Source organism: Actinomadura sp. 6N118 (assembly GCF_044326415.1).
GTDB lineage: Bacteria > Actinomycetota > Actinomycetes > Streptosporangiales > Streptosporangiaceae > Spirillospora.
Genome location: NZ_JBIRAZ010000026.1, coordinates 1 through 56500, shown reverse-complemented (window position 1 = coordinate 56500; position 56500 = coordinate 1). Strand labels below are relative to the sequence as shown.

At 68.7% G+C, this 56500-nt stretch carries 51 protein-coding genes and 3 pseudogenes (1 of these 54 cut by a window edge); 18 read left to right on the top strand and 36 right to left on the bottom strand.

Going from position 1 to position 56500, the window contains the following annotated elements; genetic code table 11:
- On the bottom strand, positions 1-748 hold the 5' end (the start) of the coding sequence (gene pruA, locus ACH34W_RS45555; protein WP_395967476.1) for an L-glutamate gamma-semialdehyde dehydrogenase. It extends 881 nt beyond the left edge of the window; 748 of the gene's 1629 nt are visible here — the first part of the coding sequence; its start codon is at positions 746-748; its stop codon lies beyond the left edge, outside the window.
- 153 nt (positions 749-901) lie between these two features.
- Between pruA and ACH34W_RS45550 the strand changes: the two genes are divergently transcribed.
- Positions 902-2488, top strand: a complete 1587-nt coding sequence (locus tag ACH34W_RS45550; RefSeq protein WP_395967475.1) for a PucR family transcriptional regulator — start codon at positions 902-904, stop codon at positions 2486-2488.
- 39 nt (positions 2489-2527) lie between these two features.
- Here ACH34W_RS45550 and ACH34W_RS45545 read toward each other — a convergent pair whose 3' ends face one another.
- On the bottom strand, positions 2528-2995 hold the full coding sequence (locus tag ACH34W_RS45545) for a hypothetical protein (RefSeq protein WP_395967474.1): 468 nt from the start codon (positions 2993-2995) through the stop codon (positions 2528-2530).
- A gap of 544 nt (positions 2996-3539) precedes the next feature.
- On the opposite strand from ACH34W_RS45545, the gene ACH34W_RS45540 reads away from it, so the two are divergent.
- Complete coding sequence (locus ACH34W_RS45540) at positions 3540-5453, top strand: hypothetical protein (RefSeq protein ID WP_395967473.1); 1914 nt, start codon at positions 3540-3542, stop codon at positions 5451-5453.
- Between the two features lie 369 nt (positions 5454-5822).
- Here the strand turns inward: ACH34W_RS45540 and ACH34W_RS45535 are convergent, their stop codons facing one another.
- The gene (locus ACH34W_RS45535; protein ID WP_395967472.1) at positions 5823-8333 is read right to left on the bottom strand and encodes an FtsX-like permease family protein; all 2511 of its coding nucleotides are present in this window, start codon (positions 8331-8333) and stop codon (positions 5823-5825) included.
- On the bottom strand, positions 8330-9106 hold the full coding sequence (locus ACH34W_RS45530; protein ID WP_395967471.1) for an ABC transporter ATP-binding protein: 777 nt from the start codon (positions 9104-9106) through the stop codon (positions 8330-8332). The genes ACH34W_RS45535 and ACH34W_RS45530 overlap by 4 nt, the downstream gene beginning before the upstream one ends.
- A gap of 227 nt (positions 9107-9333) precedes the next feature.
- On the opposite strand from ACH34W_RS45530, the gene ACH34W_RS45525 reads away from it, so the two are divergent.
- Positions 9334-10458 carry a 5-methyltetrahydropteroyltriglutamate--homocysteine S-methyltransferase gene (locus tag ACH34W_RS45525; RefSeq protein ID WP_395967470.1) on the top strand — a complete coding sequence of 375 codons (1125 nt, stop codon included), beginning with the start codon at positions 9334-9336 and terminating at the stop codon, positions 10456-10458.
- Between the two features lie 40 nt (positions 10459-10498).
- On the opposite strand, the gene ACH34W_RS45520 is transcribed toward ACH34W_RS45525, so the two are convergent.
- Complete coding sequence (locus tag ACH34W_RS45520) at positions 10499-11488, bottom strand: helix-turn-helix domain-containing protein (RefSeq protein WP_395967469.1); 990 nt, start codon at positions 11486-11488, stop codon at positions 10499-10501.
- Between the two features lie 140 nt (positions 11489-11628).
- On the opposite strand from ACH34W_RS45520, the gene ACH34W_RS45515 reads away from it, so the two are divergent.
- Positions 11629-13971 (top strand): PA domain-containing protein, encoded by a 2343-nt coding sequence (locus ACH34W_RS45515; RefSeq protein WP_395967468.1) that lies wholly within the window; start codon positions 11629-11631, stop codon positions 13969-13971.
- 65 nt (positions 13972-14036) lie between these two features.
- Here ACH34W_RS45515 and ACH34W_RS45510 read toward each other — a convergent pair whose 3' ends face one another.
- From ACH34W_RS45510 to ACH34W_RS45480, 7 genes are all read right to left on the bottom strand, one after another.
- The gene (locus ACH34W_RS45510; protein ID WP_395967467.1) at positions 14037-14528 is read right to left on the bottom strand and encodes a hypothetical protein; all 492 of its coding nucleotides are present in this window, start codon (positions 14526-14528) and stop codon (positions 14037-14039) included.
- Positions 14529-14848: 320 nt separating this feature from the next.
- A complete protein-coding gene (locus tag ACH34W_RS45505; protein WP_395967466.1) occupies positions 14849-15613 on the bottom strand; it encodes an ABC transporter permease in 765 nt (254 codons plus the stop codon).
- Positions 15610-16428, bottom strand: coding sequence for an ABC transporter ATP-binding protein (locus ACH34W_RS45500; RefSeq protein ID WP_395967465.1), 819 nt, complete (start codon positions 16426-16428; stop codon positions 15610-15612). The genes ACH34W_RS45505 and ACH34W_RS45500 overlap by 4 nt, the downstream gene beginning before the upstream one ends.
- A gap of 148 nt (positions 16429-16576) precedes the next feature.
- On the bottom strand, positions 16577-16903 hold the full coding sequence (locus ACH34W_RS45495) for a DUF1048 domain-containing protein (protein WP_395967464.1): 327 nt from the start codon (positions 16901-16903) through the stop codon (positions 16577-16579).
- Position 16904: 1 nt separating this feature from the next.
- On the bottom strand, positions 16905-17261 hold the full coding sequence (locus ACH34W_RS45490; RefSeq protein WP_395967463.1) for a DUF1048 domain-containing protein: 357 nt from the start codon (positions 17259-17261) through the stop codon (positions 16905-16907).
- A complete protein-coding gene (locus ACH34W_RS45485) occupies positions 17258-17584 on the bottom strand; it encodes a PadR family transcriptional regulator (protein WP_395967462.1) in 327 nt (108 codons plus the stop codon). Before ACH34W_RS45485 ends, ACH34W_RS45490 begins: the two co-directional genes overlap by 4 nt.
- A gap of 165 nt (positions 17585-17749) precedes the next feature.
- Complete coding sequence (locus ACH34W_RS45480; protein ID WP_395967461.1) at positions 17750-17932, bottom strand: hypothetical protein; 183 nt, start codon at positions 17930-17932, stop codon at positions 17750-17752.
- 428 nt (positions 17933-18360) lie between these two features.
- Between ACH34W_RS45480 and ACH34W_RS45475 the strand changes: the two genes are divergently transcribed.
- Entirely contained in the window at positions 18361-19308 is a 948-nt protein-coding gene (locus ACH34W_RS45475; protein WP_395967460.1) for a Gfo/Idh/MocA family protein, read from the top strand.
- 122 nt (positions 19309-19430) lie between these two features.
- Here the strand turns inward: ACH34W_RS45475 and ACH34W_RS45470 are convergent, their stop codons facing one another.
- The gene (locus tag ACH34W_RS45470) at positions 19431-19778 is read right to left on the bottom strand and encodes a helix-turn-helix domain-containing protein (RefSeq protein WP_395967459.1); all 348 of its coding nucleotides are present in this window, start codon (positions 19776-19778) and stop codon (positions 19431-19433) included.
- 127 nt (positions 19779-19905) lie between these two features.
- Positions 19906-20223 (bottom strand): annotated as a pseudogene (locus ACH34W_RS45465) (hypothetical protein); the annotation flags it as partial.
- Between the two features lie 362 nt (positions 20224-20585).
- On the opposite strand from ACH34W_RS45465, the gene ACH34W_RS45460 reads away from it, so the two are divergent.
- Positions 20586-20834, top strand: coding sequence for a hypothetical protein (locus tag ACH34W_RS45460; RefSeq protein ID WP_395967582.1), 249 nt, complete (start codon positions 20586-20588; stop codon positions 20832-20834).
- Positions 20835-20883: 49 nt separating this feature from the next.
- On the opposite strand, the gene ACH34W_RS45455 is transcribed toward ACH34W_RS45460, so the two are convergent.
- The 4 genes from ACH34W_RS45455 to ACH34W_RS45440 form a co-directional block, all read right to left on the bottom strand.
- Entirely contained in the window at positions 20884-22137 is a 1254-nt protein-coding gene (locus ACH34W_RS45455; protein WP_395967458.1) for an ATP-binding protein, read from the bottom strand.
- A 1-nt stretch (position 22138) separates the two neighbouring features.
- A complete protein-coding gene (cseB, locus tag ACH34W_RS45450; RefSeq protein WP_395967457.1) occupies positions 22139-22918 on the bottom strand; it encodes a two-component system response regulator CseB in 780 nt (259 codons plus the stop codon).
- Between the two features lie 118 nt (positions 22919-23036).
- Positions 23037-24653 carry a trypsin-like serine protease gene (locus ACH34W_RS45445; RefSeq protein ID WP_395967456.1) on the bottom strand — a complete coding sequence of 539 codons (1617 nt, stop codon included), beginning with the start codon at positions 24651-24653 and terminating at the stop codon, positions 23037-23039.
- A 927-nt stretch (positions 24654-25580) separates the two neighbouring features.
- Positions 25581-25937, bottom strand: coding sequence for a hypothetical protein (locus ACH34W_RS45440; protein WP_395967455.1), 357 nt, complete (start codon positions 25935-25937; stop codon positions 25581-25583).
- A 488-nt stretch (positions 25938-26425) separates the two neighbouring features.
- Here ACH34W_RS45440 and ACH34W_RS45435 point away from each other — a divergent pair, with 488 nt between their 5' ends.
- Entirely contained in the window at positions 26426-26809 is a 384-nt protein-coding gene (locus tag ACH34W_RS45435; protein ID WP_395967454.1) for a hypothetical protein, read from the top strand.
- An 827-nt stretch (positions 26810-27636) separates the two neighbouring features.
- Entirely contained in the window at positions 27637-28323 is a 687-nt protein-coding gene (locus ACH34W_RS45430) for a hypothetical protein (protein WP_395967453.1), read from the top strand.
- Positions 28324-28509: 186 nt separating this feature from the next.
- On the opposite strand, the gene cas2e is transcribed toward ACH34W_RS45430, so the two are convergent.
- The 3 genes from cas2e to ACH34W_RS45415 all read right to left on the bottom strand — a co-directional run bounded on the left by cas2e (position 28510) and on the right by ACH34W_RS45415 (position 30158).
- Positions 28510-28971, bottom strand: a complete 462-nt coding sequence (gene cas2e / locus ACH34W_RS45425) for a type I-E CRISPR-associated endoribonuclease Cas2e (protein ID WP_395967452.1) — start codon at positions 28969-28971, stop codon at positions 28510-28512.
- 72 nt (positions 28972-29043) lie between these two features.
- The gene (locus ACH34W_RS45420; RefSeq protein ID WP_395967451.1) at positions 29044-29634 is read right to left on the bottom strand and encodes a DUF6461 domain-containing protein; all 591 of its coding nucleotides are present in this window, start codon (positions 29632-29634) and stop codon (positions 29044-29046) included.
- Between the two features lie 275 nt (positions 29635-29909).
- Entirely contained in the window at positions 29910-30158 is a 249-nt protein-coding gene (locus tag ACH34W_RS45415) for a hypothetical protein (RefSeq protein WP_395967450.1), read from the bottom strand.
- A 154-nt stretch (positions 30159-30312) separates the two neighbouring features.
- Here ACH34W_RS45415 and ACH34W_RS45410 point away from each other — a divergent pair, with 154 nt between their 5' ends.
- The 3 genes from ACH34W_RS45410 (at position 30313) to ACH34W_RS45400 (ending at position 32734) form a co-directional block, all read left to right on the top strand.
- Positions 30313-31374, top strand: a complete 1062-nt coding sequence (locus ACH34W_RS45410; protein ID WP_395967449.1) for a helix-turn-helix domain-containing protein — start codon at positions 30313-30315, stop codon at positions 31372-31374.
- 94 nt (positions 31375-31468) lie between these two features.
- Positions 31469-31798 (top strand): hypothetical protein, encoded by a 330-nt coding sequence (locus tag ACH34W_RS45405; protein ID WP_395967448.1) that lies wholly within the window; start codon positions 31469-31471, stop codon positions 31796-31798.
- 306 nt (positions 31799-32104) lie between these two features.
- Entirely contained in the window at positions 32105-32734 is a 630-nt protein-coding gene (locus ACH34W_RS45400) for a tyrosine-type recombinase/integrase (protein WP_395967447.1), read from the top strand.
- Positions 32735-33004: 270 nt separating this feature from the next.
- On the opposite strand, the gene ACH34W_RS45395 is transcribed toward ACH34W_RS45400, so the two are convergent.
- A complete protein-coding gene (locus ACH34W_RS45395) occupies positions 33005-33550 on the bottom strand; it encodes a recombinase family protein (protein WP_395967446.1) in 546 nt (181 codons plus the stop codon).
- Between the two features lie 83 nt (positions 33551-33633).
- Between ACH34W_RS45395 and ACH34W_RS45390 the strand changes: the two genes are divergently transcribed.
- Positions 33634-33819 carry a Tn3 family transposase gene (locus tag ACH34W_RS45390; RefSeq protein ID WP_395967581.1) on the top strand — a complete coding sequence of 62 codons (186 nt, stop codon included), beginning with the start codon at positions 33634-33636 and terminating at the stop codon, positions 33817-33819.
- A gap of 4 nt (positions 33820-33823) precedes the next feature.
- Positions 33824-34009, top strand: a complete 186-nt coding sequence (locus tag ACH34W_RS45385; protein WP_395967445.1) for a hypothetical protein — start codon at positions 33824-33826, stop codon at positions 34007-34009.
- A gap of 58 nt (positions 34010-34067) precedes the next feature.
- On the opposite strand, the gene ACH34W_RS45380 is transcribed toward ACH34W_RS45385, so the two are convergent.
- Both ACH34W_RS45380 and ACH34W_RS45375 read right to left on the bottom strand, forming a co-directional pair.
- Positions 34068-34496, bottom strand: a complete 429-nt coding sequence (locus tag ACH34W_RS45380) for a DoxX family membrane protein (RefSeq protein ID WP_395967444.1) — start codon at positions 34494-34496, stop codon at positions 34068-34070.
- Positions 34496-35773: an FAD-dependent monooxygenase gene (locus ACH34W_RS45375; RefSeq protein WP_395967443.1), complete on the bottom strand. Its 1278-nt coding sequence runs from the start codon at positions 35771-35773 to the stop codon at positions 34496-34498. Before ACH34W_RS45375 ends, ACH34W_RS45380 begins: the two co-directional genes overlap by 1 nt.
- Positions 35774-35850: 77 nt before the next feature.
- Between ACH34W_RS45375 and ACH34W_RS45370 the strand changes: the two genes are divergently transcribed.
- Positions 35851-36432, top strand: a complete 582-nt coding sequence (locus ACH34W_RS45370) for a TetR/AcrR family transcriptional regulator (RefSeq protein WP_395967442.1) — start codon at positions 35851-35853, stop codon at positions 36430-36432.
- Positions 36433-36559: 127 nt separating this feature from the next.
- Here ACH34W_RS45370 and ACH34W_RS45365 read toward each other — a convergent pair whose 3' ends face one another.
- Positions 36560-37228 carry a hypothetical protein gene (locus tag ACH34W_RS45365; protein ID WP_395967441.1) on the bottom strand — a complete coding sequence of 223 codons (669 nt, stop codon included), beginning with the start codon at positions 37226-37228 and terminating at the stop codon, positions 36560-36562.
- Between the two features lie 1178 nt (positions 37229-38406).
- Between ACH34W_RS45365 and ACH34W_RS45360 the strand changes: the two genes are divergently transcribed.
- Positions 38407-39129, top strand: coding sequence for a hypothetical protein (locus ACH34W_RS45360; RefSeq protein ID WP_395967440.1), 723 nt, complete (start codon positions 38407-38409; stop codon positions 39127-39129).
- Positions 39130-40027: 898 nt separating this feature from the next.
- Here the strand turns inward: ACH34W_RS45360 and ACH34W_RS45355 are convergent.
- The 7 genes and pseudogenes from ACH34W_RS45355 to ACH34W_RS45325 all read right to left on the bottom strand — a co-directional run bounded on the left by ACH34W_RS45355 (position 40028) and on the right by ACH34W_RS45325 (position 46271).
- Positions 40028-40744: a hypothetical protein gene (locus ACH34W_RS45355; RefSeq protein WP_395967439.1), complete on the bottom strand. Its 717-nt coding sequence runs from the start codon at positions 40742-40744 to the stop codon at positions 40028-40030.
- Between the two features lie 308 nt (positions 40745-41052).
- Positions 41053-41676, bottom strand: a complete 624-nt coding sequence (locus tag ACH34W_RS45350; RefSeq protein ID WP_395967438.1) for a recombinase family protein — start codon at positions 41674-41676, stop codon at positions 41053-41055.
- A 179-nt stretch (positions 41677-41855) separates the two neighbouring features.
- Positions 41856-43100 (bottom strand): TniQ family protein, encoded by a 1245-nt coding sequence (locus tag ACH34W_RS45345; RefSeq protein WP_395967437.1) that lies wholly within the window; start codon positions 43098-43100, stop codon positions 41856-41858.
- Positions 43101-43120: 20 nt separating this feature from the next.
- A pseudogene (locus tag ACH34W_RS45340) lies at positions 43121-43834 on the bottom strand (TniB family NTP-binding protein); the annotation flags it as partial.
- Between the two features lie 309 nt (positions 43835-44143).
- A pseudogene (locus ACH34W_RS45335) lies at positions 44144-44308 on the bottom strand (Mu transposase C-terminal domain-containing protein); the annotation flags it as partial.
- Positions 44309-44760: 452 nt separating this feature from the next.
- Positions 44761-45306 carry a hypothetical protein gene (locus tag ACH34W_RS45330; RefSeq protein WP_395967436.1) on the bottom strand — a complete coding sequence of 182 codons (546 nt, stop codon included), beginning with the start codon at positions 45304-45306 and terminating at the stop codon, positions 44761-44763.
- 404 nt (positions 45307-45710) lie between these two features.
- Entirely contained in the window at positions 45711-46271 is a 561-nt protein-coding gene (locus tag ACH34W_RS45325) for a TetR/AcrR family transcriptional regulator (RefSeq protein WP_395967435.1), read from the bottom strand.
- Positions 46272-46358: 87 nt separating this feature from the next.
- Here ACH34W_RS45325 and ACH34W_RS45320 point away from each other — a divergent pair, with 87 nt between their 5' ends.
- The 3 genes from ACH34W_RS45320 (at position 46359) to ACH34W_RS45310 (ending at position 50272) form a co-directional block, all read left to right on the top strand.
- Positions 46359-46763, top strand: coding sequence for a nuclear transport factor 2 family protein (locus tag ACH34W_RS45320; protein ID WP_395967434.1), 405 nt, complete (start codon positions 46359-46361; stop codon positions 46761-46763).
- 335 nt (positions 46764-47098) lie between these two features.
- Entirely contained in the window at positions 47099-48904 is a 1806-nt protein-coding gene (locus tag ACH34W_RS45315) for a hypothetical protein (protein WP_395967433.1), read from the top strand.
- Positions 48905-49036: 132 nt separating this feature from the next.
- The gene (locus ACH34W_RS45310) at positions 49037-50272 is read left to right on the top strand and encodes a pentapeptide repeat-containing protein (RefSeq protein WP_395967432.1); all 1236 of its coding nucleotides are present in this window, start codon (positions 49037-49039) and stop codon (positions 50270-50272) included.
- Between the two features lie 573 nt (positions 50273-50845).
- On the opposite strand, the gene ACH34W_RS45305 is transcribed toward ACH34W_RS45310, so the two are convergent.
- The 4 genes from ACH34W_RS45305 to ACH34W_RS45290 all read right to left on the bottom strand — a co-directional run.
- A complete protein-coding gene (locus tag ACH34W_RS45305; RefSeq protein ID WP_395967431.1) occupies positions 50846-51970 on the bottom strand; it encodes a S1 family peptidase in 1125 nt (374 codons plus the stop codon).
- Positions 51971-52337: 367 nt separating this feature from the next.
- The gene (locus ACH34W_RS45300; RefSeq protein WP_395967430.1) at positions 52338-54998 is read right to left on the bottom strand and encodes an AAA family ATPase; all 2661 of its coding nucleotides are present in this window, start codon (positions 54996-54998) and stop codon (positions 52338-52340) included.
- A gap of 348 nt (positions 54999-55346) precedes the next feature.
- Positions 55347-55646 (bottom strand): hypothetical protein, encoded by a 300-nt coding sequence (locus tag ACH34W_RS45295; protein WP_395967429.1) that lies wholly within the window; start codon positions 55644-55646, stop codon positions 55347-55349.
- 270 nt (positions 55647-55916) lie between these two features.
- Positions 55917-56500: zinc-binding dehydrogenase (locus tag ACH34W_RS45290; protein WP_395967428.1), on the bottom strand; the 584-nt coding region annotated here is incomplete at its 5' end.

Below are 56500 nucleotides of genomic sequence, written 5' to 3'. Positions count from 1 at the left end.
AGACCGCCGTGCCGTCGCCGGGCAGCAGGTTGATCACACCCGGCGGCAGGCCGGCCTCCTCCAGCAGCCGCATGGTCAGGTGCGCGGCGAAACTCTGCGTGGGAGCGGGCTTCCAGAGCACCACGTTGCCCATCAGCGCGGGCGCGGTCGGCAGGTTCCCGGCGATCGCGGTGAAGTTGAACGGCGTGATGGCGTAGACGAATCCTTCGAGGGGCCGCTGTTCCATCCGGTTCCAGGTCCCGGCCCCGCTGATCGGCTGCTCGGCCAGCAGCCGGCGCCCGTAGGCGACGTTGAACCGCCAGAAGTCCGCCAGCTCGCAGGCGGCGTCCACCTCCGCCTGAACGACGGTCTTGGACTGGCCCAGCATCGTCGCCGCGTTCAGCCGGGCACGCCAGGGGCCGCTGAGCAGGTCGGCGGCGCGCAGCAGGACCGCGGCGCGCTCGTCGTAGGGCATCGCACGCCAGGTGGGCGCGGCGCCCCGCGCGGCCTCGACGGCCGCCGCCGCGTCGTCCTCGGTCGCGCTGCGCACGGTGCCGAGCACCCGGGCGTGGTCGTGCGGCTGCACCACGGAGATCGCCTCACCGCCGCCGGGCCGCTGCACGCCCCCGATGGTGCAGGTCAATTCGAGCGGTTCAGCTCCGCCGAGCCGCTTCAGTTCCGCCTCCAGTTCGGCGCGTTCCGGGCTTCCCGGCGCGTAGCCGAGAACCGCTTCGTTCTGCGGTCGGGGGGTCTGGGTGACGGCGTCCACGGCTCGTGCTCCTGCGGGTCGGTTGCTGCTCTGACCTGGGGCCACGCGGGGCGGCCGGGTCGGTTGCCGGGAAACGCTAGGTGCACGGAGCCTTCAGTTCTTTGTCCTAACGGTTAACATTGACCAGCGTCTTTGTACGATTGGACAAGCTCGATGGCCACCTCGCTCCGCCATATCCTGAGCGCCCTGGGCGACCAGGTCGTCGAGGTGCTGACCGCCCCGCGCGGGCTCGGCGCGCAGGTCCGCGACGTGGCGATCCTCGATCCCGAGGACCGTCCCGCACCCATCCCCGGCGCGCTGGCCCTGGTGATCGGGGCGCGCGGGAAGGCCGCGCTTCCGGCCGTCCGCGCCGCCGGGCGCGGCGGCGCGACCGCCGTGGCGGTCAAGGACGCGGCGGGGCTGGTGGACGCGTCCACCGACGCCGGGGTCGCACTCCTGGCCGTCCGCACCGAGGCGCGGTGGGAGCGCCTGGAGGCGCTCACCCGGGGCGTCGTCGACGTGGCGCGCACGCTCGGGGACACCGAGACCGGTGAGGTGCTCGGGGATCTGTTCTCCTTCGCGCAGACGATCGCCACGCTGACCGGTGGCCCGGTCAGCATCGAGGACACCGCCAACCGCGTGCTCGCCTATTCACGGGTGGACGACGAAGCCGACGAGTTCCGCAAGCTGTCGATCCTCGGGTGGGAGGGGCCCGAGCGGTACATGGCGATGCTGCGCGAGTGGGGCGTCTTCCAGCGGCTGCACGCCGGTGAGGGAGTCGTGCGCGTCGAGGAGCGGCCGGAGTTGGGCATCCGGCGGCGGATCGCCGCGGGCGTCCACGCCGGCACGCGGCCGCTGGGCGTGGTGTGGGTCCAGGAGGGCTCGACCCCGCTGACCGAGCAGGCCGAGACGGCCCTGCTGGGCGCCAGCCGGGCCCTGGCGCCACGGCTGATCCGCTACCACGCCCGGTCCGGCCGGGAGACCAGCCTGCGCGAGGACCTGCTGGTCGGCCTGCTCGATGGGCGGCTGGACGCCGGGTCGGCCGCCGACGACATCGGGGCCGATCCCGAACTACCGGCGATGGTGGTGGCCTTCGCCCTGCGCGCGGAAGCCGGGCTGCGCCCGCTACAGCGAGCCGAGCTGGTCAATCTCATCTCGGTGCACGCCGCCGCCTACCGCCGCGCCACCCTGGTCAGCCCGTCCGGTAGCCGGGTGTACGCGCTCCTGCCCGACCTCAGCGAGGGCGCCCCGGCACGCGTGGCGGACCTTGCCGGCGAGATCGTGAACGCCTCCCGCCACCATCTCAAGCTGTCGGTCCACGCCGGGCTCGGAGGGGTCGTACCACGGCTCTCGGAGGTGGCCGTCTCACGCAAAGACGCCGACCGCGTCCTGGACGCGATGGCACGCGGGCACTGGACGGGGGACGTCGCGTCACTTGCGGACATGCGCCCGCATCTCCTGCTGTCGGAGATCATTGCCTTTCTCGGCGAGCAGACCAGGCTCCGCGATCCCCGGCTCGACAAGCTGGCCGCCTACGACGCCGAACACGGCCAGATCCTGATTCCCTCGCTGCTGGCCTTCCTCGACGCCCTGGGCGACGTACGCGGTGCCGCGAGGCGGTTGAACATCCACCCCAACACCCTGCGATACCGCGTACGCCGCGCGGTCGAGATATCCGGCATCGCTCTCGACGACCCTGTCGAGCGGCTGCTCACCGAGCTTCAACTGCGGCAACGCCCTGGCGGTCCGCAACGATCCTAGATCGTTCGCGGTTCCAGATCGTTCGCGGTCGTTGCGACGTCAGTAGTAAACGCGACTCCCCGACATGATGGAGCCGCGGGTGCGTGAGGAGGACTTGAAGAGCAAGTAGAACTTGGTTCCCTTCTTGACCTTGGCCGTGTTGAGCTTGATCTTGCCCTTGTCCCTGGCCCTGACCGTCACGACGCGGCCCAAGGGCCTTCCGCCCTTTGCGAAGAGCTGCACCCTCATGGGAGCGCCCTGCACACCGCTGGCCTCGATCGAGATGTTCGCTCCGACGTTCGTCTTCGTCAGGAGCTTGTTGTGCTTCGGGATGGCCCTGCCGCTGCGAGGACCTGTGTAGCTGGTCACCCTGACCCCGAAGGCGTAGTACTTCTGCGGCTTGGCGATCTGGACAGCGTTCGCGTGACCATCGGACACCGCGGCCATCGCGGGGACGGCGCCCATGGCGAGCGTGAGCGACAGACCTCCGATGACGGCCGTCCGCGAGACGATCGACATCTGACCCATGTGATTCCCTTCCTCCGCCGACAAAACATGATCATCTTTGTGGGCGGAGCTGAGGACCGGCCAGAGCCCCTGGTACCGATCGTGACTAGCACCTGGCCCCTAGAAATGGCCCCCGGGTAGATAGATCCTGCGCCCGGGCCGGCGCACGATGGCGCCAGCGGAGTGTGGCCGCCGCATTAGCACCGCCACCTTCACCAGAGCGGACCGCTAGATGGATCGCTTGAACTGTCAAGCGGAAGCAACGTAAGCCTGCGTCTCGATCAAGGCAATAGCGTGTCCACAACTACGCGCTTCACGGCACGAAAGCGGCATCGAGACTTGTCGATTGCGGCTCGGCATGAGATTGTCAGGTCGGAAAAATGGACCAAGTGACCCACTAGATGGACCATCTCAGGCGGCGGCGCTCGGCCGCTTTTCCCACCTTCCGCACGTGAGTCCGCCCCATGGCCACGTTCCCGCCCCACGGCCACGTTCCCGCTGCTCGGCGTCGTCCGCCGCCGCCGAGCTAACGGCTGAGTTGTCCCGATCACGAGGAGAGGCCGTCATGACCATGCTCCATCGTCGCGCCGTCCTTCGCGGCGCTGCCGCCACCGCGCTCGGCGCCGTCGTCACCCAAGCCGCGACCGAAGCCCCGGCGGCCTCCGCGGTGAATCCGTCGAAGCCCGGCCCGGCCAAGCCCCTCGACGGGCGACCGGCCCCGGCGTACGACTACAGCCGAGCCAACAAGCTGCCTCGCGAGATGACCGGCTACTGGGAGAAGACCTTCGAGGTGGGCGGGGAGACACGCACCGCGAAGGTCTACATCTCCCCCGAGACGCCGATCCGGTCCTACTTCACGGTCCTGACCGTCCCTGACGGCGCCGACACCGGCGAGTTCCTGCACCGGACCGGATGGCGCGACATCGCCGACGAACGCGGTGAAGGCCTGTTCATCCTCGAGCCGGGCGAGGGGGGATGGGGAGCCGCGACCGCCGAGCGCGCGTACGTGGACGTCGCGATGGCCTTCTACCAGGCCAACATCTACTTCTCGATCTTCGGCCTGCACTACCTGGTGGGGTACGGGGACGGGGCTCCGGCTCTGGAAGCGTGGGCGGCGGCCTTCCCGTTGCGGGTCATCAGCCAGGTCTACCTCGGCTCCCCCGGCCTCCCCGCCGGCTACCTGCGCGACGTCGGGCCCCGGGAATTCGACGGCACCACTGAAGGCGACTACGTCGACGTGGTCTTCCCTGAGGGCTTCGACCTGATCCGGTACGACGAGGTGGTCCTCCCGACCTGGTACCTCAGCCCCAAACGGAGCGCGCAAGTCAGCATCGCCTACTGGCGTGGCGCCAACGACACCGCCACGCGCGGCGTCGCTGACCGGGTCCTGGGTACGGTCCACCAGCAGCGCCGGGAGTCGAAGCGTTGGATGACGTCATTCTCTGGCCCGATCTCCCAGGTGGCGGTGCGAGATCGGCCGATCGACCCCTGGGACCGGCGCACGACCCGGCAGGTGCTCGCCTTCCTCACGTTCTACTCGCGGTACGAGAACTCCTTCGCCTACGGCAACCAGCTGGTGCGACGTGCCGACTACGACCGCCTCGGCGTGGAGGTCCGGACGATGACGGTCGAGGGCCGGCTCCGTGAGTACATCGTCCACGTACCGGAGTCCGCACGCCGGTTGTGGGGTCGCCGGGCACCCGTCGTGTTCGTGTGGCCAGGAAACACCCAGACCGACAAGGTGTTCTTCGACTCTTCCCAGTGGTGGCAGGTCGCCCGGAGGGAAGGCTGCGTCCTGGTGGTGATCTGCGAGCAGTACAGCGTCTCCGCGATCTCGGTGAGCCACCGGGATTCCGATGCGTTCTTCCGTCAACTGCGTGAGCTCGTGACCCGGGAGTACGAGGTCGACCCCACACGGTTCTACTCCACCGGGCAGTCGGCCGGCAGCAGGGTCACCCAGTTCTTCGCGGCCGCCAAGCCGGACTACTTCGCGGCCGTCGCCTCGACCTCGTTCGCTCCCGCCCCCGGCGACTCGGGGGACATCACCTTCGAAGGGATCACGTATCCGGCGGCGCGGCGGCCGATCCCGACCTACCTGACCTACGGCTATGGCGACCTGGCCTTCCTCAAGGGAGACCTCTGGGACGACATCGAGAACGACGTCGATTCCTGGGCCGCCTACCATCTCGGGGTCAATGGCCTCACTCTGGAGGACGTGGGCCGAAGGGAAGGTAAGCGCAGCGGCTGGTTCGGCCGCTTCCGGACCTGGACCTGGCGGGACCCGGGGTCGTCGGCGCCCATGGTCAAGGTGACCAGGAACCTGTACCGGTCGCACAACAACATCCCTGAAGAGACGCCCCTGCTGTGGAACTTCATGCGCCACTACCGCCGCGAGGTGGACGAGTCCGGCCGGGTCACGCGGTACTACAGCCCGTCCGGGTTCCACCGGCGCGGCGACGAGACAGTCATCCCGTCGTAGCACCACTCGAAGGAGCCGCCACCATTCAGGGTGCGGCATGCCAGGGCGCGGGACTACCGCTTGACGCGCAAGGAATCTGCGGACCGCCGCCGGCGCTGATCGGCGATGACGACCCCGACCACCCACTTCCTTTCGGGTCGTAGGCCACCAGCAACCGCGTCCCCTCGTGCTGGTCGGTCGTGTCGGTCCCGTTCTGCGCCGCCATCTGGCTCCCCAGCCGGTCGGTGCGCCCGTCATCGCAGACCAGCCGGCGATAGTTGTAGACCTCGTCCCCGCCGGGGTGTGTCGGTAAAAGGTACGTGCCTCGACCACGGTGCACATGTGCCGTGGGGCAGCCCAGTTGAACGCCACCACGTATGTGCCGCGGCGTCATTCGTTGGAGCCGGCCGGGGTGGGCGGGGTTCGCAGTAGAGCGCGGGTGGGCAGGCTGGTCGAGGCAAGGCCGAGTGCGATCACGGCGGCGGCGATGGTCAGCGCGGTCATGGCCGGGATGTGGGGGCCGTCGCCGGTGGTGCCCTGTGCGATCGGGGTGAGGGTGACGGCCAGGATGCCGCCGCCGATCAGCAGCCCGGCTCCGGAGACCAGCAACGCCTCCCAGCGCATCATGGCCCGCACCTGGCGGCGGGTCGCGCCGGCCAGTCGCAGGAGCGCGACTTCCCGGGCGCGGTCCAGGACCGTCATCACCAGGGTGTTGGCGGCGGCGATCGCCGCGAACCCGCCGAGTACGGCGGCCATCACCAGGTTGGCCCAGGCGTTGAGCTCCACCTCCTTGTCGGTCCGGGCCAGGTATCCGGCCTTGTCGGTGACGGTGACGCCGAGCTCCCGGCGCAGCGCTCCGCCCACCGTGTCCGTGCGGGCGCCGGGCTTGTCGCGTACCAGTACCTGCTCGTCGAAGGCGGCCGGAACGTGCCCGGCGACCGTCCCCCGCGTCAGCATCACCTGGCCCAGTCCGAGACCCCGCCGGTAGGTGGCCACGACGGTCGGCCGGATCCGGGTCCCGTCGGCCAGCCACAGCTCGACGCGGCTCCCGACGGTGACGTCGGCGGACTGGGCCACGAGCCGATCCAGAGCGACCGTCGTGTCGCCCGACAGCGCGGTCAGGTCCCCCTTGGCGACCCCGGCGTCGAGGACCTTCGGCCACTTCGCCGCCGGGCCGCTCAAACCTGTCGCGGTCGCGTCGAGGACGGAGTTTCCGGCGCGGATGAGCACGCCCGTGCGCAGCACCCCCACCGCCGTGTCGACACCCGGCACCCTGGCGGCGCGTTCGGCCGTGTCGGCGGGGAGGCCGGCGCCGGGTCCGGTCAGCACCTGGTCGGCGACCACGCCCTGGCGGGCCTGCTGTTTCGTGGCGTCGCCCAGGGTGCTCTGGACGAAGAGCAACATCCCGGTGAACGACACCGTCAGCACGATGGCGGTGATGGCCGAAGCCAGGCGCCGGGAGTTGGCCCGGGTGTTGACCGCCGCCAGCTCGCCCGGCGCGCCGGTGGGGCGCAGTACGCCGCCCAGCACCAGCGAGGACAGCCATGCGACGACGGGTCCCAGCAACGCGACGGCGAGCATGAAGAGCATCACCACGCCGAGCGCGGACTCGGCGGCCTGCTCGCCGGAGCCGGTGGCCGCCGCCCGTCCCAGCGCGACGCCGCCGCCGAGCGCGGCCAGGCCGAGAACGGTCCGGACGATCCCGGGCCGGGTCCGCTCGACCGCCGCCGCGCTCAGGGCCTGGCTCGGCCGTGCCTTGGCGGGACGCCGGGCCGCCGCCCAGCCGCCGAGCAAGGCCGCGAGAAGACCGGCGGTGACCGCGGTGAGGATGGGGATCCAGCCGATCGACAGCCGCAGGCCGTCCGGCAGCGCGCCCCGGTCGCGGAGCTGATCGAACCACCAGGAGGCCAGTCCGATTCCGGGGACAGCTCCCACCAGTCCGGCGACCGGTGCCACGATCATCGCCTCGGTGGCGACCGTGCGCCGGATCTGCCGCGGCGTGGCACCGATGGCCCGCAGCACCGCGATCTCCCGGCTCCGCTGGCCGACGGCCAGCGCCACCGTGCCGAGGACGACGAAGACCGCCACCGTGGTGGCGATGCCGCCGAACGAGCCGCCCAGCCCGCTGAGAAGGTCCTTGGCCTCGGCCAGCTCAGGGTGTTCGACGGCCCCGCGGCCGTTGCCGGTGTAGACCTTGGCGCTGCCGCCGACCGCCGCCGTCACCTCGCGCGCGAGCCGGTCAGTGGGCACTCCTGGCCGTGGGAACACCGCGATGGCGTCGGCCCGTCCGGGATGGCCGGACAGTGCCGAGGCGTCGGCGTCGGCGAACCACGCGGCGCCCTGCCCCCCGGTCAAGCCCGCGATGCGATAGCCGCGTGTGCCCTGGGGGGTGGTCAGTGCGACGGTGCCGCCAAGCCCGAGCCGTGCCGTACGGGCCGTAGCGACATCCAGCGCCACCTCGCCCGACGCCGGAGCTGTCCCCGTCACCAAGGGCTCCCGGCCGTAGGAGGTGACCTGGGTGGCCGACCATGGGCGGCCGGTCACCGGCGTCGCCCCGATGTGCGCGGGGAACGCCCAGTCGGGGACGGCCGCCGCGACCCCCGGGCGAGCGGCGATCCGCTGCGCCAGCGCCACGTCGAGCCAGGCCGTGCCGGGAAGGGGCTCGTGCTCTTGCTCGCCCTCCGCGATCGTGAGCGTGGCGTGCTGGTCGGCAGCGACCACCACTGGCGCCGCCGCATACCGGGCGGGGGCCAGTTCGGCGGTGACGCCGTTCTGCAACATGATGCCGCAGGCGGTCACGATGACCGAGGCGAAGATCAGCGCGACGAACGTCCCGGCGAAGGAGGCCGGGCGCGAGCGCACCGACGCCCGCGCGAGCCCGTTGGGATGACGCAGGCTCATGATGCGCGCCTCTCTTGAGCGACGCCGCTCAGGGCGACCATCCGGTCGGCGACCGCCGCCGGTGTCGGCCGTTCGAGCTCTCCCGCCAGCAGCCCGTCGGCCAGGAACAGCACCCGGTGGGCGTACGAGGCGGCCACCGGGTCGTGGGTGACCATGACGACGGTGGCGCCCAGCTCGTCCACGGTGTGCCGCAGCAGCGCGAGGACCTCCCGGGCCGTCTGGCTGTCCAGCGCGCCGGTGGGCTCGTCCGCGAAGATCACCTCGGGCTCGGTGATCAGCGCGCGGGCGATGGCCACGCGCTGCTGCTGGCCTCCCGACAACTGCGCGGGCCGGCGCTTGCCGTATCCCTCCAGGCCGACCCGTGCCAGCATCCGGGCGGCTGCCCGCCGATCCGGCCGCAGCCCGGCCAGCCGCTGCGGCAGCACGACGTTCTGCAGCACGGTCAACGAGGGCAGCAGATTGAGCGACTGGAAGACGAAACCGACGCGGCTGCGGCGCAGCTCGGTCAGCCGTTTCTCACCCAGCTGCGTGATGTCCACGTCACCGAGCCGCACGGTCCCGCCGGTGGGCCGGTCGAGCCCCGCGGCACACTGCAGGAAAGTGCTCTTCCCGGACCCGGAGGGTCCCATGACCGCTAGGAAGGAGCCTTTCGGAATCCGCATGTCGATGCCGCGCAGAGCGTGCACGGCCGAGCCGCCGCGTCCGTACGTGCGCCGGACACCGTGCAGCTCGATCGCGTAACCCTCCAAGGGCCGCGGCCGGGAATTCATCATCGAGACCTCATGAATGGGAGTAAGCCGTCCGTCCCGCCGAACGGCGGCACCAGGAGCACAACCGCTCCCGCCACCGAATCTATGGACCTGCGAACACCGCAAACATGGTGACGCCAGGCGTCTCAGCGGTAGGGACAACCCCACCCGGCCGAGCGGTGGGGATCATCGATTGCGGAGATTTCTGTAGATTCGTCATTGCCTGATCCGATCCTCGTGAAGGGAGCGTCATGGCCGCCAGACTGACCCCACCATTCCGCGCCGACCATGTCGGGAGCCTGCTCCGACCGCCCGAGCTGCTGCACGCCCGGGCCGAGCACGCCGCCGGGCGAATCAAGACCGAGGAACTGCGCGCCATCGAGGACGAAGCCATCCGGTCGGTGGTGGCCATGCAGAACGAGGTGGGCCTGCGCTCGGCGACCGACGGCGAGTTCCGCCGCGCCTCCTGGCACATGGACTTCATCTACCGGCTCGGCGGGATCAGCCCGGCCGACGAGCAGATCAAAGTCCGGTTCCACCGCGAGAACGGCGACATCGAGTTCACCACCGCGGCCCTGCGGGTCCATGACCGGATCCGCCTGGACAAGACCATCTTCGCCGACGACTTCGGCTACCTGCGCGACCTGGTGGCCGGGACCGGTGTGACGCCCAAGCTCACGATCCCTTCACCCAACATGGTCCATTACCGCGGTGGCCCGGCGTCCATCGATCCGGCCGTCTACCCCGACGTCGAGGAGTTCTGGACCGACCTGGCCGCGGCCTACGCCGAGCAGGTGCGGCGTCTCGGCGAACTCGGCTGCACCTACCTGCAGTTCGACGACACCAGCCTCGCCTACCTCAACGACCCCGCTCAGCGCGCGATGATCGCCGAACGCGGCGACGACGCCGAACATCTCCACCTGCGCTACATCCGGCAGGTCAACGCCGCGCTTGCCGGGCGGCCGGACGGAATGGCGGTCACCACCCACATGTGCCGCGGTAACTTCCGATCCGCCTGGACCGCGGAAGGCGGCTACGACTTCGTCGCCGAGGCGCTGTTCAGCGAATTGAACGTCGACGGGTTCTTCCTGGAGTACGACGACGACAGATCGGGCGGATTCGAGCCGCTGCGCTTCGTTCCCAAGGGGAAGACGGTCGTGCTCGGCCTGGTCACCACCAAGCGCGGCACCCTGGAGTCCAAGGACGACCTGAAGCGCCGCATCGAAGCGGCGAGCCGTCACGTGCCGATCGAGCAACTCTGCCTCTCGCCGCAGTGCGGCTTCTCCTCCACCGTGGAGGGCAACGTACTCGGCCACGACGAGCAGAGGGCCAAACTCCGCCTCATCATCGAGACTGCCGAGGAGGTCTGGGGCTGAGACGTGCCGGGTCGGCAGACCGGGCGGCCGAGCGAGGGCACTATCGCCCGTCTTCAGCCTCGCGTCGCTGGGCGAACCGGGGCGCGGCGAGGACGCCGGCTTGGAAGCGGGTACGTGCTCCCAATCGGTCGCACAGTTCGCGAACGCGACGCTGGACGGTACGCGTGCTGATGTTGAGCTGGCGGGCGATGGCATCGTCGGTGAGGCCTGCCGTCAGCAGCGCGAGCACATCGTCGTCCGGGGCGGCGTCGTGGCCGGGCAGCGGGACGCCGCTCTGCCACAGTGCCTCGAACAACGAGACCAGGGCGTCCAGCAGGGCGGACGAGTGGACGACCAGAGAACTGTCGACCGAACTGGCGTGTTCGGAGGTCAGCGGGAGCATCGCGGTGCGCCGGTCTGCGATGGCCAGTTTGATCGGAACGTTCCCCAGGCGCGTCTCCTCCCCGGACGCCATGGCACGCCGGACGTACTCCAGGGCGCCGGGCTCGTCGAACGCGTCCGGACTGTAGATGCCGCGCACCCGGATCCCGCGGTCCATCGTCTGTTCCTGTTCGTCGCTGGACACCGCCGGGTCGGTGGCGAACGGCGGATGCACCAGCACGAGAAGCTCCTCGCGTGCCCCTTGGAGGAGCTGCAGGTAGCGCCGGGACACCGCCGCCCGCCCGCTGACGACCTCCACCTGCTCCTCCGGATGCGGCGCGGCCTCGGCGACGAGCGGGCCGATCGCCGCGCGGCTGCGGGCGATCTCCTCCTGGCGGCTGGCGACGAGGGCCTCGACCGCGACGTGCGGCGGGGTGGCCAGCAGCCGCAGCGGGCGTCCGGCCAGGCGTGTGACCAGGCCCAGTTCCTCCAGGCGAGGCAGCATCCGTCGCAGTGCCGTGACTGATGCGCCGGCGCGCGGCGCCAGGCTCGCGAGCGTGGACGGACCCTCGCGCAGGAGCGCCCGGTAGACGGCCTCCTCGGCGGCGGTCACCCCGAGCCCCTCCAGCACCGGGCGCCTGGGGTCGCCGGTGAGCCGTGATTCGGACATGCAGTGAATCTAGACGTTGACTGTCCCTTTTCGGGGGCTGGCGGCTTTACGTCATGACGGTTCCCGCCACCGTCCTCCCTGGACCACCTGCGTGAACGCCCGCTAGAACGATCATCATCGGTTTCGGAGAGGGGACGGCCATGTGGCGACGTACGACGGGCGGCATCGCAGCGGTGGGCTTGACCATCACGCTGGCCACCGCCTTCACCGCCCCTGCATCGGCCGAGCCCGCATCGGCCGCCCCCGCATTGGCCGAGCCCGCCCAGACGGCCACGGGCAAGGCGTACGACGTCACGCTCCCGACCGGCGACAAGGTTCACGTGTCGCCCAGTGGGGTGGCCGCCGTGACGGCCGTGCCGCGCAAGGACGGCTACACGCCCGCCTTCTCGGTGACGCAGACCGGCGGTGACCTGTACGTCGTCCCCGATGACCAGACCTCGGCCGATCCCGCGTCGTTCAATGTGACCGCGCTCCACGAGGGGCGCCGGCCGGCCGTTCCCGCGCCGAGGGCTTCGGACGGACTCGTCACCATCCGGGTGAAGGGCATCGCCCGTGACGGCCGCGTGGGGCGTGGAACGTACACCGTGTTCGACGTCGAGGACGGCACCCGCGGCAGCTCACGTCGTGTGCTGCCCGGCGACCCGGATCTCCCCTGCACGGACGCCTCCTGGGACGGCAGCACCTGCATCCGCGTCCCACCGGGGACGTACTCGATCACGGGTGTCATCGAGACCATGCCGCCGTGGCAGTCGAGCACCGCGCGGGACACCCCGCTCAACCGCAGCTTCGTCGGGCACCCGGAGATCGAGATCACCGAGGACACCGAGCTCGTGCTCGACGCGCGCCGGGCGAACGAGGTGAAGATCGACACACCCGACCACGTGACCAGGCGCAACCGCGGGGCGCTGAGCCATCTGATGTGGACGCGGACCCCGCAGAACGGCCCGGCGACGAGCCAGGGCGTGCTCATGGGAGGTGGCTCCCACCTCGAGGAACGCGTGTTCATGCAGCCGGCCCCGCGGGTCCGCGCCGGCTCGTTCGAGATCTACACACGGTGGCGGCTGGACGCCCCGTCCATCACGATGCGGGCTCCCGGCCTCACGCTGTCGCCCGAGTACGTCAACCCGGTCTACTTCAGCGACGTCTCCTCGCAGTATCCGCGTCTGGACGGCACGACGCGGCTCCGCGTCGCCGACGGCGACCGCCCCGGGGCCGACCTCCGCGGCAGGCTCGCGCTGATCCGCAGATCGGACGGCGCTTCCGTGGCCGAGCAGTCCAACCGGGCCGCGGCGGCGGGGGCACGGATGGTCGCGATCTACAACGACGAACCCGGAGTCAACGGCGACACGAACGGCAGCGGGATCAAGCTGACCGTCCCCACGGTGCGACTCTCCCACGAAGAGGGCCGGGCGCTCCTGTCCCGCGCCCCCGTGACGGTCACGGCGGCGGGCGTGGTCAGCAGCCCGTACATGTACGAGCTGCTCTACCCGGAAAAGCAGCAGATCCCGAAGAAACTGCACTATGTGGCGCGCACGCGAGACCTGGCCCGGGTCCGCAACGACTACTACGGCTTCGCCACGATGAGCACAGGACGGTACAGCCGCCGTCCATGGGAAAGCCTCTCGACCGCCTACACGTTCCCATTCACGGGGGCGCCCCGTTCACGAATCGAATACCTCTCCGCCGACCAGGAAACACAGTGGACGGCCCGCGCCGCAACGCCGGAGGAGCCGTACAACCACCTCTTCCCGGACGAGGACACGCCCTACGTACAGCTCGACGAATCCGTCTGGATGTCACATCTGCCCGGTCAACGCCGGACACGCACCTGGTTCAAGGCACCCTTGACCGGCGGCCTGAACCCCCTGAGTCCCATCGCCAGGACCGGCGACCGGCTACGCATGCGAGTGGGCCTCGTCGACGCGGCGGGCAACTTCTCCAGGGCCTACTCCAGCAATTTCCCCGGCGGCTTCGCCACCGCCTTCCGCGTGTACCAGGACGAGAAACTGATCGCCTCGACCATCCACCTGCCCAACGGCAGCCTGAACCTCCCGCCCGATGAGGCGACCTACCGGATCGAGTACGACGTCGACAACCACGCCTCATGGGCCCGGCTGTCAACGCGCACCAAGACGGCCTGGACCTTCCGTTCCGCCCGTCCCTCCGGAACAGAAACCGCCGTCGTCCCTCTCGTCCAGATCGACTACGACGCCGACCTCGACCTGAACAACCGCGCCCGTTCCAGAACCCTCAACCTGACAGCGCGCCACCAGGACGGCTCCACCACCCCGTTGCGCCGTCTGTCCCTCGCAGTTTCGTACGACGACGGCGCCAGCTGGACGAAAGCCTTCCTCTTTAAGACCCGCAACGGCTACTCCACTCGCCTTCGCGGCCACGGCAAGGTCTCCCTCAAAATCCAGGCCGAAGACACCGCCGGCAACGCGCTCTCTCAGGAAATCATCCGCGCTTACGCTCTTCCCTAGGAAAAACGCTGGGCGCCTGGACCCCTACCTCCCGGTCCAGGCGCCCAGCATGAACCAACTCGTGCTCAGTTCACTTTGGGGGAGCCGCCCAGGGATCCGTTCTTGTCCCCCTGCCCGTCGAGGTTGAAGTTGAAGGTGTAGGAACCATCGCCCGTCCAACCGCCCATGGCGTTCGAGTTGGTCCACGGCGTGAAGCAGTACTTCTTCAGGACCGTGTACCTGTTCATGTCGGAGGTCCAGTTGCAGGAAGCCTTCGCCTTGTCGGCGTCGTTCCGCTCAAGGCGCGTATGGACGATGAACTTGTCCCAGTCCCTGCCTCCATAGGTACGCGCGTAGTCCATCTGGATATAGGCCCGGCGGAGATAGCCGTCCGTCTCGATGCAGGCCTTCAGGAGGGCGTGGCCGACGACGGGAGACGTTTGCTCCTTGGTCGGCCCGCACTTGATCACGGCGTGGGCGGGCGCAGCGGTCAGGGCCACCAGGGCGCCCGCCGCCAGCGCCGGAACGGTGACAGCGGTCGAGATTCTCCGGATGGTGCGTGACGAGAGTCGGGTCATGGCGTGGGACTCCTCTCGAATCAGAGCCAGGAGGCTCTGGATCGGATGAATGCCGCCTCCCCCGCTGGATCGGCACGCCCCAACTGAAACCTGTTCTACCTAGAGCATTCCAGGATCCACTCGCCCTTTTGAAACTTCCCTAACAATCTCGCACGCACCGCGTTCACTCAGGTACGCATCGCGAGCGCGCCAACGCATCGGCCGGCAGCCCGCCCCGCGCAGATCCTCGAGCAGCCCCCAGCGATCCAGCAACGCCACTGACAACTACATCGAACATGTATAAAGGCCCCCTGAATACGAGCCATTTCTCAATCGCCCTGTCAGGCGATCTTGCGGCGGTAGGAGGCCATGGCGAGGGCGTACGCCACGACGAGGACACCGACGCACCAGGCGATGGCGACCCAGACGTCGCTGCCGATCGACTGCTGGGCGAACAGGTCGCGGATCGTGTTGACGATGGACGTGACCGGCTGGTGATCGGCGAAGGCCTCCACCGGGGCGGGCATGGTCTCGGTGGGCACGAACGCCGAGCTGAGGAACGGCAGGAAGATGAGCGGGTAGGCGAAGGCACCCGCGCCCTCCGCGGATTTCGCGGACAGGGCGGCCATGACGGCGATCCACGTCAACGTCAGGGTGAACAGGAGCAGGAGGCCGGCGACCGCGAGCCACGCCGGCACTCCGGCGCCTGAGCGGAAGCCCATGGCCAGGGCGACGATCACGACCAGCACCAGCGAGATCGCGTTGGCGACCACTGAGGTCAGCACGTGGGCCCACAGCACGCTCGAGCGTGCGATCGGCATGGAGTGGAGGCGCTCGAAGATGCCGCTCTGCTGATCCATGAAGAGCCGGAGCGTGGTGTAGGAGATGCCCGAGGCGATCGTGATGAGCAGGATGCCGGGAAGCAGGTACTTCACGTACGAAGCCGTCCCGCCGGAGTGGACCGCGCCGCCGAACACGTACACGAACAGCAGCATCATGGCGATCGGCATGATCGCGGTCGTGATGATGGTGTCCGGGCTGCGCGCGATGTGGCGCATCGAGCGGCCCAGCAGGACGGTGCTGTCGCCGAGGAACCGCGTGGTCATCCCTGCTCCTTGCTCGTCGTGCCGACGCCGCGGCCGTTGCCGGTGTCGCCCTTGCCGGTGTCACCGACGATGGCGAAGAAGACGTCTTCGAGGCTCGGCTGCTTCTCGACGTATTCGACCTCGGCGGGCGGGAATATCTGCCTCAGCTCGGTGAGGGTGCCGTTCACGATGATCCGGCCCTCGTGGAGGATCGCGATCCGGTCGGCGAGCTGTTCGGCCTCGTCCAGATACTGCGTCGTGAGCAGCACCGTCGTGCCGCGCCCGGCGAGTCCCTTGACGGTCTCCCACACCTCGACGCGCCCCTGGGGATCGAGCCCGGCCGTCGGCTCGTCGAGGAAGATGATCGGCGGATCGCCCATGAGGCTCATCGCGATGTCGAGGCGGCGGCGCATGCCACCCGAATACGTCATCGCCCGCCGCGGGCCCGCATCGGTCAGCGAGAAACGAGCGAGCAGGTCGTCCGCGACGCGTCCCGGGTCCTTCAGGTGCCGCAGCTTGGCGACCAGGACGAGGTTCTCCCGGCCGGTGAGCATGTTGTCCACCGCGGTGAACTGCCCGGTGAGGCTGATGGACTCCCGCACGTCCGCGCCCTGCGTGGCGACATCGAAGCCGTTGACGGTGGCGGTCCCCGCATCGGCCCTGAGCAGCGTGGACAGGATCCTCACGAGCGTGGTCTTGCCGGCGCCGTTCGAACCCAGCAGGGCGACGATGCTGCCCCGCGCCACCTCCAGGTCCACGCCGCGCAGCACCTTCAGGTCCTTGTACGACTTCTCCAGGCCCTGCACGCGGATCGGCGGGGCTTGCTGCGTTGTCATTAGACGGCCCCCTCTTCATCTCCGGTGCCTTCTCCGGCAGCGCGCTCGACGCCGCTGGTCGTCATCCGATGGGATCGCTTATGCCCGATCCACTCTCTGGCCATGTCGTGACCACCTCCTTTGCGCTGAGCCACCACATCGATGGGTATTACTTCTCGGCCGTGCCGGATTTCCCGTTGATGGACTCCTGATAGATGTCCGCGTAGGTGCGCGAGTCCTTGATCAGGTCGTCGCAGAAGGCAGCGACATCGTCGCCGATGAGTTCCAAGACTCCCCTGCCGGACGCCACGCCTTCCTCGAAGAAATCGACCATCTCTGAGAGCAGGTTTCCGTCAGTCAGGTCGACCGGTCCGACCTTGAAGAGGTACCTCTGCATCTCCTTGTAGACGATCTGGTAGTCCGGCGGGAGCGCCTTGACCCGCGCCATGTGCGCCCGCCACTGCTTCTTGCCCTCGATGATGTCCTGAATGCCCACGTCAGCCTCCTAGCTTGCCCAGTTTCTTTGCGACGTTCCGGTTCAGCTGCTCGCGCCACCGGTCGCGATGGCTGCGAGCCCCTTCTCCCCCGGTCAGGGCCGTGCAGAAGGCGCCGATGTCGTCGCCGAGGACCTCCTGAACGCTCTGTCCATCGGCCGCTGTTTCTTCGAGCAGCCCCAGGACGCCGTCGAGAATCGGCATCAGGTTGCGCCCCGTGAAGTCCGAGTGAGGGAAGAGGCCGACCTTGATCTCTTCCCACGCCGCCCGGTATTCGGCGGGCAGTGCCGCGGCCCGGACTTCGAACGCCTTCCATTCCCTCGTGAGGTCGCTGCCCGTTACGGTCTCCCAGAAATTCATCGCCCGCCCTCCTTGAGTTTTTCGATTCGCGATGAGAGGTACTCCCATTTCGTCCAGAACCTCGCGAGCTCTTCGCGCCCCGCGTCGTTGAGAGCGAAGAACTTGCGCGGCGGACCCTGCTCGGATGGTCGTTTCGTCACCTGGACGAGCCCATTCCTCTCCAGCCGCACCAAGATGGCGTAGATCGTCCCCTCGACGACGCCGACGAAGCCGAGCTCGTTCAGCCGACGCGTGATGGCGTACCCGTAGGTCTCCTGGCTGCCGATGATTTGCAGCACGCAGCCCTCGAGCGTGCCCTTCAGCATCTCCGTCAGTTCGTCCATCGCAGACCCCCTCGTTCCTCCCGGTACTGCGTACCACCAAGTACCACTACTCAGTAGCGCCGAGTACCACTACACAGTAACACCGAGTAGTGCGGGCATCCAACAGGGCGGTGGACGTGCAGACACTGCGGCGCCGGCTGGCTGCCTGCGTGAGACCTGGCTCCCCTAGGGGCGCGAGCAGTACTCCGCGGTGATCCGTTCCAGCTCCGACACGAGCTCACCGAGGGTGGGCTGGTCCAGCGCCCGCAACACGGTCCTCTTGGCGATCGCATCGACGGAGCCCTCGACGATGAGCTGCGGTATCCCGTGCATGTCGATCCAGGGCGCCTTCGAAATGCCGAACGTCATCAGAACGTGGGGCGCGCGCGGAGCCTCACAGAGCCAGAACGGTACGACGGAGCGCTTAAAGCGTTGTTGGCAGTCCGTGCTGCCCCCCTGCGCGATCGTCCGGTTGGTCACGCGCGTGGGCGATGCTGGCGTCGTGACGCTGCAGCGTGGGCATCATCCCGCGCATCGCCCGAATCGGCATCGAGTCCAGTCACCGGCCACTGTCGGCGCGCGCGCCGACTCGCCCAAGTGGCGAATGGGGGTCACTGGTGGGCGTCGCCAAGGTGCATCAAACCATGGCCGTCAACGGCACGCCGCGAGCCGCGGCCAGGTCCTTCGTCACACCCGCAACCAGCAGGTTCGTGGAAATTTCGGGCGGCCCCAGGCTCCGCGCCCGCCGGGGTCGAGGACGGTGCCCATGCGGGCGGCGGCTGTTAGCGTGAGCCGCCATGGGAACCTCCGCCGATGGGCCGTCGACCGGCCGCCGGCTGCGCGTGGCGATGGTAGGGCTCGGGGACATCGCGCAGAAGGCGTACCTGCCGGTGTTGGGCGCGCTGCCGGACATCGACCTGCGCCTGCACACCCGGAACGCGGACAAGCTGCGTCGGATCGCCGAGGCCCACCGGATACCGTCGTGGACGACCGACTTGGATGAACTGCTGGCAGCGGGACTCGATGCGGCGTTCATCCACACCGCCACCGCCTCGCACGTGTCACTGGCCGAACGGCTACTCAAGGCGGGAGTCCACGTTTATGTCGACAAGCCCTTGGACTATCACCTCAAGGGAGCCGAGCGCCTGGCCGGTCTGGCTGAGAGGTTCGGCCGGTCGCTGATGGTGGGTTTCAACCGCCGCCACGCCCCCGGCTACGTCGAGCTGCTGAAGCAGCCACGGGACCTGATCGTCATGCAGAAGAATCGCAAGGATCTGGCCGGTGACGTCCGCACCGTCATCTTCGATGACTTCATCCACGTGGTGGACACGCTGCGTTTCCTGCTGCCGGGCGAGATCACTCACATGGATGTGCGGGCCAAGGTCCGTGACGGCTTGCTATTCCACGTGCTCCTGCAATTGTCCGGGAACGGCCATACCGCCATAGGAATCATGAACCGCGACAGCGGCAGCACCGAAGAGGTCTGCGAGGTCATGGGGGACGGCCGCAAAAGCCAGGTCCTCGATCTCGCCGACGTCATCGACCACAAAGGCTCACAGATCCGCACCCGCCGCCCCGACTGGGACCCGGTCGCCCGCCAGCGCGGCATCGAGCAATCCTGCGCGCGCTTCCTCGACGCGGTCCGTGCAGGCACCACGCTGTCACCCGCCGACGCCCTGCTCACCCACCGAATGTGCGAGGAGATCATCACCATCATTGAAGCTCGTGGCGAGAAGGGGTCGTAGGACGGGGCGTTTGGCGGCGAGGTTGTCGCCGGACGAGCGGCCGCTGAGCCGTGGGTTGAGGTGGCCAAGGGCCCATCGCAGGTCGTCCCACGGGACGGGCGGCTGCGGAATCCTGGTCCAAGTCAGGGTCCGCGGCTGTTCCGAGCGTGGTGAGGACGTGGGCGACAACGCGAAAGGTGGGTGGCTGGCCGCCGGGGCTGCCCATGCGGCCCGGTTGGCGCGCAGGTCACGGGTTCGTGGAATGGGACGCCGTAGGCGTCGCGGAACAGTCGGCTGAAATGGGCGGGATTGACCAGCCCGTGGCGGGCGCCGATGCTGCTGATCGGACGATTCCGCAGCGTGGGATCGCGGAGATCCTGGCGGCAGCGCTCCAGCCGGCGGTGCCGGATGAAGTCGGCGACGGTCATCTCCTGGTCGGTGAACAGCTTGTGCAGCAACCGCACGGAAATGTGATGCGCGGCCGCCACCATCGCCGGCGACAGGCCGGGGTCGGCCAGCCGCTCCTCGATGAACGCGGATGCGCACGACCAGGGCCCGCTCCCGGGTCTGCGGTGATACCCGCCTGCCGTCGCCGAGCCACTCGGCCAACGCCGTGCCGAGCAGGTCCAGCATCGCCGGGCCGAGCCGCGGGCTCACCTGACCCCCGGCCTCGGCCAGACGGCCCGGCAACTGGCGCATCATCGACGACAGCAGCGCGGCGATACCGCCATCGCCGGGGATGCGCCGCCCGATCAATCGCGCGACATCGTCGTGGTGCAGGGGCAGCAAGGTACGGGGAAAGGAGATCGACACCGTCTTGATGGCCATCGGATGCACGCACCTGAACGGGGATGAAGAATCGACAAGGACCAGGTCGCCTGGCGCAAGACGGGCATGCCGCGCGCGAGACTCACCGACCACGACCCCCGCGCGCATGGGCCAGGAGCCTCAACAACCCGGCATCCGACCGGCGGATATTCGCGGCCGTGCGAACCGCCTCACCCGGCCCGGCCGTCGACTCGATCACCCGCAGGCTCCCCAACTGCCCAACGACCAGCCGATCCCGAGCATCCGGCCCCTCAGTGAACCGAACTTCCATCGGCCCCAGCGTGTCGCCGATGACCTGCCGCCAGTACTCCACCCTGCCCGACGCGGGCTCGTCCAACGCTCGGTAAACCAGACTCATGGCAGCAGTCTGCGATCGGGCCAGCGGCCTGTCTAACACCACTGCGCTGTTCGTGCCGACAACCACATGACGATCGGCGTGATGCGGGCCCTGGACCGGCGGCTGGGGCCACATCAACGTCGACCACATCCAGTTCTCCGCCCAGCCCGCCCGCACCAGTCGGCAGCGGTACTTCTGGGCCGACTACGGCAAGGACTTCTACGCCGCCGGCACCCTCACGGAGGCCCCCGGACACGAACTGGTCTGGATCGGCTGGAATCCCCTGACCCGGACGGAGCCTGTCCTCTCCGGGAACAGGCTCCGCCCATCCGCCTTGACCCGAGAAACGGCGAGAGCGGAAAGCCCTGCCGACGCGGCCTGATGGCCTGACGTCTACCGCAGCTGCCGTCATCGCGGCGTTCGGTGACGCGTCAGTCGGCCGCCGGGAGGCGAAGCGTGGCGACAGCCCCGCCGTCGGGCGCGTTGGCGAAGGACAGCGACGCCCCAATGACCTGGGCCTGGCCGAGCGCGATGGTCAGCCCGAGGCCGTGGCCCCGGCCGCGTTCCGACGCCCCGGTGCGGAACCGTCGGGGCCCGTCGGCGAGCAGTTCGCGGGGGAAGCCCAGGCCGTGGTCCCGTACCGTCACACAGGTCCCCGTCACCTCGACCTCGACGGGCGCGCGACCATGCCGGTGGGCGTTGACGACCAGGTTGGCGACGATCCTGTCAAGCCGGCGCGGGTCGGTCTCGGCGGACAGGGCGCCGGCCGTGGTGAGCTGTGTCTGCAGCCCGGTGCGGACCAGCGACTCCCTGACCGCCTCGGCGAGCGGAACAGGCCCGAGGTCGGCCCGCTCGGCGCCCGCGTCGAGCAGGGAGATCTCCAGCAGGTTCTCCACCAGGGTCCGCAGCACCGCCACCCAGTCCCTGACCAGTTCCGTGGCCTCCCCCTCGGGGAGCAGCCCGCTCGCAGTGACCAGACCCATCAGGGGGGTGCGCAATTCGTGGGCGACGTCGGCGGTGAAGCGCTGCTCGGCCAGTAGCCGCCCGAGCAGGCTGTCGGCCATCGAATCGACGGTGGTGGAGATCTCGGCGATCTCATCGCTGCCGCGGCCGGCCGCGGTCCCGGCGGCCAGGTCACCGGCCGCGATCCGGCGTGCGGTCCGCGCCACCCGCCGCAGCCTGCGGTTGGGCAATTCCGCGGCGAGCGCCGACAGCGGTACGACGACGGCCAGGGCGACCAGGGAGTACTTCCACATGTGCCGGTCCAGGGCGCGCCGGGTGAGCAGGTCGGACGTCATGTCGACCTCCACCGCCACGGGGCTGCCTCGGTACGTCTGTGCCGCCCACATCGAGGGGTGGTCCCCGGGGCCGTCACCGTCGTACCAGGTGGCATACCCGTCCTCCAGAGCCTGCGGGGCCCGGAGTCGGCGCAGCAGCTCGACGGGCATGGCCTCGGCCGACGTCCGAAGCGAGTCGGGCGGCCTGGCGCCCCGCTCGTAGTCCTGCAGGTCTCGGGACAGCTGCGTCACGGCCTTGGACCTGCCGTCGTTCAGCGACCGGGCCAGGGTGCTGCGGTGGACCAGCACCCCGACGGTCAGCGCGATGGCGCAGCAGGACATGGCGACAAGCGCAGCGATCTTCCAGCGCAGCGAACGCCAGTTCAGCAGGTCGCGCAGGACATCCACGTCAGCGCCGCCACTTGTAGCCGAACCCGCGGACGGTCTGGATCCGCTCGGCTCCGATCTTCCTCCGTATCCGCTGGACGCACAGGTCGACCACGCGGCTGTCGCCATCCCAGCCGTAGTCCCACACGTTGCGCAGCAGCATGTGCCGGTCCAGAACGACGCCGGGGTTCGCGGCGAACTCCAGCAGGAGCCGCAGCTCAGTGGGGGCCAGCGCAACCGGTTCGCCCGCCCTGAACACATCGAGGCCGACGGTGTCGATGGTCAGGTCGCCGAAGACCAGCGGGGCGCGTTCGCCCGGGCGACCGGAACCCTCCGGCCGCGCCGCACCGCCCACCGGTTCGGTCGGGGGGTGGTGCGGCACGGCCGGGGCGGCGGCAGGGTTGAAGGTCGCCCGCCGCAGCAGCGAACGGATCCGGGCCACCAGTACCGCGGTGTCGACGGGTTTGACCACGTAGTCGTCGGCGCCCGCCTCCAGTCCGGAGACCACGTCCACGGCGTCGCCGCGCGCGGACATCATCAGGATCGGGTCCATGCTGGTCTCCCTGACTCGGCGGCACAGCCCGATGCCGTCGAGGGCGGGCAGCATCACGTCCAGCAGCAGCAGGTCGTGGCGGCCTTCCCGGAACAGTTCGAGTCCGGTCAGGCCGTCACCGGCGGAGGTGACGTGGTAGCCGTAGCGCTCCAGCGCCAAGGTGACCGATCTGCGGATCACTTCGTCGTCCTCCACGAGCAGAATCGCCACGGGCGCCAGGGTGGTTCCCCCGGCCACTGGAACCGACATCTCTCCCCATCGGACGTAGGCGCTGGAGGTTCATCATGCGACGGGGCATCCCGCCCTGCCGAATTCTGCCTCCACCGCGCCTACGCCGGGGCCGGGTTCGCCGGTGATGCTGATCGGGTCAGCGTTCGCGGGTTTGGAGGCTGCCGTGCCGGTCCGGGTTACCGGGGAGGCCGTCGCGGTAGTCGGGACGGGGCGTGGCACCGGTGAGGGTGCAGCCCTGGCGGGACAGGTCCAGTTTCGATCCCCTGGCCAGGCAGTCCGTGATCATGTAAACCTGCTGGCCGTAGCTACGACCCTTCGTGGAGGTTACTTCCCCGTTCGGGCCCACTTCGCAGGGGTTGTTGTCGGTGCATTGCTCGCCGTCGTCGTTGTGGGTGTTGTGGATTCCCACGACCGTGATGCCGTCGGGGGCCAGCAGCGCCGAGCCGGAGTCGCCGTGCCAGGGAACGCAGTCGTCGCTGGTGGTGTAGCGGATTGAATTGTTCAGCTGATAGCCGCCCTCCCTCAGGTGTGGGACTACGGCCTCGGCGGTGCAGTTGTAGCGGGTGCCGACGGACGCCACGGTCAGTGGGGCGCCTGCGCGCACGGGGGTGGAGGTGAGCTGGAAGACTTTCGCGCCTTCGGCCTTCAACTGCGCGTAGGTCTTGTCCAGGCGGTAGAGCGCGATGTCGGTGCCGGTCATCGTCGCGTACACCAGCCGTTTCGCACGGGCGGTGGTTTGGGGATAGCCCTGACGGTCAGCGACAGGCACCTTGCGGTCGGCAGGCTGGTCCACTGCCGCAGTTCCGGGCGCGGGCCGCTGTCCTTGCACACAGTGACCGTTGGTCAGCAACAGCGCCGGATCCTGCGGCCGGGAGGCGGGGGCGCGCACCACTGAGCCCGCACAGCCGCTCAGGTCCACCGAGCCTTCCATGTCCGGGATCAGATCATCGGGGGGCACGCTGGTGCCCGTGATGATGCCGTTGATCCAGTCGGCGTGCTTGGTGACATCGGAGTACAGCGTCTTGCCGCTTTCGTCGGGGCCACTGACCACACCGGCCACGGCCCACTGGCCGCCGTCGCGGACCAGCGCCGGCCCACCGGAGTCCATGTCCGACGCGGCGATTTTCCCGTCGCGGCTACCGATGCACAACTCTCCGTTGGGCGCGGCTGACGGACACGTCGAGATCGGCTGCACCACGGTGTCGGCCTCTCGCAGCCGCGTGGGGAAACACGCCGCGTTATCGGTGTCGTCGCAGGTCATGCCCCAGCCCATGATTCGGACGGGCGTGTTGTCCGGCGGTGTGGTCGAGGCGATCCGCACCGGCTTGGCCCGAACCGGGGTCCGCAGGTGCATCAACGCGAGGTCGCGGCCCCAGAACCCTCCCTCATCACGACTGGTCGCAAGCCGGTAATAGTGGTCGACCTCGGCGACCTCGCCGCCGGAGGTTGTGTCCAGTGACCCGACCCGGACCTTCCAGCCGCGCGGAACCCCCGCCTTCGCATTGGTGGGGTTCCTGCCTGCGCAGTGACTGGCAGTCAGGACCCATTGCGGCGCGAGGACCTCCACCCCACAGCCGTGCTTGTCCGGGCGCGGCGGGGCGGGATAGGACGGCTGGAACGAGCCCATGAACGAGTAGGCCCGGGTGGACTCGGTGCCACCCACCACGGCCTGCGCCGATGAGGGCGCTACAAGGACCGCGGTCAGCGCGATCCCCGTCATCAGAGCGGCGGCCGCCCTTCGGCCTGTGTGCATGAGTGGCTCCCCTTACGTCTGCCGTCGGCCATCGCTCCGGCGGGCTGGTGCGGGGGACAGCAGTGGGCCGTCCCGTCCGGCATCGAGCCTGAACCCAGCAGCCCTCTGGAGGGTCTCTCCCGCGTATCGGGCGCGGCGCGGCAGCCGCTCAGTTGTGTATCAGCGTGTCTGGGATCGGACAGATGGCCGGTCCCGCCTACGACCCCCGCTGGGATGCGGAGCGCACCGTGTGCATGCGCGACCTCACACCTGACGACATCGACACGGGGCCCTCGGCATCGGTCGCGAAGTCCCGCAGCCCGTCCTTCCTGCGGCTATTGCAGAACAGGCAGCTGATCCAGCCTTGCGGGGGTCTGGGTCCCCCGGGCCGTCAGGGTGCAGTGAACATCCCGTACGGGTCTGCGGAGTAGTCACCGCGGTCGCCGGTGCCGCTATTGGACCGGCTGGCCGAACGGCAGCGGAAGACCTCGAAGATCGTCTCCCAAACGGCCCCACAAACTGGCAAAACGACCGAGAGCCGCGATCTCTGGGCGAGGATCACGGCTCTGATCTGGGGGAACGGGTGGGCGATACCGGGTTCGAACCAGTGACCCCTTCGGTGTGAATTATCGGCGCAAGATCATGGGCCATGTGATTCCCATATTGACCTTGGCGTTCGGGCCGGAAACCATATCTCAGCGCCGTCTAATGAGCTAATTGGGCAACCTGCGGGAGCCACACCTCGTGGCCATGGCGAGTTGATGGCTGCCGCGGGGAGTCCTTCTGGAGCCGTCCTAGAAACTCAATCGGACGACTGGAGTGCAGTTACACCAAAGCGGCAAGGAATCGTTGGGTTTCGGGGTCGGTGGAGTGGATGCGCATCGTGTGGGTGCTGCGGGTGTGTGGCTGCGACCTACAGCCACAGATCGCCAGGTGAGCCCTGTTAGTTCACGGGGTTCCGGTGGGCTTTGTATATTCGGTCCAGATGTAGCCTTTAACGCCAGCGCAGCAGTCCGAGTGCCACCACAGGTTTCCGTGACTGTTCACGCAACGCTTGTTGACACGGAAAAGCTGACCGTACTTCCACGTGGCCACCACCCTGGATGACCCGTAGTAACTGCTGTGCACCTTAGCCTTGCCGACGATGACTCCCCTCATATGCGGCGTCCAGTTCGTGCAGCCGGCCATGATTCCGGCGCCCTTCTCGTTCGCCGCTGCGCTCGGAATGGCCATCACGACAGGCGCCACGACCACGGTAAGCGCCGCGGCCGCAATGGACACGGCTCGATTACCCACAATTCGCATTTCGAGCTCCTTCGAGCGAGAGGATCTTGGTTGAGCTGATCATCTGCTCGCCATGATCGTTTGTCAATACCCATTTGAAGGTTTGTTTCAATAGTCCGGCCGCCCACCGCGATGAGGAGGACCCGGGGTCTTCCCCAACCGGCTGCGGCAGCGCGTCGAGGCGATCGTCTGGACGTTCAAGCGCCAACTCGGCCTGGAACGCCGGCGGCCGAGTCCCCGCCGGGCCGGCGGTCGCAGACCCGCCCACCTCCAGCCCTCAAGCCGATGCCCGTCGGCAGCGTCATGGACAGGATCGGCTCGCCCTCACGGTGGAGGAAGTCGCTGAGCTGTTGGGATTCGGCCGCGGCTCGAAACCCCCATCTACCGCAGTGACCAGCGGCTCCTTGGGTAGCTGTTCGGGGTTCAAGTCCCTGACGGCACGCCCACTCGATCTGGGCCTGAGCTGCTGCTTTTAGTCTCGCGTTGCCGTGCTGACGCATCAATGAGGCATGGCCTCGGACTTGTGGCTCCGCCGTTACCATCCTGCACCGGGGGTGCAGCTTGTCTGCTTTCCGCACGCCGGCGGCTCCGCCAGCTTCGTTCATGGACGGCGCCTCAAGCCCGGCGAAGCTTGTGCCAAGGCGGTGCCGCTGACGCTGACCATCCTTGCCCTGACCTACGGTGGACTGCACGAAGCGATGCGCCTGGACACCGGGTTGGAGACGGTGTTCGGCACCGAGATGGCAGACGAACAGCCACCTGGCCTGGGGATAGATGACCTTCGTGGAGCGTCGGCCGGGAATTGCCTGTGGGCCTTGACTGTGGTGGCGTGCGGCCGGCCAGGCCGCCGGGGCCTAGCCACACGCCTCGACGAACGCAATGAGCATCCCTGATCGGGGGTACTGGCCGAGCCGTCGGAGATACCGTGCACAGTGGAGTCGCTCGACCCTTTGGCGGCTGCGAGGCTGTGCCGCGTCCAGCCGCCGTTCCCGTGAAGCTCATGTATGGCCCCGAACTGCCGCTCGCGGTCCACCGCCCAGTCCGGGTCGATACGCCGCCCCGCCTCCCGTTCGACTCGCTCGAGATCAATTCCGTCGTCGACAGAGTGGGCGCGATGCGGTCGGTGCGACAAGGAGGCGGCTGTGCCAGGAGCTCAGCGGTGACCTCTCAGCCTTAGGCGATCAGCTCACGGACAACCGCGGTCGTGTCCAGGGCAGCACGGAACACCACGCACTGGCCAGTGCGGACTATGTGGCGGATGGGCCGGCGGGCCAGAGCACCCACCCCGCTCTGTCTATCTGATCTTCCGGTTAGCATCGTTGCGGTGACGTCCTGCCCTCGGAACAGAACGGCTTGAGGAGAATAAGTGAATCCCGACATTGCCGCCGACGTCCTGATCCACGCGTTCTTAAGCCATGGGTGCAGGGCCCATCTCGACGCCGCTAATACGCTCATCATCCGTTTTCCCGATGGCGGCAAGAGATCGTTGGACATCACTGAATGGCGGATGTTCGTCAGCCGGACTCCCCCTTCAGCTCTGCCGGGAAATGCCGCCCAATGGGCCCAGGCAGCGGTGTCCAAGCACATGACGCAGCGGGCCGCTCCGGCGGCCCCCCCGTGGGCTCCCCCGCCTCCCGGCCCGGCTCCATGGCCCCCCGGAGCCTCGCCTGCTCAGCAGGCTCCCGCCCAGCAACCCGCATCACCGTCCGAGGTCGGACGGATGATCGAGGCGGGAACCCTGCGTGTACGGCTCTACCCGGAGGACGCGTTCGCCCAACCGCCCGGCCTGCGCGAGGCGATGCTCATCCGCCCGCTGGCACAGGGCCTGGTCCAGGCCGTCGTCGAGGACCTACCCGACTCGATCCGTCCGGTGAACCGCGCCGACCTCGGCGGCATCCCGGAGAACGAGGCCTTCGGCGTCGGCCTGCGCGCGGCGATCGAGAAAGAGGACCACTACACCGAGCGCAAGGAAGTCCGCGGCGTCCCGATGATGTACGTCGGCGGGCAGCACCGATACGTCGGAGCCCACATCCACGTCCTCAGCCGGCACGTACGGCACGGCCGAGTCGGCGCCCTGGTGGCCTTCCCCCTCCCCGAGTACATCTTCGTCCACGAGATCGGGGAGACGGTGATCTTCCAGGCCATGGCGACCATGCAGGACCTCGCCCGGACATTCGCCGAGGACGGCGAGAAACCGATCTCATCGCAGCTCTACTGGTGGCGCCCCGGCGGCTATGAACAGCATCCCGAGCAGCAGGCGCTCTCCAGCGGCCAGATCCCCGACCTGCGCGCCGTGGGCGTCGACATGGAACACAACGGCAACCAGGTGAACGTCAAGACCCACAACGACACCACGCTAGAACTGATCGACCTGTGGACCCGCGAACAGAAGATCCCGCAACGATGACCAGCAGAATCCCGCGAGCCCACGTGTGAGAAACTGACGCGACGCCCGGAAAGAGCTGCGAATCCTCCCGTGCGTGCCGGATCGACCTATTGCCTCCATCATCCCTCTGATGAGGTCCAGGACCATCCCCGCGCGTGCGGGCCGACGCTTGCGGGACCTGCGTGTTATCCGGCGAAGGGCGGGTTCTCATTTGGGTTGGTTTCGGCGGCGGGCGGACAGGATGAGGCCGTCGAAGTCGACGGGCTGCCGGCGGTCTTTGCTTGCTGTCCGGACTGCCCAGCCCTGCTCGTTGCTGGACTGTTCGACGAGGATGGCCTGGCCGTCGTCGATGCGGTTTGCCAAGGGGTCCCAGAGGCGGTCACGGATGCGTCGGCTGGGGTTGCCCACGAAGACGCCCGCGTGGACTTCGATCATCCAGCGGGTGCGGTGGCCGCGAAGGCTCCCGACGCCGTGGCTGAGCCCCTCCCCGAGGTCGCCCAGATCTGCGCCTTCCTTAGCACTTCTCCCGCCACCAAAGCCCTTCCGATCCCCATCGGCATCCTCTGCCCCACCTCCTGAGCACGCACACCCATCGCCGAGTTGATGGAGGTCTTCTCCGTCGGGCGAGCGACGGTGTACCGGGGTCCTGGAACGCGCCGGAGCCGCCACGTGACCACGCCCCAGATCGCGCACTGGGGGTGCGGCCGGTGTGGGGGCAGATGTACTGCACTTCGGTGCCGGTCAGTTCGGCACGGCGCCCAGCAGGTAGACCGCCTTCTCGAACCTCTCCTCGGTGAGGGGGACGCCGGTGATGTGCTCGGCCAGCGCGAACGCCTTGGCGATCGGGTTCTCCTCGCCTTCGTCCTCGATGAACCGGAAGCCGATGGCGCGCATGGCGTCCATGAGGTCGGTGACGGCGGTGCCCTGCCGCTCCTCGGGCCAGAATGGCCGGAGGTAGAGCCGTAGTTCTCCGTCCTCCAGCCAGAGGAAGTGATCCTGGGTGTAGACGCTGCTGGAGTGGCAGACCAGGCGGGTGCCGGCCGACAGCCGGGTGAGCCTGTCACGGCCGGCGAGCAGGTACGCGCCGGGTTCGAAGGCCACCGCCCAATCGTCGATCGAGAAGACGCCGACCAGGTCGTCGGGCGCCGCCTCCATCCAATGCTCGTACATGGCTTCGGCCCCGGTGATGCACGGCGGATCGACCGGGAGAAGCCCCAGCCTCTCGAGAAGGTGCTGAGGGGTCAGGCCGCGCACCATCGCCACGGCGTAGTTCTCGCGAGGGTCCCCGGGGCAGCGGCCCGTCCAGGTGAAGTCTTCGTCGGACTTGATCACAGGGTGGAATGTTGTCACCTCCGGCGGACACTTCACCGGCCAGGCCCGCACTCGTCGCCGCCCCTGCATGTGCTGGCACGCCTGATCGCCACCGAAATTCTCGCAGTATCCGTAGGAACCTACGCGCGACTCCCCGCGAGTACCACGTGCGGTCGGAAAATCCTGTCGGCAACCCGGGCCGCGAATCAGCCCCCACAGGGCGCCGTTTCATCACTCGGTGCCCCATTTTCCGTGTCGGTTCCCGGAGTGTTCTGCACCGATTTCCGAAGTGGCCTTCACCAAGTGTCCTTCCTGGCCGGGGAGGCTAGGGAGACCGCCCGCCGGGGTTCGCCGCGGGGTGAGCCGTCATCGGTGGTGTGAGTGGGCGGGGTCTGGTTCAGGTCGGTGGGGTTGCGGAGTTCGTGCAGTGCCTGGCGCAGGGGCAGCAGGGCGCGGATCAGGTCGGTGAGGGCGGCGGGGATGCGCAGGGCGGCCTGCAGGAGCAGGGCGGTGGCGCCGATCACGGTCAGCAGCGTGGTGGTCATGACCCCGACGGTGCGGCGAGGACGTGTTCGGCCGCATCCGGACCGGCCAAAACGCGTGAACGGGCAGGTAGCGGCCTGGTGTGGTTCTAGGCTCCGAACATCAACCGAATGGTCGACACGGCGGGGCAGCGGGCAGGCGGAAAGGGGCGGCGGCATGGGAACTGATCCGGGCCGGATCGCGGACCGCAGTGACCTGCATGAGGCGCTGGCCGGGCTGCGCGAGGCGGCGGGGTTGAGCTACCAGGAGCTGGCGACCGAGGCCGGGACGGTGCCGGCCACGGTGCACGGCATGTGCGCCGGTACCGCCTTCCCGCGCTGGTCGACGCTGCAGCCGGTACTGGCCGTGCTGGGCGTTCCTCAGGCCGAGCTGGCCGCTTGGAAGCGTGCTCACCAGCGTGCCCGGCGACCAGTAGAGCAGGGGGCGGGGCGGCCGCTGGAAGAGGTGACCGATCCGTTCGCGCTGAAGGTCCACCGTCCCATCACCCCTGGCGATCACGCCGCCGGGGGTCGCAGCCGGCTCGCGGAGCTGCCGGCCTATGTTCCGCGGGCGCACGACGCCGAGCTCGCGGACGTGGTCGGGAGGGCGGCCGCGGGGACCAGCGGCATGGTGGTGCTGGTGGCGGGGTCGTCGTCGGGCAAGACCCGGGCCTGCTGGGAGGCGCTGGAGGGCTTGAGGCAGGAGGGCGGGTGGCGGTTGTGGCACCCGCCCGATCCGAATCGGCCGGGTGCGGCGCTGGCGGAGTTGGAGCGGGTCGCGCCTTACACGGTGGTCTGGCTGAACGAGTCCCAGGAGTATCTGGGCGGGGAGGCGGGTGAGCGGGTCGCCGCCGGGCTGCGGACGCTGCTGGGCGATGCCGGTCGGGGGCCGGTGCTGGTGCTGGGCACGCTGTGGCCCGAGCACCATCAAGAGCTCACCGCCCGCTCGGGCTCTCCGGTCACCCAGCTGCTGGACGGCCGCGTGATCGAGGTCCCCCAGGTGTTCGCCGGGGCCGACCTGGACGCGGTCCGGGCGGCCGCCGAGCGTGACCCCTACCTGCGCCAAGCCCTGGAACGCGCCGATGATCAGCAGATCACCCAGTACTTGGCTGGCGGGCCCGCGCTGATCGAGCGGCTGGGCGTCGCGCCCGAGGGCGCCAAGCAGGTGATGTGGGCGGCGATGGACGCCCGCCGCCTGCAGCGCACGCTGCCCAAGCCGTCCCTCGGCAGTCTTCGTTGATCTTCATGCAGTCTCCTGCGACCTCTGATAGACATCGTCCAAGAAGATCATCTTTTCTACCTGCCTCGCCCCTGGGCTTGGCGGAGAGGCCCCCGTGAAGAAACCCCTGATCATCGGCGCTGCCCTCGCTGCATTTACCGTCACCGGCCCCGTGGCCATCGCGGACACAGGCTCGGGTACTGCGGCCCCGGCTCGGACCTGCAAGCTCAAGGCGCTGGAGAGCGTCAAGATCCGCAAGACCATGAACATCAACGCCACGGCTCTTGGCCTCTTCCCCAAGGGCAAGACCGCCAAGTCGGGCTGCATCACCAGGGACGGCGGCGAGTACAAGCGCTGTGGGCGTAGCTGGCCGACTTGGCGATGGGTGGATTACCCCGGCGTGCCACGCGGCTGGGTTCCGTACGCCTGCGTAAAGCCGGTCTAGGCACGAGCGGCCCCGGGACCGGTGCACTGCCATATTCGACCGTGTCGTATTCGTCGGCAGCGGGGCCCGGGTTCAGATGGGCTGATAGCCGGGTGGTGTGGCCTTCGCGTCCCCGGTCAGTCCGGGGTGAGGATCTCGTCAGCTTCCGCCGAAGCCTGGCGTCCCTGCGGCGGCGGTCATCCACGCGGGTGCGTCGCGATCACCCGCTTGGCACGCCCGTGGCCAAAGTAGCCATTGGACAACAACGCGCCGACACCATCACGAGTACTGCCGACCGCCGCGCCCGGACGATCGGCCCATGCCGCGTTGGTCGAACGGCGCCCTGAAACTCGCGACCGAACCCGCGCCATCGACCGCCACACCATCGCCGCGATCCTGGCCCGCGGCGACCTGGCGCTGCGCGAGAAAACACTGTGGCGGCTGCTGTACGAATCGGCGGCCCGCGCCGACGAAGTCCTCTCGCTCAACATCGAGGACCTGGACCTGGACAACAAACGCGGCCGGATCACCGGCAAGGGCGGCACCGTCCGGTGGATCCACTGGCAGTCCGGCACCGCCCGACTGCTCCCACGGCTGATCAGCGACCGCACCTCGGGCCCACTGTTCCTGGCCGACCGCCGCCCCGCGCCGGCTCGCACGCCCGCGGCCGCCGACCTGTGCCCGCACACCGGCCGCGGCCGCCTGTCCTTCGAACGCGCCGAGTACCTGTTCAAGCAGGACACCAAGCAGCACGATCCCCGCCGACGCGGCTACACCCTCCACCAGCTCCGCCACTCCCGGCTGACCCATCTCGCCGAAGACGGATGGTCAGCCCCGATGCTCATGGCGCTGTCCGGACACGAGAACATCCGCAGCCTGGCCATCTACACCAACGTCAGCACCGAAGCCGTCGGCGCCGCCCTTGCCCAGCAAGACCCCGCCCGCCGACACCACTAACGGCCCACTCCTCAGCGGAGAACTCGCGACAGTTGAATACGCGACTCCGCCAGTCCGGGACCCCGATCAGAGCGACGGGTACCCGCGGCAACTCGAGGCTGAACCGAGGGATGCCCAACTCGTCGTTGTCGGTGGCGGCGTAGCCGAAGTTCAGGATCGGGTCGTCGAGGTAGGTGGCTCGGCCGAGTGCGGAGAAGTCGGCCAGAATCTCATCGAGTTGCTGCTGGTTGATCTCCACGGAGGGCTCCCGGTCCGTCGAGGTGGCGCTGGTCAGGAGGTTCGGGCGAGGTAGCGGTGCAGCGAGGTCTTGGGGATGCCGGTCTTGGCGGCGATGACGCCGAGGGAGTCGCCCTGGGCCTTCAGCAGCCGCGCGTATTCGATCTTGTCTTCGGGGTGGGCGACAGGTCGTCCGATCTGCCGGCCTGCGGCTTCGGCGACGGCGCGGGCGTGAGCGGCGCGTTCGGCGGTGAAGGTGCGTTCCATCTCGGCGAACAGCGCCAGCAGCAAGAAGGCGATGCGGGCCATGCCCTCGTCGGCGGTGTTGATGGGCAGCGGGTCGGCCAGCGACCGCACTCCGATCCCTCGTTCGGCGAGTTCGTGGACGAGGTTGAGGACCTCGCGCAGGTTGCGGCCGATCCGGTCCAGGGTGTGCACGACGATGGTGTCGCCGGGCCGGGCGTAGGCCAGCAACTGGTTGAGTCCGGTGCGGTCGACGGTGGCGCCGGTCTTCTTGTCGACGTAGATGCGCTCATCGCCAATGCCGGCGGCGGCCAGCGCGTCGAGCTGGCGCTCCAGCGACTGCTTGGTGGTGGACACCCGGGCGTACCCGAGCTCCAGCCCGGCCGGAGGGTGCTCGTTTCGGCGTCCTCCTCCCGAACGTGTCCTGAGCCGCCAAGTACCTGTCGGACGAGGGGTACAGGAGGAAGATCGCCAGGCAGATGAACAAGGGTGAGTCGCTTCACTCGCCTCGCCGCCAGCTCCATTACGCCCGCGAGGGCAAGGTCATCTGGCGCCGGCCCGAGCAGCAGAACGAGCAGTCATGGTGCCTTACCGTCGTGACGAACGCGGTGGTCTGCTGGCACTGAGTACATGGGCCTGGCTGTCGGCGAACTGCGCGGCGCTGGCCGCGAGGTGGACGCCAGGGTCCTGGCGCACATCTCCCCGGCCCTCGGCTCCATCACCGTCGACTACGAACATGAACTCGCTCAGCTCGACGAGCAGGGCCACCGGCCCCGGCGGACTGTGGCCGTCGACGAGCCCGGAGCCGGGCTGTAGCAGCCATCAGCCCTGCAGGGCCCGGGGCCGTGACAATCGATCGGATACGGCCCGCCGTTCACGGGATGATCAGCGCCGCCGCGGCGATGAAGATCATCTGCAGTGCGGTGCGGCGGCCGATCGGGTCGCCCTGGGCCACCTTGCGACGGGCGGCCGAGACGTTCGCCGGGAACATCGCGATCATCAGTGTGAGGAGGCAGGCCGCGGCGACGGGCGCGGTCGCTGGGATGAGGACGCCGATGGCCCCGGCGAGTTCGAGGATGCCGGTGAGCGTGACGAGCAGTCCGGGCTTGGGGAGTGCCGGCGGGACCATGGCGACGAGATCGGCGCGGAGCTGCGGATAGAAGTGCGCGAAGGTGGTGAGCAGGAACATCGTCGCGACGCCCACTCGCAGCGCCGGCTGCCAGCCGTCCAGTGCGTTGATGCCGGCGGCGCCGGCCAGCCGGGCACCGCCGAACCCCGCTAGGAGCGCGAGGAGTGGTTCCATCAGAGAATCCGTCCTTCGGCGGTCGCCGGATCTGCGGAATCCGCTTCGCGGCCGGCCCGGCCTTCTGATGCGGTGGGTGAGGGCGGGTAGTCGTCGAGGGTCATTGAGTTGTAGAGGCGTGCGCTCTTGGTGGTGAGGCGGAGAAGGACGCGGCCGATGCCTGCGGGCAGGGCGGAGATCAGGCGGGCGCCCTGCGCCAGTCCCGACACACCGAGGCGGGAGGTGGGGATCAGGGTCTTGGCCGCGCTCAGTGCGGCCGCGCGGCTGCCGTGCACGTGCTCGGCCATGGCGCGCTCGTAGGCGGGGAAGGCGCGCTCGTGGTCGCCGCCCGCCCGCGCCAATTCCCCGGCGAGGACGTACGCGCCGACGACGGCCAGGGTGGTGCTGCCGCCGACGGCCGGGCCAGGGCAGTAGCCCGCGTCGCCGACGAGCGTCACCCTGCCCCGCGACCAGGTGTCCATGCGGAGCTGGGTGATGGAGTCGAAGTAGAACGCCGGGGTGCGGTCGAGTTCGTCCAGCCAGCGGTCCACGTCGGCGTGCATGCCGGCGAACGCACCGCGCAGCAGTTCCTTCTGCCGGGGCACGTCATGGTGGTGGTAGTCGAGTTCGCGCTCGCTGCGGAACAGCAACAACGCCCGCGCGTCATCCAGGTGCCGCGCGCCGTACATGCCGGCGGTGCGGCCGACGCCGACGTGGATGAGGAGCTCGCGGTCCAGGCTGGAGACGTTCGGCAGGGTCAGCACCCCGAAATAGGCCCCGATGAAGGTGCTGAAGCGGGACTCGTCGCCGAAGACCAGGCTGCGCACGTTGGAGTGCAGCCCGTCCGCGCCGACGACGAGGTCGAAGCGGCGCGGCGCGGCGTTGTCGAACCTGACCTCGCCGTCGGGTGAGATCTCGGTGATCGAGTCGCCGAAGAGGTACTCGACGTCGTCGCGCGTGGCGTCGTAGTAGATCTCGCTCAGGTCGTCGCGCATGATCTCGACGTGCCGGTCGGAGGTGGCACCGAAGACTTTGGAGAGATCCACCCGGACGGGACGCCGCACACCCTCCCGGTGGACGGTCATCTGGTTCGTGCCGGTAGCCCGCTCCTGGACGCGCGCGAGCACGCCCATCTTTTCCGAGATGTCCATGGCGGGCCGGAACAGGTCGACCGCGTGGCCGCCGGTCTTGCGCAGAGCCGGCGCGCGCTCGACGACGGTGACGCAGAAGCCGTGCCTGGTGAGCCAGTACGCCAGCACCGGACCGGCGATGCTGGCACCGGAGATGAGGATCCGCATGAGTCCGCCTCCTTACTTAACGGTAGGTAAGCGTAGCACGGCTACTTACCTATCGTTAAGTAAGATATGCTGGCGGCATGCCTCGCCCCTCCGCCACCAAACAGCGGATCCTGGAGGTCGCCCGCGAGCTCTTCGTCCAACAGGGTGTGCAGCGGACTAGCCTGCAGGAGATCGCCGACCGGCTGGGGATCACCAAGCCGGCCCTCTACTACCACTTCTCCTCACGCGAGGACCTGGTTCGCAGCATCGTGCAGCCGATCATCGACGAGGAAGAGGCGTTCCTGGCAAGTCAGGAGGCGCTGGACGAGGTAGAGCCCCGCGCCCTGCTGGAGGGCTACTTCGACTTCCACTACCGCCACCGCAGAGAGATGGTGCTCATGCTCAGCGAGCTGACCACCCTCGCCGACCTGGGCCTGATCGACCGCGTGATGGACTGGCGCGGGCGGCTGACCAAGCTGCTGCACGGCCCCGAACCTACGCTGGAGCAGGCCACCCGGGCCGCGATCGCCTTCGGCGGCCTCCAGGACTGCACGATCCAGTTCGCTGACGTGCCAAAGGACGAGCTCCGCCGGGCAGCCGTGGACGGTGCCTGTGCGGCCCTGGGCATCGAGCCGCAGCGCAAGGCGCAAGGTCGAGGATCGGGGGTTCGCGGGAGATGACGTACCCGGGACCCTGCAGCAATCACCAGCAATCACCGAAGCCCCACGACCCTACGCCTGACCTGCGAGTTCGTTGAGCCTGCTCAGTCGAGCGCGGCGGTTTCACGCGCGAGTCATGGCCCCACCCTCAGCCTCTTTTGGCCCCACCCTGTCGAGCCCTGGACCGTTGATCACGAATGGGTTCTGGCCCCACCTCGTTGCCGAGGGCGGCCGCTCTCCACCGCAGGTGATGGTGACGTCGAGGGAGATCATGCGGGCTTGCCGGGCGGCGGCGCACGTAGTAGGCGTACGTCAGCGCCAGGGTCAGCGGGCCCCACAGGCCGATCGGGCTGATGCAGACCTTCGCCAGTGCCTCCCACCAGCCGTTCTCGTAGCCGGTTCCGTTGATGACGCCGATCCAGGTGAGCGTCATCATCACCGAGACGGCGGTCATGACCAACCCGCCGATTGCCGCCGGGACGATCACTGCTGCCGGGCGGATGCGCTTGCCGCCGATGAACGGGATCCAGGCGGGGGCGACCTCGCCCCACCCGCGCACCAGGCCGATGGTCAGCAATGCCGCCGCCTCTGTGAGCACGCTGAGGCCGAAGACGTACGGAATGCTGATCCACAGAGGCGACGGGGTCGCACCGTCGTCGATCTGGCCCATCTCGAAGTGGAAGGCGAACGGCAGCCGCCACAGGCAGGAGGGCAGGAGAAGCAGCGGGATCGCATAGGCGGTTCGTAGCGCCCAGCGCGGGACGGGCCGTTGGGTGTCGCTGACAGAGGGGGCCGCGTGAATCAGTTTGATCGCCATGCCCCTACCCTCTTCGACCTGCAAGCACTGATGATCACTCGCTCAGGGGAACCGGCTCCCCCGCCGGAGTGAGATGTCGGCCGGGCGGAGGGACCGAGGGTGGTGACTGGGCTGGCGACGGGCACGCGCTGCGCGAGCCACCGTCCTGCCCTTCGCCGAACTCGCCGGACTCGCCAAGCCTGTATAGCCAAGTTGGCAACGATCGAGGAAGGGCCAGGAGCGCCAGAGCCGCAGGGTGGGGCGTTTCCCGACAGGCTCCGATCGATCCCGCAAGCCCTTCGGAAAACCGGACATCAGGTGAAGAATCATGCCGTTTGTCGATTTCCGAAGCCGCCTGCACGGGTGTCCGAAGTCCGCTGCACGCGATCGCAGTGGGAGTCTGCAGAAATCTGAGCACGGGGATCTGAACGAGTCCGGCCTGGTGGTGCGAAGTCGGACCTCAATGACCATGGCCCGTGCCGCTCGGCCTGGCGGTCTTCGTGTAGCTGGCCGGACCCTGGCGCGATCAGGGCACTGACCCTACACCGCTGGTCGCCTTGGCCCGCGCCGTCACTGGGAATCTCGTGCTGCTTCCGGTCGATGTAGGTGCGGAACTCGGCCAGCCGGGTGTGGCAGACGCGCTGCTTGTCGCCGGGGTCGTCTGCGCACAGCAGTTCGTAGTCCTCGACGAGACCGGTGAGCAGGTCGAGGGCGCGGAAGGTGTTGCCGTGCCACAGGAAGTGCTTGATCCGCTCCAGCGTCCGGTCCGTCTCGGCAGAGTCGATCGTGAAGTCCTCGACGTCGGCGGGCGGCGCGGGGAGGGATCGGGTGGTCTGGCGCAGGACGGTGACCGCATACGTTCACCGTCTCTGGTGACACGCCGCTCGACGTTCATGGCGTATGCGCCTGGTGGCTCCACTGTCGATAGCAACGTGATCGCTGTCGGGGGTGGAGGTGCGTGGATGGCAGAGCCAGTCAGAGTGCGGCGGCTGACCGAGCAGGATCGCAGAAGCTGCAGCAGATCGTGCGGCGTGGCAAGCACCTGTCGATCCGGGTGCGCAGGCGATGATCGCCATGGCGTCGGTGTCGGGGACGCGTCCCTGACCACAGACCGAGCCCAGTGTGACGGGTGATGGGGCCGCGACCCTCATCAGCCGAGGCGGTCGAGGTCGTCAGAGGTGAACGCTAGGTTGCTTCGCGTGGCGAAACTCCTCGATGCGAACAATCTTCAGGTGCACCCTGACTACCGCATGTTCGGTATCGGTGACGTCAACGCGGCGGACGACGGGGAGCCGCCCGTTCCCGGGGCGGGATGGCTGGGCGTAGGCCGTTCCGCCGTTCTCGTCGGCGTGGGCGAGCAACTCGCCTACCCGGACGTCCGATGCGAGCTGTGGGACGGCCCGGCACCGCCCCCGCCGGACGGACACGAGGTGCAGCGGACCGTCCGGCTCCACCTGCCGACCGGCGAACTGACCCTGAACGAGATCACCGGCGGTTCTTCCGATGCGTTCGGGGTGGATCCGGGCGTCTACGACGTGCGGATCACCGGGTGGGAACGGGAGAGCACCCGCGCGGCGTTCCATGCGCTCATGGCACGAGACGCCCAGTTGGACGACCCGGCGGTCGAGGCGTTGCACGGGCAGGAGCGGTATCTCTTCCAGTTCTGGCAGGTGGAGCAGACCGCCGGTCTGGTGACGGACACGGGAGTGACCATCCATGCCGGGTATCCGCGTATCGGCCTCATGCTGTCGGACTCGTTGCCCGATCGCCTCCCCGCCGCCGGTGCCGCTGAAGTCGAGCCGGTCTCCGCGGGGGTGCTGATCCGGGTCGGGGTGAGGGCGGGACGCTGCGCGTTCAGCGGTGGAACGGGGAGCCGCCACCGCCCGACCCCGAGCAGCGGACCCTGGGCACGTTCAAGGTGACGGCCGGAGGCGGGGAAGGGATGCATCTCCTCCACCTGCCCACTGGAGTGTGCGGAAGTGACCAAATCTACGGCGGGAGGATCCCCCTGTGGCCCCCTCTCCCCGCCGGCGACTATGAGATGCGCCTGACCGCGTGGGGCACGGGCCGCTTTCTGGCACTCTTCTGGCCCGCGTCTTGACCCCGGTCACACGGTTGAGGAGGTCGCGGCGCCCTGTACGCAGATCGACCTCCTTGCCGCAGGTCAATGATCGGCTTGGCCGGTCAGGTAGCGCTTGGGAGTGGTTCCCACGGGCCGAAGGCCGCGAGGAACGCGCTCGGCGTCGCGTATCCGCGGCGTGCGCAACGCGGAGATCGGCTGGCCCTCCGCCGGCATGGGGAACGTGCACTGGAAGACCTTGTGCAGATTGGCGATTGAGGTCGCCGCGGGCCACAAGCAGCCGCCGCCACACCATCGCGCTGACCCCGGGCGAGCACCACCCGCATCTGGAGCACGACGTCGGCCCCGGCCCGCCCGAGTGATCCACATGCCGATTCTTCCGATTCCGATGGATGTGCACCCGGGTTTCCGGTAACGCTTCGGGCCGTCGCGCACCGACTTTTCGGACGGAGATTTTTGGACGGCATCGTGCCTTGTCGGTACGGATGTCGATTTCCGAAGCCGCCTGCACGGGTGTCCGAAGTCCGCTGCACGCGATCGCAGTGGGAGTCTGCAGAAATCTGAGCGCGGGGATCTGAACGAGTCCGGCCTGGTGGTGCGAAGTCGGACCTCAATGACCATGGCCCGTGCCGCTCGGCCTGGCGGTCTTCGTGTAGCTGGCCGGACCCTGGCGCGATCAGGGCACTGACCCTACACCGCTGGTCGCCTTGGCCCGCGCCGTCACCACGCCCACGCGATGATCACTCCTGTGAGAAATACACCGGCTTGATCATCACCTGCACGAAATGGCGATGCGTGGAGAGCGCCCGCGTCGATACTTCCCGCAGATCGGGACGCCGCACTTCAGCCTGGAAATACGGGGAGCGCGTGGGGTATCCGTCGTTCGCGAGGCTGGTCGCTGGAGGCCGGCACTCCCTGCCCGACCACAAGGTGACGATCTCGGCCCAGCGCGCCGGCGCGCCCGGGTCCGGGTCCGGGTCCGGGTCCGTCCAACGTGACCGGATGCCCTGTGGGCACACCGGGGCCCCGCACTGGGTCCGTGGCTCCGTTCCCCAACCGCGCGAGAAGGCCCAACGGCTGACCTGGCGGACGCCATCGCACAGCTCCCGGTCCGCCGCGAAGTATCGCGTCACCACTCGTTCGCAGGACACCGACCAGGTGAAGCTCATGGGCAGCCGCCAGGCCGAACAGGTGTCGACGACCGAGCCGCCATGGTCGACGAGCCACGGACGCGCCTTGGTGAGGAACCGGATCTGCTCGTCGACCCAGGCCTGCGCACGGTGACGCGCCTGGGTCGCCGCCGCGGACCGTGCGACATCCTCCAGCTCCTCGGTGTCCGGCGCGGTGTCGAACTCCTCGCGCATGCTGCGGAAGCAGCCGGCCACGAGGACGGCTGGCACGATCACCACCACCAACAGGGCGACGGACAGCAGGAGCAGGTCGCGGCGCCTTGGCATGAGTACCACTGTCCGCCGACCCGCCAACGATGGCGGCACAGGATGATCACATAGCCATCACGGGCGGTGTTCGCGCAGGTGGGAGTGGTAGTCCGAGTTCTCTCGCGTTTCGGAGTTCTTCCGCTCCAAGCTCTGCCGGCAGGCCCGCCCGGCGATCTCGCCGAGCAGGGTCAGAATCCCGGCGAGCCGATGACGGTGACCCTCACCCCGCGGCCCCCGGGCGGTGGTTCCTGCAGCTGGGCCCGTACTTCGTCGGGCCGAACATGTCGCCCTCGCCGTGTAAGGGGAAGGGAAGGCGGTGGTGCTCGTCAGTGTCCGACCGGCTCGTCGGCGTTGTCCGGGGTGGCGAGGTAGCGGTGCAGGGAGGTCTTGGGGATGCCGGTCTTGGTGGCGATGACGCCGAGGGAGTCGCCCTGGGCTTTCAGCAGCCGCGCGTATTCGATCTTGTCTTCGGAATGGGCCACGGGCCGGCCGATCTGACGGCCGCTGGCCTCGGCGACGGTGCGGGCGTGAGCGGCGCGTTCGGCGGTGAAGGTGCGTTCCATCTCGGCGAACAGCGCCAGCAGCAGGAAGGCGATGCGGCCCATGCCCTCGTCGGCGGTGTTGATGGGCAGCGGGTCGGCCAGCGACCGTACGCCGATGCCCCTCTCGGCGAGATCGTGGACGAGGTTGAGGACCTCGCGCAGGTTACGGCCGATCCGGTCCAGGGTGTGCACGACGATGGTGTCGCCGTGGCGGGCGTAGGCCAGTAGTCGGCCCAGGCCGTCTCGGTCGATGGTGGTGCCGGTCTTCTTGTCGACGTAGATCCGCTCATCGGGGATCCCGGCGGCGGCCAGGACAGCCAGTTGCCGTTCGAGGGACTGTTTGGTGGTGGAGACGCGGGCGTACCCGAACTCCATCCCGCCATGGGGATGATCGCTGCCGTTTCCCATCTCCCGATCGTACCGAAAATCAGCTCTGTACGGCCCTTTCGGAACAGTTGTTGTGGAACGAATTCCGGAACGAACGGTGTCCGCTGGTGTCTGATTTGCAAGCGGTCGAGGGCGGCGAGCCGGGGTCGTTCCGCTTCCAAGGAAGTGGAACGGGTGTCGAGCGCGGCCAGCTCCGCTGGTCACAGGATCCCGAAGGGGCCCGGTCGGCTGAAGTCCCATTCGTGGGCCTCGGGGAGGAACTCCGCCGGTATGCCGCACATGTTGATCAGTTCCTCGCGTTCGCGTTCGAAGGTCGCGGTGCTCCGTCGCCGCCAAGTGAGGCACTGCAGAATCCACTGCGCGGTGGTCTGGTCGGTCTTGGCGGCTTCAAAGACGTCCTTGAGCGCTGCGTCCAAATCGGCTGGGGAATGCCGTGGTGGTCGTGGTGGTCGTGGAGGTCGCGGGACGGTCGGCCGGGCGGGGGCGCCGGCGTCGACGGGCTGGTACGGCAGGGAGGTCAGCAGCGGGCCGAGCGTGCCCCGCGCGGTGATCACTCCTGTTTCGGTTTGCCGCATGGCGATCGCGGCGGCCTGGAGCATCGCCTCCTGCTGGTCCCGGTCGAGCTCCTCAAAGGGGCGCCAGACGTTGAGGCCGGCCCTGGCCGGAGTCCCAACGGCCTCCCAGATCGTTTGGAGGACCGCCTGTGAACGCTTGCGCACCTTGGACGGCGACGTGCTGACCTCATCGAGCAGCGTCCGGAGCAACCGGAACCACACCCCCGCGTGAACGGACCGGCGCGGCAGGGTGACTCGGCCTGTGGTGATTGCTTCGTGGGTGCGTCGATCCAGCTCAACGGTCTCCGGCGGCGCGGGCTCGGGCGGTATCGGTTCTCCGTCGAAGGCCGCCAGCGCGATGTCACCGGCAGGTCGGACACGGCATCCGTGCTCGGCGCAGCTGAGCATCAGCGGCAGCCGCGAGAGCAACGGGACGACACGGTCGGGGGCGTCGGCGCAGACAGGGCATTGGTGCCGCACCGCTTGGGAAGTCAGCCAGGGCCGCCATCGCGGCACGACATTGTGTCCGACTTCGCCGGGGGCCAGCAGCACCGAGTCCTGGCGGACGTAGGTGTCGAAGTATTCCTGGTCTCCTTCGCCCAGGCCGTCCATCAGCCAGGGCACCCACCCCGAGAACGTCATCGCACGCAGGCCACCGAGCTCAACGCCAGTGCGCTCGCTCACCTCGGCCAGTACGCGGTCGGGCGGATCCCAGTCCAGGTCGGCCGCACTCCATCCCTCGTCGACGATCGAGGCCGACCCGAGGTTGTGTTCGAGCAGATCGCGCAGGGTCACCGAGTGCTCGCCCGAGACCCGGTCCAGCCACGACGACAGCGCCTCGCCCGGCAGCGGCCTCGGGTGCAGCGGCCAGCGCTGGACCCGGCCGTTCACAGCAGCTCCCGCTCGAACAGACGGCGCCGCTCGGTCGGCCCGGCGTAGGTGGCCAGCAGCGAACAAGCCTCTCCGCCCGGCTCCCACCGGGGCAGCACCAGCGGCTGGAACCGGTTCTCCAGCTGGTCATCGGAGCGGATCGCCAGATAGGCCTCTCTGGTCCCCACGCCGACCAGCGGAATCTTCAGCTCGTTGCCGAGAAACCGCAGGAGGTTGAGGAACTCGCGCCGCACATCGCCTCGTCCGGCCAGGACGTTGTGCAGCTCGTCGATCACCAAGACCCGCACGCCGACACGGCGCAGCAGGTACAGCGCGACCTGCTCCAACTCGGCGATACGGCGGCGGGGCCGCAACGGCGCACCCAACGCGGCCAGCAACGCGGTGTAGAACCGCACCACCGACGGCTCGGACGGCATCTGAACCACCAGCACCGGGATCTGTTCCGCGTCCGGGCGCGAGACCGGCAGGTGCCCGCGACGGAACTTCTCGATGATCATCGATTTACCGTTGTTCGTCGGCCCGACCAGCAGCAGATTCGGCATCCGCTGCTTGGCCGGCCACTCCACCAGCTCCTCCAGCCGCGCCAGGGCGGCAGCGGCGCGGGTGTACCCGATCCACCGGTCGGCCCGCACGTACCTGACGCGTTCGTCAACCGGCAGCCGTGCCGCTCGCCGGGCGATCTCATGCAGGTGGTCCAGGTCTTCGGGCTCCCCGAGCTCGACATCCCCGTTCACCACTGCTCGATCTCCTCGAACGGCGTGGCCATCGGCCCCGCGGCCAGGTCCCCGCTCGCGATCGGTGGCGGCGGCACCACAGGCGCCGCCCGCCGCGGCGGCCCTGCGCTGCAGCGAGCGGCGGGCCTTACGGGTCTTGGCCGCGGCGTCCTCAGTGATCTGCCGCATCTGCTCCACCATCGCAAACAGCGCGCTCTCATCCACCTGACCACGGCCCAGCTCCCGGATGCGAGCCACGGCCGCACGCTGCTCCCACAGACTGATCGGCGGTCGCGACAACGTCCGGTACGGAACCTCCAGATAACTGGTCCCGTCGGGGTCCAGCGCCCAGATCCGGGAGATGTCGCGCGGGTCGCGCCGCAGCACGAACTTGTCCAGCTTCTCCCGCCGTGCGATCCACGGCTTGAGCGCATCACAGAAGTACTGGACATGGTCGAGGGTGAAGCCCTGCCTGCCCAGCACCCGCCGTTCCACCGGCAGGAAGTCGACCAGGAACGCCGTCTCGTTCGCCACCGTCGCCGGACGGCACCGTCCGCGTCTGGGACCTTCCGGAAATCAGTAGTAACGAGCGCAGCTAGGAGCCTGATGAGTCCGTATCCACCACCGAGCAATCGGCGCCAGGCCGTGCCGATCAGCGGCTTCACGGCTTGCTGGGGCCTCCACCCGCGGGTCGGCGGCTTGTCCACATGTTCACTGATCACAGCCGCCAAGGTGACAGAGGTTCTCACTTAGCGGGAGCTGCACCCATGCCAGTTGAAGAAGGCGGGCGCCTGTGAGCTTGTTGCCCTCGATGTCCTTCATCCTGCGGAACTCGCCGCCTTGAAGGAGCTCCGCCGCCACCTCGTCAGCTCGCGGGACACTGGATATGTACGCCATGCGCATGCAGCTTCTGTGAGAGGAGTCCTACCGCCTCTGAGTGGGGCGGATCAGCTCTCGCCTGCTGTGAAATAGGAGCGGCGGAACTGCCAGATCGGGTGGTCTGCCGGGGGGCGGCCGGTGAGGCGCCGGAGTGGCGGGCCTGGCTCAGCGGCGAGGTGCGTCCGGGCGATGTTGACAAAGTCTTGGCGTTTAGTGTCGATGGCGGTGCGGAGGCGGGGCCAGTCCTCCTTGGTGGTCCAGCCTCGTTTGATCTGTAGGTGCACTGGCCAGAACTCAGCATCGATGGCGTGGGCGGCTTGGACGATGTCGCGGTCGGCCACGAGGTTGACCATAGCGAGGGCCTCGTTCCAGGCCTTCCAGTCCAGGGTGGTCTTGACGTTGACGCCGTCCGGGGCGGGGACGCCTTGCTCGCCGTTCGCGAGGGCGAGCTCGATCAGCATGTTCGAGGACTCGCGGAGGACCTGGGCGCACGCGTCCAGCTGGCGATCGTGCGAACGCTGGCGTTGTTGTGCCCGGCTGCTGAGGACGCTGCCGACCAGAACGCCGAGAAGCGTGGTCAGCACTGCACCGATGGTGGTGATGAACAGGCTCATAATGCACCCGCCCTACCCGGGATGACCCGATATGCCGTCCCGCTCACGTAGTGAGACGCCAGAGCCACACCCTCTGGTGCCGCCCAGGCGTCGCAGCATCACTGTGACTGGGCGCAGTAGTTGGCCATCGGTTGCTGGCGTACGCAGAGGCTGGGCACGTTAGTTGGCCACTGGTGGGCACGCTAGCTAGCCAACGAGCGACGTTGGGCACGGTATCTGGCCACGGGTTCGCGCCTTCCGGAAGCACTCCAATGAGCCGAAGTGCGATAACCGTCACCGGTGATCGCCGGTGAGTGCAGAGAGCCAGGCGGGTGAGGCGCGCTTGTTGTCACCGATGAGGCAGGCCGCCTGTCACTCGGATCACAGATCGCAGGCTTTCTGTCATGCCCATGGCCGCCCTTGCCTCACTGGGAACGGAGGGCGTCTAGGACCAGGGTGACCGTGCGGTGGCGGAGGTCGTCGGACCAGGCGGCAGCCAAGGCTCCGTGGGCGGTGGCGGTAAGCAGGGCCATGACCTCATCGAGACGGACATCGGCGCGGACGGTCCCAGCCTCCCGGGCGGCTTCCAGCAGCGAGTCGAAGGTTTGGGTGAGCGCCATGATCTGCTCACCCGGTTCGATGGATGTGCCCTCTTCGGCGAGGAGACCGACAACGGTGCCGACCTTGGCCGAGCTTTCGACGAGGAAGGCGAAGTAGTCGAAGAAGGCCGTTCCGGGGTCTCCGTCAGCACTGAGGGTCTCCGCCTTGTCGATGAGACGTTGTCTGAGCTCCTTCATGATCGCGGCAAGGAGGTCGTGCTTGGTGGGGAAGTGGCGGAAAACCGTCCCGATGGCAACGCCGGCGCGGGCGGCGACCTCTTCGGTGGACGCAGAGGGTCCGCGTTCGGCGAACACGTCTTCGGCGGCGAGCAGGATGCGGGCGCGGTTGCGCCTGGCGTCGGCGCGCATCGGCTTGTCCGGTGCCATTCGTCCCCTCGTTGACAAAATGAGTCGAGACTCATATTTTCAACCTGAGTCTTCACTCATCTTAGCTCGCTTCGGAAGGAGCCCCCCATGCCCGAGCGGTCCCCCCGAGACCTCTTCGCCCGCTTCCAGAACAACACCCTGGCCGGACAGGCGGCACTGGACGAGGAGATGCTGGCTGACGACGTCGTCGTGGAGAGTCCGTTCGCTGCCGCCGAGCAGCGCAGGACCGAGGGCCGGGAGCAGGTCGTGGCCATGACGCGGGCGGGCCGCGAGGCCCTCCCCATCATGTTCGAGGAGTTCCGGGACGTGGTGATCCATGAGACCGCCGACCCGGAGGTGATCATCGCCGAGTACCAGATAGTGGCCGCGATGCCGGAGAGCGGCACACGGGCGCAGGCCCCGTTCGTGGTGGTACTGCGCGCCCGGGACGGGCGCATCGTGCACTGGCGCGAGTATCAGGACCGGACGGCGATCGCCGAGGCCCTGGCCTGAGCCGCTCATGGTGTCCAGCGCCGTATCTGGCCGCGCACCCGCCTATGTGACGACTACGGTGCTTCGGCTCACCCAACCGCTGACCGCGACCCCCTCGCTGGCCAACAAGCCTGCCCAATGGCCAACTAGCATGCTCAGCCACAATCACAAGCGAGCAGCGAGCAGCCGCGATTCGGTCGAAACCGTCAGCATGATGCTGAGGGTTTGAGTCGAAGGCACGCCCACACCCCCGCAAGCCGCCGTGGCTGGATGGACGTGCGGCCACAGCTGGCCCCAGACCGGGCCTTTCGCCCGGTGTATGGCGGGCGGAGGCTGGTGGGCCTGGGGGTTCTTGGATGCTGGAGGAAGCTGATCTCACGCCGGTGGAGCGGAGGCTGTGCGCGGCGGCCGCCGCGGGCCGACTGCTCGACCTGCGCACCCGGCGGCCGGGGCAGGATGACCCCGCCCACGGACATGGGTGGGGTGCCGATCGGCAGATCCGCGCGCAGCTGGTGTACCAGCTGTTGACCGGGCATGGACCGCTGGACCAGCAGGTCGGCCGGCCGTTGGCCGTCCGGGTCCGCGGCGTCGGCGTGGTGGGCCGGCTCAATCTGGGCGGCCTCACGCTGCGCTATCCGCTGGAGCTGTACGACTGCTTCATCGGCGGCCGAGTCAACCTCGCCAAGACGGACGGCATTCAGATCAGCCTGCGGGGCAGCCATCTGCGTCAACGGTTCTCAGGCCGCGACCTAAAAATGAAACTTAGCCTCAACCTAAGTGGCGGGTTCTGCTGCCTGGCCCAAGTGGATCTGCGCTTCGGTCACCTCGGCGGCGGCCTCGACGCTACAGGCGCACGATTCACCAACCCGCGTGGTGAGGCACTGACTGCCGACGGCCTCACCGTCGAGACGCACATGTCGATGGAAGCTGCACAGGTAGTCGGCGAAACGCGGCTGTCAGGCGCCCGCATCGCTGGCCAGTTGAATTGTGATGCCGCTTCGTTCGCCAATCCCGATGGCACCGCGCTCGCTGCGGATGGGCTCGTCGTCGACTCGCACATGTGGATGGTGGCTGTGCAGGCATCTGGTGAAGTGGAGTTGTCAGGGGCCCACATCGGCGGCCAGTTGATTTGCCGTGCCGCATCGTTCACCAACCCTGACGGCATCGCGCTGCGTGCCGATGGGCTGACCGTCGATGCCGACATGTCCCTTGGGCAGGCACAGGTAACGGGCGAAGCGCGGCTGCCTGGGGCTCGCATCGGCGCCCTGGATTGCCGTGATGCCACGTTTAGCCATCCGGAGGACATGGCGCTCTTTGCCGCTGGGCTGACCGTCGACGCCAACATGCTCCAGATGAATACGCAGGTGACCGGTCGGATAGGGCTGCACAGCGCTCACATCGGCGGTGTTCTGGGGCTGAATGCCGCCAGGTTGGTCGACATTGAGCGTTCCCTGGTCCTGGATCTTGAACATGCAGTTATCGACCGTGCCATGTTTCTGACACCGGTCGCCCTGGTAGGGGGCATCGACCTCAGCCATGCACGGGTGGGCCGGTGGTGTGACCATCGCGCGACGTGGCCGGAGTTCGTGCGGTTGAACGGGTTCATCTATGAGCACATCTCCGCTCCGAATGTCACAGCGCGGCAGAGGCTGGAGTGGCTGCGCCGCCAGGATGGTGGTTATCTGCCGCAGCCGTATGAGCAGTTGGCCGAGGTGTACCGGCGGGCCGGCGACGAGTCCGCCTCCCGGATAGTGGCAATCGCCAAACAGCGTGCCCGTCGGGCACAGGCCGCCAGGTGGTGGGCGCGCTGGCCCAGCCAGGTCTGGAGCTGGGTGCTGCGTGTCACCATCGGGTACGGCTACCGGCCCGCGCTGGTCCTGCCCTACCTGGCCGTCCTGTTCGCCGCCGGGTGGATGGTGTTCGCCCACGCCCACCCCGACCATGTGCGGCCCGCCCGGACGGCGGCAGACACCGTGCAGCCGTCCTTCAGCGCCGCCCGCTACACCCTGGACCTGCTGCTGCCGGTGGCCAACCTGCGCCAGCGCGAGGCCTTCGTCGCCGACGGCTATGCCGCCTGGTGCGCCTTCGGCCTGAGCCTGGCCGGGTGGCTGCTGGCCGCCGTGGTGGTCGCCGGTCTGACCGGCGTCTTCAAACGCGGCTGACCCCCTGCTTGCGGCCGGGTCGGCGGGGTGCCGGGCTGGCGTAGGGATCGGGTGGTCGGTGTGCGGAACCTTTGCCGCGGCGGCGGCTTCTAACGGCTGGGGCGCGGCGGCGCCCGGACGGAGGCGGGATCGATGGACAGGCTGGCCCGGGCACGGGGTGAAGTACGGTCATACGGCCGCAACGCGCCGGTGGCGCGCCGGGCCGGCTGGGCGCTGGCCGGGGCGGCGCTGCTGACGGCGGCTGCGGCGTACGGGCTGGCGTTGTGGAAGATGCCCGACCTGATGCACCTGGCCGCCAAGGCCGACCGGCACAGTGCGCGGCTGCTGGTGGCCACGGTCGGCGGCGCGATCGTGGTGGCCACCGGTTTGTTCTTCACCTGGCGCGGCTATCGCCTCAGTCACCGCGGCCAGGTGACCGATCGCTTCGCCAAGGCCCTGGAACGCCTCGGGTCCGATGATATGGACGTGCGCCTGGGCGGCATCCACGCGCTGGCGCACGTGGCCAACGACTCTCCCCCGCACCACAACGACGTGCTCGAAGTCCTGGCCACCTTCATCCGCCGCCGCGTGGCCGAGCGGGCGGTTCCTGCGGCCCCCACCGGGCACCGCACGGTCTGGCTGCACGAGCCCGAAGCATCGCCCGAGCCGGACCGGCCCCCAGGGCCCGAGGCTGACGTGCAGCACGCCCTGACCACCCTGGGCCGCCGGGGCCGCCGCCCCGAACGCCTCGCCCTGGATTTCAGCGGCCTGCATCTCACCGGCGCGGAGCTCTCCAGCGCACGGCTCGCCGGTGCGATCCTGCGCGCCACCGACCTGACCCGCACGCACCTGACCAGCGCGGACCTGACCGGAGCGAACCTGTTCCGCGCGAATCTGACCCGTGCGCTCCTGACCGGCGCGAACCTGACCGGCGCGAACCTGACCGATGCGGACCTGACCGGCGCCTACCTGGCCCGCGCGGACCTGACCGGTGCCCACCTGAAGCGTGCGAACCTGACTGGGGCCCACCTGAATCGTGCCAACCTGACGGAGGCGGATCTGACCGGAGCCCGCCTGACCGGCGCGGATCTGACCGGAGCCCGCCTGAGCGGCGCAGACCTGACCCGCGCGGACCTGACCGGAGCGAACCTGTGGCGGGCGAACCTGACCGGCGCGAACCTGACCCATGCGAACTTGACCGGCGCGAACCTGACCGATGCGAACTTGACCGGCGCGAACCTGACCGGCGCGAACCTGACCGATGCGGATCTGGCCGGCGCTGACCTGACCGGTGCGAACCTGCTCGGCACGGATCTGCGTGCGGTGAAGGGGGTCACGGCGCAGGAGGTCCGCGCGGTGGCCAGAACCGATGGTGGTACTTGGTTCTGAGCTGCGCCGCAGCCGGAGAACAGGCGGTCGCGTAGCGGCAGCGCACCGGTCATCTCCAAGCGTGTCCTACCTATCCATCTTGGGCGGCGCTATGCGCGCTTCTCGGGCTCCTCGGTCGTCTCCTAGGTGGACGCGGCCTTGGCGATCTGGGTGCGCTGTTCGGCGACCACGGCGCGCTCGCGCTGCTGCTCGACGGCCTGGCGAGCCTGGTCAAGCTCGGTCTCGGTGCGGGCCAGTAGCTTCCGGACGGCGCTAGCGTCGCTCTGGGCGGCGATCGATGCGGGCCTGCTCGGCGTTGTGCCGGGCGTCCTCGGCGCGGCGGTGGCTGGGCCTGCTGGTAGCGGCGGCGCTGCGCGGCGGGCACGCCCAGCTCAGACGATCCCGGCCGCACCTGCACCTGCACCTGATCCAAAGCACTACTAGGGCGTGTCCGATAGATCTTGATCTATCGGACACGCCCTGACTGGTCGGCTGAGTTTGTTTGGCACTGGCGACTCCGGCTCGGCTATGAGCTCGCCCCGCCGGGTTGATCAGGCGCCTTATGCCGGTGTCTCACGCCTTGCGTGCAGAGTCTCAGGGCTGAGGCGTATCCCAGAGTGTCAAGGCGTAGTTGGTCAGGATGGGGTTGAGCGGCTGGTACACCGTGGTGCCGCCGGAGCAGCCGCCGGCGCCGCCGGAGAGCACTCCGAGCCCGATGCTGCCGCCGTCGTACAGCGGACCACCGCTGTCGCCCGGCTCGGCGCACGCGTTCGTTTTGATCAGGCCGTTGACCGTTATTCCATCAGGTGTTCCATCGTCATAGGTCACGGTCGTGTTCAGCCCCGTGACCTTGCCGCCGCGGACACCGGTGGTGCTGCCGCTGCGCCGGATCGACAGGCCGACAACGGCGTCGCCCGAGCTGGTGATGAACTTCCCGCTGCCGGCCACCGTGCCAAAGACGTGAATCCCGGCGGTGTCGTAGTTGACGATGCCGAAGTCACCGCCCGCGCCGAAGACGCCCGGGCCGCCCGAGTTGGCGCCGAGACGACTGGTCAAGCCCTGGTTGGCATGCCAGACATTACCGGCGTGCGTGCAATGTCCGGCGGTGATGAAGTAGTGGAAGGCGCCGCTGAACACGTTGAAGCCGAGTGAGCAGCGTCCAGCGCCCTGTGGACCGTTGGTGTAGATGGCCGAGCCGTTCAGCATGGTCGGGCCGGCGAGCGTGCTCAGCTTTCCGTTGAGACGCTCGACCCTGACTGCCGAGCCGAGCCGGTCGGTGACGGATGTGAGCTTGGTGAGCTTGGCGCCCTTGACCGATTCGTCCGCTGAGACCACCACCTGGTCGGTGGCCGGGTCGACCGCCCATGCGGTGCCGGGGATCCGAGCGGACTCGTCGAGCTTGTCGGTCGCCTTGGTGAGGTCAGCGCGGCTGCGTGTGACCATGCGCGGGGTCGCACCGGCCGCACGTACGCTCTGGGCGGCCGAGCCGTCGGTGACGGTGACGATGAGCTGACCGGTCGCCTCGTCGAGATAGGAGCCGACGCTTCGGTTTCCCAGCCGCTTGTCCAGTCTGGTCGCGAGGTTGGCCAGATCGTGCTGGCCGGGCGAGGCGGTTGGCTTCGGCGGTGGGGTCGGCGCCGCCTGCGCGCTCGGCGCGACAGCCGGGACGACGGCCGTCACCGATGCGGCGACAGCCCAAACGGCATTACGAAGTTTCATTTCCGTTCTACTTTCAGAGGGGCGGAATTGGCTATCTGAAGGTGGCCTTTGCGTGCGGCCATCGGCGGCAGCGTCGTTCTGGCGGGCGCGATCGGATGAACGCGCGGTTCCATGAACGCGCGGTTCCTCTTCCTCGCCTCCGTGGTGAGGGGATCACCACGGCCGGCTGGGAGGGAGATCAACAGAAACGCCACGGTGGGGCTGAGGCGTCTCAGTACCCAGAGCACCTTCCGGACGCCCTCTTTGCCGAAGAGGGCGTCTTCCTGGGTTCTCCCGAGCGATCGGCGAGAAGTGCCAACATGTCATTCGCTCCTTTCACCGGCGAGTCTGCGGCCGGTGGAAAGGTGCGGGCATCGGGAGCGGGTCCCTAGATTTGCCGTGGAGGCTCCCCATCTTTCCAACGGGCCGCGTCCTGCCTGGTCCGCACGCCGAGCTTGGCCAGGACCGCCGACACGTGGTGGCCCACGGTCTTCGTCGAGATGTGCAGCCGGGCGGCGATCTCGGCGTCGCGCAGTCCTTCACGCAGGAGCACGAGCACGTCGTGCTGACGCGTGGTCAGGCCGGCCGGATGGGCAAGGGTCGCGCGCCTTGGTCTCCTGTTCATCCCGAGCCCGCGCAGTTTCTGCGCGACCAGCTCGGCGGCCGGCCGGGCACCGAGCCGTTGCAACCGGGCGAGCGCCGTCAGCAGCTCGGTCACGTCGTCGCTCGCGGCGCGTGCGACCGCTGCCTCGTACGGGCAGCCCAGCCGTTCCCAGGCGCGTTCGGCGCCGCGCCAGTCACCTGCCATGTCGTGTGCGTACGGCGTCTCACCGCTTCTACCCGTCACGCTGTTGGAACCCGCGTGATGGAGCCAGTAGCCCAGCTCGTCCGCAGCCCATCGGTGCCCGAGCCGGACGGCCTGGTCATAGGTCCCGGCCACGAGCGAGGGGACGTCGGCGGGACGGCCGGACAGGTACGCGGCTTCGGCCAGGCCCGCGGCGACCGGCCACAGGCTCTGCAGATCCATGGTCGGAACGGCGAGCTCCCACGCCTCTTCCAAGACGGTGACGCCGTCCGGTTCTCCCTTGCGTACGCCGATGCGGCCACGAACGGTCAGCGCGACGATTCTGCTGACGACCATTCGGGCGGGCAGTGAGACGTCCAGCAGTTCGGCCGCTTGGGCCCATCGGCCACGCTCGAAGAGGACACGCCCCAGCCACGCGGTCGCGTAGCGATGGTTGCCGTCCAAGCCGCGTTCCTCGCACCACGCGAGGCACTCACGCAGCCAGTGCTCGGCCAGGTCGTAGCGGCGGATCTCCCCCGCGCCCGAGCCCAGGTTCACCATCGCCGTCGCAGCCGCGCCGTCGTCCCCGGCCCGGCGGGCGACCTCCAGGCTTCGCAGCAGAGTGGACTCGGCCGCATCAGGCTCGTCGAACCACAGAGCCGAGCCGACCACGTCGAGTGCCCGCGCGAGCAGCCGCGTGTCGCCCACCTGCTCGGCCAGGGCGATGGCCCGGGTACCGACCTCGATCGCGCCGGGAATGTCGCGCGTGAGCATGAGCAGGGCCGCCGACCACGTCGCCGCCGCCGCCTGCGCGGGTCCTGGCCGGCTCAGATCGACCATCGCCAGCGCGGCCCGGACCGAGGCGCGCGCAGCCCCGGTCTCCCCCGCCCCCCAGAGGTAATCTGAGCGCCGGGCGAGCAGCACGATCTGCCGGTTGGTGTCGCCGACCTGCCGCCACAGCTCCAGCGCCGCACCGGACGACTCCACCGCCGTGGCGTTCCTGTCCACCCGCGCACACGCGGTCGCGTCCCGTTCAAGCAGTTCGGCCCACTCGCGAAGGGGAAATCCCGCCGCCTCGGCGCCGGTGAGGTCCGGGCCGAAACGCCGGGCCCGGGCATACTGATCGGCGGCCTGCCGGTGCGCCCCAGCGGCCGCCGCCCGCTCGGCGGCGACCGGAGCGTAGGCCAGCACGGCCGGGCAGTCCCCGGCCTCCTCCGCGTGATAGGCGAGCCGGGCAGGGTCGGAGCCCGGGCTTGCCGCGAGCCGGGCCAGGACCATCGCATGCAGTGAGGCCCGCCTGACCGGCGCGATGGCCCCCTCGACGGAGATCCGGGCCAGCTCATGCCGGAAGCGCACGCTGTTCCCCGCGCCGACGAGCATTCCAGCACCAACACACGCATCGAGGGCCGCCCGCATGCTCCCCAACCCGAGTCCGCCCTCCTGGCCAAACCCGCCACTCCCATCCACATCGCTGGAAGTGACGACGCCAGCAGACCCAGTGGACGCGGACGGCGCGTCGAACAGGGACAGCTCCACGTGGTCGGGGATCACGGCGACCACGTCCAAAGCCGCCCTGGCGGCCGCGTCGAGCCCGGCCGCGCGAGCCAAGACGGCATCGCGTACGGTCGCGGGAACCGGCTCTCCGGGCTCACCGAGCACCTCGGTGACAAAGAACGGATTGCCGCCGGTCCGCGCATGGATCTCACCCGCGTCCATGCCGTACGGCTCGGCAAGACCAGCGATCGCCTCAGCCGACAACGGCCGGAGCCGAATCCTGCGCGCGTACCTTTCCCCGGCCAGGGAGCCGAGCACGCCGAGCAGCAGATGATCGGAACCGAGTTCATCATCGCGGTAGGTGACGATCAGCAGACCCGCCGTACCCGCGATCCGTCGCGCCGCGAAGACCAGCAGGTCAAGGGACGCTTCATCCGCCCAGTGCGCGTCCTCGACCACGACCGTGCGGCCCGCGGCCAGCATGTCCAGGAACGCGCCGTACCGGTCGTGGGCGGCCGACTCGGCGGCCATCACCCTGGCCAGTTCCCCACCCGCTGCCCGCGCGATATCCCGCAACGGCCCGAGCGGGCGCGGAGTACGCAGCGCATCACAACCGCCCCACAACACACCGCCACCAACCTCCGCGGTGAACGCCGTGACCAGAGCGGTCTTACCGATCCCCGCCTCACCCGCGACCAGCACCACCCGGCCACGCTCGCGGTGGCACTCCATCAGCGCGGACAGAGCATCCCCCCGCTCCAGGAGCTCCATACGCCGGATGCTACGCCCCAGATGACTCCCCCCGAACGCCGCGAGCAGCTCGCCGACTCGCTGCGCGAAATTGGTGGTCAGCGCACCGGATTGGTGGTCGGCACTCAGCCTTGAATGATGAGGGCTGCTGTGTCACCGAGTTTGGTGACGAGATCGTCGAAGAGCAGCAGCCGTCCACCGGTGTACCGGGCTGCGCCCGCGCGGTCCAGGTCGACGTAAACGTTTCTTCGCGACCACCTCCAGGCCGTCGCAGTAGTCGTCGAAACTCCGCGCTGACCTGCGGCGGCGCCCGCCATCCTCACCATGCCGGGGGGCTGTCAGGGCGGGACGGCGCGTACAGCGCCCGACCTATCCGCTTTGCCGGGCCGTCAGGCCGTCCGGAACCGCTTGCAGCGGCACGCACTGATGACCAGCCGGGACACGGGCTATCGCAGGATTCCGTTCCGAATCACTCCGAGGCCCGGCTACTGGCGGGAGAGCGCGGGTGAGGCGGGCCAGGACGGTCGTCGCGAGGATCCACCCGGCAGTGATCATCGCGGCGGAGAGCCCTTGCTGTAGGCCGCGTGGGCGGGACGCGTTCTCCTGGCCGAAGCTGATGATCGGCAGGAGCAGGTCCAGGGTGTAGAGGAAGGCGTTGAAGGAGGGCACCTCGCCTGCCTTGAGGGCCGGTGGGTGGTGGGCGGTGAAGACGACCGTGCCTATGAGGAGAAGGGCTGCGAGCCCAGAGCGCGGCGCGCAGTGGGCCGTAGCCGTACCAGTCCTGCAAATACCCCCAGAACCGCGCCCCGAGCGGTTGCCCCGCCCGCCGGCGACGCTGTTTGGCCAGCAGGGACGGGCGCCCGTCATACATGACCGGCGCCCGCCCTGATTGCCGGAACTGGCCGAGCACGGAACTCTGTCACTTCCGATCGCACGCTTTTAGGCGGTCGGCGCTAGGACGACGACCTTGCCGGACACGGCACCGGCGGCGACTTCGGCGTGGAACGCCGGGAGGTCCTGGAGCTGGATACGGCGGCTGATGTCGATGTGAAGGTCGCCTCGGTCGATCGCCGCCACGAGGCCGGCGAGTTGCTTGGCGTCGCTCCGGACGAAGACGTTGAGCCCGCGCACCTTACGCGCTTGGTCGCTCGGCGCCTGCATCCACACCGTGGTGTTGACCACGGTCCCGCCGGACCGCACGAGAGCGGCCTGGCCGGCCAGCTGCGAGGGCTCGAGCGGTGCGAGGTTGAGCAGGAGGTCGACCGGCTGGGTCACCGCATCCACCACCTCGGTCGCGGTGTGGTCCAGGACCTGGTCGGCACCGGCGGCTCGGACCCGGTCCGCGCTGCGCGGGCTCGCCGTGGCGATGACGTGCGCGCCGGCGTTCTTTGCCAGCTGCACCGCGTAGGCACCGACAGCGCCTCCGGCGCCGGTGATGAGCACGCGCTGCCCGGCGGTGAGCTCGCCGAGTTCGAACAGTGCCTGCCAGGCGGTCAGGCCCACCAGTGGCAGGGCCGCCGCGT

Bases quoted from the DNA above. Each gene is read 5' to 3' on its own strand.
- ACH34W_RS45315 (WP_395967433.1), top strand. From the start codon at position 47,099: ATGCTGGAGGAAGCTGATCTCACGCCGGTGGAGCGGAGGCTGTGCGCG.
- ACH34W_RS45305 (WP_395967431.1), bottom strand. From the start codon at position 51,970: ATGAAACTTCGTAATGCCGTTTGGGCTGTCGCCGCATCGGTGACGGCC.
- cseB (WP_395967457.1), bottom strand. From the start codon at position 22,918: ATGTCGGTTCCAGTGGCCGGGGGAACCACCCTGGCGCCCGTGGCGATT.
- ACH34W_RS45435 (WP_395967454.1), top strand. From the start codon at position 26,426: ATGGCCTCGGACTTGTGGCTCCGCCGTTACCATCCTGCACCGGGGGTG.
- ACH34W_RS45520 (WP_395967469.1), bottom strand. From the start codon at position 11,488: ATGTCCGAATCACGGCTCACCGGCGACCCCAGGCGCCCGGTGCTGGAG.
- ACH34W_RS45485 (WP_395967462.1), bottom strand. From the start codon at position 17,584: ATGGACGAACTGACGGAGATGCTGAAGGGCACGCTCGAGGGCTGCGTG.
- ACH34W_RS45475 (WP_395967460.1), top strand. From the start codon at position 18,361: ATGGGAACCTCCGCCGATGGGCCGTCGACCGGCCGCCGGCTGCGCGTG.
- ACH34W_RS45505 (WP_395967466.1), bottom strand. From the start codon at position 15,613: ATGACCACGCGGTTCCTCGGCGACAGCACCGTCCTGCTGGGCCGCTCG.
- ACH34W_RS45515 (WP_395967468.1), top strand. From the start codon at position 11,629: ATGTGGCGACGTACGACGGGCGGCATCGCAGCGGTGGGCTTGACCATC.
- ACH34W_RS45530 (WP_395967471.1), bottom strand. From the start codon at position 9,106: ATGATGAATTCCCGGCCGCGGCCCTTGGAGGGTTACGCGATCGAGCTG.
- ACH34W_RS45415 (WP_395967450.1), bottom strand. From the start codon at position 30,158: ATGACCACCACGCTGCTGACCGTGATCGGCGCCACCGCCCTGCTCCTG.
- ACH34W_RS45550 (WP_395967475.1), top strand. From the start codon at position 902: ATGGCCACCTCGCTCCGCCATATCCTGAGCGCCCTGGGCGACCAGGTC.
- ACH34W_RS45380 (WP_395967444.1), bottom strand. From the start codon at position 34,496: ATGGAACCACTCCTCGCGCTCCTAGCGGGGTTCGGCGGTGCCCGGCTG.
- ACH34W_RS45355 (WP_395967439.1), bottom strand. From the start codon at position 40,744: ATGCCAAGGCGCCGCGACCTGCTCCTGCTGTCCGTCGCCCTGTTGGTG.
- ACH34W_RS45540 (WP_395967473.1), top strand. From the start codon at position 3,540: ATGACCATGCTCCATCGTCGCGCCGTCCTTCGCGGCGCTGCCGCCACC.
- ACH34W_RS45325 (WP_395967435.1), bottom strand. From the start codon at position 46,271: ATGGCACCGGACAAGCCGATGCGCGCCGACGCCAGGCGCAACCGCGCC.
- ACH34W_RS45410 (WP_395967449.1), top strand. From the start codon at position 30,313: ATGGGAACTGATCCGGGCCGGATCGCGGACCGCAGTGACCTGCATGAG.
- ACH34W_RS45500 (WP_395967465.1), bottom strand. From the start codon at position 16,428: ATGACAACGCAGCAAGCCCCGCCGATCCGCGTGCAGGGCCTGGAGAAG.
- ACH34W_RS45370 (WP_395967442.1), top strand. From the start codon at position 35,851: ATGCCTCGCCCCTCCGCCACCAAACAGCGGATCCTGGAGGTCGCCCGC.
- ACH34W_RS45310 (WP_395967432.1), top strand. From the start codon at position 49,037: ATGGACAGGCTGGCCCGGGCACGGGGTGAAGTACGGTCATACGGCCGC.
- ACH34W_RS45320 (WP_395967434.1), top strand. From the start codon at position 46,359: ATGCCCGAGCGGTCCCCCCGAGACCTCTTCGCCCGCTTCCAGAACAAC.
- ACH34W_RS45490 (WP_395967463.1), bottom strand. From the start codon at position 17,261: ATGAATTTCTGGGAGACCGTAACGGGCAGCGACCTCACGAGGGAATGG.
- ACH34W_RS45300 (WP_395967430.1), bottom strand. From the start codon at position 54,998: ATGGAGCTCCTGGAGCGGGGGGATGCTCTGTCCGCGCTGATGGAGTGC.
- ACH34W_RS45480 (WP_395967461.1), bottom strand. From the start codon at position 17,932: ATGACGTTCGGCATTTCGAAGGCGCCCTGGATCGACATGCACGGGATA.
- ACH34W_RS45430 (WP_395967453.1), top strand. From the start codon at position 27,637: ATGATCGAGGCGGGAACCCTGCGTGTACGGCTCTACCCGGAGGACGCG.
- ACH34W_RS45525 (WP_395967470.1), top strand. From the start codon at position 9,334: ATGGCCGCCAGACTGACCCCACCATTCCGCGCCGACCATGTCGGGAGC.
- ACH34W_RS45440 (WP_395967455.1), bottom strand. From the start codon at position 25,937: ATGCGAATTGTGGGTAATCGAGCCGTGTCCATTGCGGCCGCGGCGCTT.
- ACH34W_RS45375 (WP_395967443.1), bottom strand. From the start codon at position 35,773: ATGCGGATCCTCATCTCCGGTGCCAGCATCGCCGGTCCGGTGCTGGCG.
- ACH34W_RS45545 (WP_395967474.1), bottom strand. From the start codon at position 2,995: ATGGGTCAGATGTCGATCGTCTCGCGGACGGCCGTCATCGGAGGTCTG.
- ACH34W_RS45470 (WP_395967459.1), bottom strand. From the start codon at position 19,778: ATGGTGGCGGCCGCGCATCACATTTCCGTGCGGTTGCTGCACAAGCTG.
- ACH34W_RS45445 (WP_395967456.1), bottom strand. From the start codon at position 24,653: ATGCACACAGGCCGAAGGGCGGCCGCCGCTCTGATGACGGGGATCGCG.
- ACH34W_RS45330 (WP_395967436.1), bottom strand. From the start codon at position 45,306: ATGAGCCTGTTCATCACCACCATCGGTGCAGTGCTGACCACGCTTCTC.
- ACH34W_RS45385 (WP_395967445.1), top strand. From the start codon at position 33,824: ATGGGCCTGGCTGTCGGCGAACTGCGCGGCGCTGGCCGCGAGGTGGAC.
- ACH34W_RS45365 (WP_395967441.1), bottom strand. From the start codon at position 37,228: ATGGCGATCAAACTGATTCACGCGGCCCCCTCTGTCAGCGACACCCAA.
- ACH34W_RS45510 (WP_395967467.1), bottom strand. From the start codon at position 14,528: ATGACCCGACTCTCGTCACGCACCATCCGGAGAATCTCGACCGCTGTC.
- ACH34W_RS45535 (WP_395967472.1), bottom strand. From the start codon at position 8,333: ATGAGCCTGCGTCATCCCAACGGGCTCGCGCGGGCGTCGGTGCGCTCG.
- ACH34W_RS45350 (WP_395967438.1), bottom strand. From the start codon at position 41,676: ATGGGAAACGGCAGCGATCATCCCCATGGCGGGATGGAGTTCGGGTAC.